The following is a 57,671-nucleotide window of genomic DNA, read 5'->3' on the forward strand; positions in this document are numbered from 1 at the left end:
TGAACGCCCACGGCGGCACCAATACGCTGAAGATATTGGATGTGGGCGATGAGCACCGCAGCGACTGAACGATGAAAACTGTATACAAAAAAGGTTTCGACTGTGGTCAGCAGGCGTGAAACATGCGAAGGTCTCGACAGGCAATCCCAGGAGACAATTCATGAATAACGCCTGGCACAAGGAGATGCTGGCCGAGGTCAGGGCCGGCGGTCGCATCAGCGATCAGGATATCGTCGAGAAGGTCAGACGCGCGGTGTTGATGCAGCGTCTACCACCGGATACCAAGCTGCCGGAGGTAACGCTGGGTGAGGTGTTCGGCGTGAGTCGTTCCGTGGTGCGCAAGGCGTTGACGCGTCTGGCTTCGGAGCATGTCGTCGATCAACGGCCCAACCAGGTGGCCCGGGTTCGCGCGCCCAGCATCGAGGAGACTCGCGAGACCTTCGAGGCGCGACGCCTGGTCGAGGGCGAGGTGGCCGCGCAGTTGGCCGGTCGGCTCGATGCCGAGGTCATGGCCACTCTGGAAACCCAGGCCCGTCTGGAAGCCGAGGCCCATGAACGTGGCGACGAGCCGGCACGGATCGAACATTCCCTGACCATCCATCACTTGCTGGCCGAGCATTCGCCCAATCGTGTGCTGGGCGCAATGCTCACCGACCTTGTGCTGCGTACGTCCATCGTCATTGCCCTCTACAAGCGGCCGAGCCTGGCCTCCTGCTATCTGGAGAACGATCATCCACGTCTGCTCGACCGGCTCGGCAAGGGGGATGGTGAGGCCGCCCGTGCCTGTGTCCATGACCATCTCCACAGCCTCGAGGCATTGCTCGATCTGCGCCCCCGCGAGAACAGCATCGACTTGATGTCGATTCTGGGGCGCACTGCTGAAGAATCCTAGATAACCGCGCCGGCCAAGAGCGGGGCCCGCCTGATGGCTGTCAGGCGGGCTCTGCTTGTTTCTCGGCATGAACCCTCTGCGAGAGGTGGGCGACCAGGGCGTCCACATCACGTTCCGCCGCCTCGATGGAGGCTGCCAACAAGGCGCCGCCTTCTTCTTGATGCTCGACGGCAATCCGGTCAATCCGGGTGATGCCGATGAATTCCAGCACCGTGGTCAAGGCGGGCTCCAGGTGGTTCATGTGCGCCATGGGGCCGCCTGGACCGAGACCGGCATCGCCCCGGGACGACAGAATCACCGCATGGCGGGGGCGGTCGGCCAGCAGGGGAATGAACGGATCCTGTGGCTGGCTCGGCTCATAATCCACCGTGCGGCCGAGACGCACCACCTGATCCACCCAGGCTTTCAGCGCCGCCGGCATGCCGAAGTTATAGAGCGGCGCGCCGATGACCAGAATGTCCGCGGCGACCAGTTCGTCGACCAACAGGTCGCTCTCGGCGAGCGTGTCGACCATCCAGGATGACCGTTGCGCCGCCGGTGTAAAAGCGGCCTGAATCCATGGCTGGTCGATGAAGGAGGGAGGATGGCCTCCGATGTCCCGGTAGGTGACGCTATCGTCCGGCTGTCGGGCTTGCCAGTCCGAGACGAATCGGTGTGTCAGCCGACGGCTGATGGAACCGTGTTCGTCGGTACCGGCGATGCCGGGGCGGGCGCTGGCGTCGAGGTGTAGGATGTGAGTCATGGTTACGGCTCCTTAGTGTGAGTCTGTTTCAGGTATCCTTCAGCGGCCAGATCAGCCTAGGACCACGGCATATAGGCAACAAACGATCTTTTCTTGCGTATACGGATGAGTTGAGCTCAGCCATGAGTGCCCGTCGATTACCCTCGCTGTCCTCCTTGAGGGCATTTGAAGCGGCTGCCCGGCACGAGAGCGCCAAGCAGGCAGCACAGGAACTGTCCGTGACCGCCACGGCCATCAGCCACCATATCCGCGGCCTGGAGGATGCGCTGGGCGTGACGCTGTTCGTTCGCAAGCCTCGCCAACTGGTACTTACCCGACAGGGCGACGAGTTGTTCCAGGCCCTGGAGACGGCATTCGACAGCATCGTCGATGCCGTCGAACGCCTCCAGACCGTGCCCGCCCGTCAGGCGGCAACGCTTTCCACCACACCGGCGGTGGCGGTGCGCTGGCTGTTGCCCTGGGTATGCCTGCTGCGCGACTCGCATCCGGACATCGATCTGCGTATCCACGCCTCCCATGATCCCGTCGCGCTGGATGGCGTCACGGCGGACCTGGCGATCCGCTATGGCGATGGGCACTGGCCGGGGCTGGTGGCGGAAAAGCTCTTTGATAACACCTTCGTTCCCGCCTGCAGTCCTCACCTGGGACTGGAGGGCGTGGAGGATTTGCCTGCACATCCGCTGATCCACTTTCGTCCCCAGGGAAGGTCGATAGCGCCGCTGGACTGGGCTGGCTGGCAAAAATGCGCTGGTATACCGGACCTCGATGTCAGCGCCGGACTGGTCTTTTCCGATGAAACCCACGCCATCTCTGCGGCCGTCGGCGGAGAGGGCGTCGCGCTGATGAGCCGTCCCCTGATTGCCGATGAGCTGGCCGAAAGGCGACTAGTGCAACCCTTCGGGCCGGAACTGGAAGGCAAGCCCTTCTACCTGGTGTATCCGGAACGTCGGCGGCATGACCCTGTCATCCTCGCCATTCGCGACTGGGTGATGCAGGTGCCGGGTGGTCTGTGTTCAGCGGGCGGGTAAAGGGCCGGCTGCGGTCGGCGGGGGACGTATCTTCCAGACGGCCTGGTCGTCGACTACATTGATGCTGCCGGATCGTCGCATCCCGGCCATCGTCAGCCATCAAGAGGACCTTCATGAACCCGACCCGTCGCCGACTGCTGCTGGGCATGGCACTCATGCCGTTGTTGACCCTGTGGCGACCCGATGCCCGAGCCTCGGGGCTGCCTACCACCACCTTGACGATTCACAGCGCACAGGGGCCGCACCGGCTGACGGTGGAGCTGGCCCGCAGCGCCGCCGAACGCAACCTCGGGCTGATGGAGCGAGACAGGCTGGCCGAGGATGCCGGCATGCTGTTTCTCTATGATGATGTCCAGCCAGCGGAAAACGGCTTCTGGATGTACCGAACGCGTATTCCGCTGGACATTGCCTTTCTCGATGCCCAGGGCCGCATCAACGACATCCATCGCATGCAGCCCTGCCGCTCCGCTTCCCCGAGTGACTGTCCGGTGACGCGCCCATCGATGCCCTATCACGCTGCCCTGGAAGTCAATGCCGGTTACTTCGACGCCAAGGGGATCGAGGTCGGCGATTGCCTGAGTTGGGCAGGGCAGGTCGGCGTTGGCTGTCGCCGACAGTGACGTCCAGCGTGCATTATTGCCGTCACCTGGAATGAGCCGAGCAGACATGGATTGAGGTCTCTAATTTGAACGACCAATAAAAATAAAATATGATCATCTGGTCATTTTTCGATAACAACACGTGATCGAATTGCCGGGCAATACGGCCGTGCGATTCGAATCACCAGACCAGGAGATATCCATGAGGACGTTCAATCGCAAAGCTCTGCTTGTCGCTGCGCTTTCCGCCGGCATGGTGCCCGTCACCGGTGCTGCTTTCGCTGCCGAAGAAAGCGAAGGCGACGCGCTCTGCGCACAGGCGGCCTATTCCATGGGGCTTCGCTATCAGCAGCGTTCTGCCGAGGTGGCGGCTCTGCAGCGTCAGGGGTATGCGTTGGCCACCCTGCGCCTCGAGCAGGCCATCGCCGACCATGACGAGGATGCCAACCTGGCGATCATCACCGATCTGGACGAGACGGTGCTCGATAACAGCGCCTTGCTGGTTCGCGACATGCAAGCGTGCCATGACTACACCACCTGGGATACCTGGAAGCACTGGGAACGCGAGGGTGAACCGCGGCTGATCCCCGGTGCGGCGGATTTTCTGGAATTCGCCGACGAGCAGGGAGTGGACATCTTCTATGTCTCCGATCGCTACCAGGAGAACGAGGCGGATACCATCGCGAGCCTGGAAGCCCTTGAACTGCCCCAGGTGTCGGAGGACAGCGTCATGCTGCTCGGGCCGCCCAAGGCGGAACGGCGTGCCGAGGTCGTCGAGAATCACACCCTGGTGATGCAGCTCGGCGATTCCCTGCACGATTTCTCCGGCGAGTTCGCCGAGGCGGATCTCGAAGCGCAGCGTCGTCTGGTCGACGACAATGCCGAGCGGTTCGGCGACGACTGGATCGTCTTCCCCAACGCCGGCTATGGTGACTGGAGCGAGGCCGAGCTCAACGCCTGGGAAGCACCGCTCGACACGGAGTGAGCCAACGCAGGGCAAGCCGTCGAGCTCGTCGAGTGGCGGCTTGCGCCTCGAAGCCTTTCTTACCCACGATGACCGCCGTCATCGGCCTGGATCATGGTGCGATGGGGCGAGTTCGGTCCCGGCATCGACGAAACGAAAGCGCACCGAGGTTCTCTTGAGCAGTGCTTAGCCCTCGGGGTTTTCTCGTGCAATTGCTGAAGCACCTGACGTTCACGCAGCCATAGTGGCCTCATTTCCCATGATTGTTCCCCCTCGTTGATGACGACTGACGGGGGATGTTCATGAATGACGAACGCATGGCGGTTGGTCATGTCGGTCTTCCTCGTTTGGGTGTGGTCAGCACGCTGGCGATCGCAAGCACTCGAGGGTTGCAGAGGGGGGGATTTCCCAGGCCAATGTGAGCTTGGGCTCAGGGGGCAAATAAATCGTTGGTCTGTTGGCGACAAGGGCGTCATGGTGCGGAGACCTAAGCGACCAGACGGGCTGCTTCAATGTTGGCAATCCCCGCCAGGGAGGTTTCTCCATGACGCAACCCCATACAGGGACAGGCCGGCGGTTTCTCGGCTCGCCATTCGATGCAGCAGGGCAGCACCTGCTGCATCGAATGGACTACGCGACCGCCCGGACGAGCGAGCCGTTGCATGATGAAAGCGCGACGCGTTGGCAGGTCGGCAGGTGCCCGCCGGATGCCATCGCGTCGGATGATCTCGCGCGATGTGCACGTGGCCCGGAATGTAGTCCGGAGACGCCATGATGACGTCGCCACCCCGCGCGCGTCAGCCGGTCGGGCTGCGGCGTTGGTTGCCGTTTCTCCACTGGCTGCCGCAGCAGACGCCACGCTCACTGCGCATCGATGCCATCGCGGGATTGACCGGTGCCGTACTGGTGTTGCCCCAGGGGGTCGCCTATGCACTGCTGGCCGGTCTTCCTCCGGAATATGGCCTTTATGCGGCCATCGTGCCTGTCATCCTGGCGGCTCTGTTTGGCTCGTCCCGACAGATGGTCAGCGGCCCCGTGGCCGCGTTGTCGATCGCGCTCTTTTCTACCTTGCAGCCTTTTGCCGACGCCGGCACCAGCGAGTTCATCACGCTGGCGATGACGCTGACGTTCCTGGCCGGTGCCTTTCAGTTGCTGTTGGGCCTGGCGCGTCTGGGGGCGCTGGTAGAACTGGTTTCGCACTCGGTGATCACGGGGTTCACGGCGGGAGCCGCGCTGATCATTGCGGCCAGCCAGTTGCCTCATGCACTGGGGCTGACGCATATCGAAAGTGGCAACTTTCTCGCCATCTGGCCGCAGTTGATCGCTCACTTCGAGGCGATACAGCCCATGGCCCTGTTCGTCACCGGGTTTACCGTCATTACCTGCTTGGCGTTCCAGCGTTGGCTGCCGCGTTGGCCGGGCATGATCGTGGCGATCGTGGCGGCCACGTTGCTGGTGGCCTGGCTGGACCCGAGCGGTGACGCCGTCCAGCGCGTCACGACCGTCCAGGCCGGGTTGCCTCCGTTATCGACGCCCGATCTCTCCCTGGACAATCTGCGCTTGCTGACACCAGGCGCCATCGCGCTGGGCCTGCTCGGGCTGGTTCAAGCGGTGGCCATCTCCCGGGCCATCGCGGCCAGTACCGGTCAACGCCTCGACAATAATCAGGAATTCATCGGTCAGGGGCTATCCAATCTGGGCGGGGCCTTCTTTTCCGGTTATGTCTCTTCGGGGTCCCTGACGCGCTCGGGGCTCAATGCCAGCGCGGGGGCTTGTTCGCCCTTGGCCGCTCTGTTCTCGGCGTTGTTTCTGATACCGATTCTGCTGGTGGCGGCTCCGCTGCTGCAGCATGTGCCGATGCCCGCCATCTCGGGCCAGTTGTTGCTGGTCGCCTTCAAGCTGGTCGACCGGAAAAGCATTCGCGAGGCACTGACGCTCAGCCGTTCGGAAGCCACGGTGTTGCTGATCACCTTTTTCAGCACGCTGCTGCTGGCGCTGGAATTCGCGATTTATCTGGGCGTGCTGGCCTCGTTGATCTTGTATCTGCGCCGCACGACTCGGCCGCCGGTGGTGGAAAGTGACCTGTCCCAGGCGCCGTTGACCATCCAGCAAGTCGTGGAAGCGCCGTACTGCGATGTCGTCAGGATCGATGGCTCCCTGTTCTTCGGTGCCTGCGACTCGATAGGGCGCAGGCTGGAGCGTTTCGAACAACCCGATCTGGTGATCCTGGCGGCGGGCATCAACTTCATCGATCTCAGCGGTATCCATCTGCTACAGCGCCAGGCGCGCCGCTGCCATGCCCGGGGCGGCAAGCTGCACCTGGCCTGGACGAAACCCAGTGTCGTCGCCCGCCTGCAGCGCGTGGGGCTGGTCGATGGCGCTCAACAAGGTGGGCCGCTCGTGGCCATTACCTTGTAGGAGACGTTGTCCTGGGGCTTCGCATGACAGGCCTCGAACAACAAGGCCGTGGCGTTTCGACAAGCGCTCTGTCATGGCCATGCGACAACAACGACAACGCTATCATTACAACAAGGAGAGGTATTTTATGGGCTTATCGAATAGACGGGCGTCGTCGGCGGCGCACGACGATAGCGACATGCATACGGATTATGTGGTCGGACAGGACAACATCGAAGGACATCTGGGGCCTATCGGCTTCGACATCCATAACCGGGTCTTCGTCATCTCCGCACTCGCCTCGGTGATCTTCATCGTGCTGACCCTGATGTTCCCGGAACGGGCCGGGGAACTCTTCCAGTCCCTGGTCAGCTTCTCGACGAGCACCCTGGACTGGTACTTCATGCTCCTGGTGGACTTCTTCATCGTGTTCTGCCTGGCGCTGGTCGTGTTGCCCCATGGCAAGGTGAGATTGGGCGGCCCGGATGCCCGGCCGGAACACGGCTACCTGTCATGGTTCGCGTTGCTGTTCACTGCGGGCATCGGGATCGCCTTGCTGTTCTTCAGCGTGCTGGAGCCGGTGTATCACGCCAATGTATCTTCGCCATTGGGCACGCCTTCGCCCTTCGGTGCCGATGGCGCGCTGGATCGGTCGGTGATTTCCGAGGCCACCGCCATGGGACTGGCGGGCACGTTTCTGCATTGGGGGCTGCATGGCTGGGCCGTTTACGCGGTGATGGCGCTTGCATTGGCCATCTTCACCTACAACAAGGGGCTGCCGTTTTCCATTCGCTCGGTCTTCTTTCCGATCCTGGGGGATCGCGTCTGGGGCTGGTGGGGCCACGTGATCGATATCCTGGCGGTGTTTTCCACCCTGTTCGGTCTGGCCACGGCGCTCGGCCTGGGCGCCAAGCAGGCCAATGCGGGGATGAATTTCGTCTTCGGCATGGAGGTCAATACCATGACCCAGGTCATCGTCATCGTCCTTGTCACGGCGGTGGCGCTGGTGTCGGTATGGCGCGGTCTGGAAGGGGGCGTGAAGCGGCTCTCAGAACTCAACATGGGCGCGGCTGTGGTGTTCTTCATCTTCGTGCTGCTGGCCGGTCCGACTCTGGTGGCGCTCAGCGGCATGTGGTCGGGGATGACGCATTATGTGACGGAGTTCATTCCGCTCTCGGCGCCCTTTGGTCGTGACGATGATGCCTATCGCCAGGCCTGGTCGGTCTTTTACTGGGCGTGGTGGGTCAGTTGGGCGCCTTTCGTCGGCATGTTCGTCGCTCGCGTGTCGCGGGGGCGTACCGTGCGTGAATTCGTGCTCTGCGTACTGATCGTGCCCAGCCTGTTCATCTTCATCTGGATGGGCGTGTTCGGCAGTACGGCGCTGGACCAGCTTTATGCCGATCCGGGCGTCAGTCTGGTCAAGGCGTACGTGATCGATAACTACCGGCCCGAACTGGCCCTGTTCGGCATGCTCAATGAGCTGCCGCTGACCGGCTTGATGTCGACGCTGGGGATCATCCTGGCGCTGATCTTCTTCGTGACGTCCTCGGATTCCGGCTCTCTGGTGATCGATACCATCACCGCCGGCGGCAAGATCGATGCACCACGGCCCCAGCGCATGTTCTGGGCCACGGTGGAGGGGCTGATCGCCATCGTGCTGTTGATCGGCGGCGGGCTGTCGGCACTGCAGGCAGGCGTCACCGCGACGGCCATCCCGTTTTCCCTCGTGATGCTGCTGATGTGCTACTCCATCATCAGGGGCCTGAACGGCGAGCTGCGTCGCATGCGCAACGTAAGGTGACGTGATGCCCCTCATGCCGGGTGCGACGTCCGGCAAAGGGGCGTTTAGCATCTCGCACGACGAAAAACGCCCGTACCAGGCTGGTACGGGCGTTGGTGTTGCTTGCCGATTCGGCTCAGGCGAGGTGACGCGTCATCGTCTCACTCGCCGCGGGGGTAGCGCTGGGATTCCTCGACCTCGTTGAGGTCCATGTGGTTGCGCATGTAACGCTCGGAAGCGTCCTGCAACGGCTGATAGTCCCATGGATAGTAGTGGCCATTGCGCAGGGCCTCGTAGACGATCAGGCGTTGCGCCTGGGAGGCGCGCACGTCGGCATCGAAGGCCTTCATGTCCCAGCGCTCGTGCACCTTGGCCTGATATTCGGCCAGTACCTCGGCATAGTCGGGATGCTCCGCCAGATTGTGCTGCTCCAGCGGGTCGGCCTCCATGTCAAACAGCTGGGGCGGGTCGATCTCGCAGTAGTTGAATTTCCACTTGCCCTCGCGGATGGTCACGATCGGCGAATAGCTGGCCTCGGCGGCGTATTCCATGTACACCGGGGCGTCGCGCCTCTCGCCTCGGGTCAGGGGCAGCAGCGACTGGCCATCGGTATAGGGTGCGATCGATGACAGATCGATTCCCACCAGGTCGGCGATGGTAGTGTTGATGTCGATGATCGATACCGGGTCCTCGACGTTGCGCGGTTCGATCCCCGGGGCGGACAGCATCAGCGGCACGCGCGACGAGCCTTCATAGGGGCTCATCTTGAACCAGAGCCCCTTCTCGCCAAGCATGTCGCCGTGGTCGGCGCAGACCACGATGATGGTGTTGTCGAGCATGCGGGTGCGCTCGAGCACGTCCAGGATGCCGCCGATCTTGTCGTCGACATAGGAGATGTTGGCGAAATAGCCCTGGCGGGCGTTGCGTACGTCCTGTGGCTGGATATCGAACTTGGTGTAGTCGTTGGCCTCGAAGATCCGCTGGGAGTGCGGGTCCAGCTCATCGAAGGGCACGGCCCCTTGTTGCGGTTCGAGATGCTCGCAGTCGTTATACAGATCCCAGTACTTGCGACGCGCCACATAAGGATCGTGCGGGTGGGTGAAGCTGACGCACAGCGCCCAGGGCCGCTCGTCATGACCGCGCGACAGGTCGTACAGTTTCTGCTCGGCATGGAAGGCGACCTCGTCGTCGTATTCCATCTGGTTGGAAATCTCGGCGACGCCGGCTCCGGTCACCGAGCCCAGGTTGTGGTACCACCAGTCGATGCGCTCCCCCGGCTTGGTGTAGTCCGGCGTCCAGCCGAAATCGGCCGGATAGACATCGGTCGTCAGGCGGGTCTCGAAGCCGTGGAGCTGGTCGGGGCCGACGAAGTGCATCTTGCCCGACAGACAGGTGGAGTAGCCGGCGCGGCGCAGATGGTGCGCCCAGGTCGGCACGCTGGAGGGAAATTCCGCGGCGTTGTCGTATACCCCGGTACGGCTCGGGAGCTGGCTCGACATGAAGGCAGCCCGCCCCGGTGCGCACAGATAGCTCGGCGTATAGGCCTTGTTGAAGTTGACCGAGCGCTTGGCCAGTTTCTTGAGGTTGGGGGCATGCAGGAAATTGGCGGGACCATTCTCGAACAGTGTACCGTTGAGCTGGTCGGCCATCAGGACCAATACGTTGGGTCGTGTCATGGGAAAACCTCCCGGGCGAGTATTGTTGGTGTCGAAGCTGCGGAAAAGGAGCGTCTTCGATCCCGTACAATGACGCGCCCGAAGGCGGCAGACCAACGATTTATTTGCCCCCTGAGCCCAAACTCACATTGGCCTCCGGGAGCGTTGTGGCAAGGGGGAATTGCGCCAGTCACGGCACGGCGTCGCGTTCGGACAGGAAACGTTCTTCTTGCTCGCGGTAGGAAGACAAGGTCCGAGGAGCCTCATGTCTCGTCGGTGTGGGACGAATCGTTGCTTTCTTCCCTGGGGTCCGGGTGCTCTTCATCCAGCCAGGTGCCGCAGTGCAGACAGTAGCTGGCACGTTTCTCGTGTCGATCGTGTCCGCAGCCTGGGCAGGCTTCGTCGGAATAGCGGTCGGCGCGGATCGAGCGAATCACCTCGGCGGAGAAGACCCCGGTGGGCACGGCGATGATCGAATAGCCGATCAGCATCATCATGACTGAGATCGACTGTCCCAGTGGTGTCACCGGGGCGATGTCGCCGTAGCCGACGGTGGTCAGGGTCACCGCGGCCCAGTAGATGGACGCGGGAATGCTGGTGAAGCCGGCTTCGGCAGGCTCGATCAGATAGACCAGCGAGGCGAAGATGGTGATCAGCATGCAGACGGTGAACAGGAACAGGAATATCTGCCGGGCGCTGCGCTTCAAGGCATCGATCAGCAGGCGCCCTTCGCCGATGAACTCCATCAGGCGCAGTACTCGGAAGATGCGCAGGACGCGCAGCAGGCGCACCACTACCAGCGATTGGGCGCCGGGCAGTACCAAGGCCAGCCAGGTGGGCAGGATGGCCAGCAGGTCGATGACGCCGTAGAAGCTGCGAAGGTACTGCCAGGGGCGCTCCAGGCAGTAGAGGCGTATCGCCAGCTCCAAGGTGAAGAGCAGCGTAAAGCCCCATTCCAGCCAGAAGAACAACGCACCGTAGCGCTCGCGCAGCGGTACGACGCTCTCCAGCATCACCACCAGCACACTGCACAGGATCACCCCGATCAAGGCGATATCGAAGGCCTTGGCCGATGGTGTATCGGATTCGAAGATGAGCTGGAAAATCCGCGTACGCAGGCCTTCCGAGGCGGGCTTGAATTGGCTCACGGTGGGTGTCGTCCTTGTCTCGGCGTTAACGGGATCAGTCGAGGGGGGTGTTCCCGGGCAGCTGGCGTGATAGGGCGAGGGCGCGAACGCCGAAGGCCTCGTTCAGCCAGGCATCATCCTCCAGGGCCCGGGCCAGCCAGTGCGCATCGCCTGCGGGATCATCGCCCAGTGCCGCCAGTTGCCGGAAGGCCGCCTGTGCCTCATGGCGCCAGGCCGGCTCGCCGGTATCGCCCAAGGCATCCAGGGCCACGCCGGCACGATGCAGCCAGGCGGCGGGTGTGCCGCCCTCGGGTAGACGCCATTGCCCGAGCAGCAAGGCTCCGCCCCGGGCGGCCTTGCTGGTGTCCGAGGGACGCAGGGGCACGCTTTCAGCCAGGGTGGCGGCGAGTTGGTGCAGGGCGCCCTCCTTGCCTTCCTTGAGTTCCAGCTCCAGCTCGCGGATCGTCGCCGTGCGTTCGCCGGCACGGATCTCACCGGCATCCAGTGCCACCTCGATGACAGCACCAGCGTCTTCCACCATCCAGGTCTCGCGGGTGAAGTCGGTAGAGAAGCGCGGTACGAGGCGCGAGAGAGTGTCCTGGCCGAGCGCGGCCATGGGGGGAATCTCGGCGAGTCCCTCGAGGTCCAGCCCGGGGCCGGCCACCGGCCATTCCCATTCGCCACGGCTCGAGAGGCCTCCGCTGCCCTCGCCACGGGTTTTCACGGTTTGCAGCAGCCTGGAACCGTCGCGGCGCAGGCGCAGGGCGCTGCGTGCTTCTTCCAGGTCCCCGTCCGGGGTGTCGAAGTAGGTGTTGCCCAATCGACTGACCCGAGAGGGCAGGGAAGCGAGCCGGGGATGGCGCCGTAGGGCGTCCGGCCCCGACTCGCCCAGGGCCAGCTTGAGTTCGATTTCACTTGCCATGGCGTGTTTGCCTTGTGAGGGTAGAATGAAAGATAGATGAATTTTTCATGACGCCGGGATGCCCAATCACTATACTGACGCCGCCATTTTCCAAGTGTTCAGATGCCCATGGTGACATCCAATCCTTTCTCCGCGATGTTTGGCCGCTCGCCATTCCAGCCGTTGCTGGCACACATCGTCAAGGTCAACGATTGCGCGGAACAGTTGCTGCCGTTCTTCGAATCCACGCTCAATGGTGACTGGCAGGAAGCCGGCGTTCACCGCGAGACTATCACGCGTCTCGAACACGAGGCCGACGAGCTCAAGACCGAGCTGCGCCTCAACCTCCCCAATACCATGTTTCTGCCGGTCTCGCGGTCCGATCTGCTGGACCTGATCAGCGTTCAGGACAAGATTGCCAACAAGGTCCGTGACATCACCGGCATCATGCTCGGCCGCAGCATGCAGGTACCGGAAACGCTGGCCGATCCAATGCGCAGCTACATGCAGACCTCCGTGGCTTGCGTGGGGCAGGCGCGCCAGGCGCTGGAAGAGCTCAAGGATCTGCTCGAGTCCGGTTTCGGGCGTAATGTCTCCGATGTCATGCAGAACCTGATTCGCGAGCTCCACACCCTGGAGCAGCAGGCCGACAGCCAGCAGATCTCGATCCGCCGCCAGCTGTTCGCGCTGGAAGACAGCCTGCCGCCGGTGGAGGTGATGTTCCTCTACAAGATCATCGACTGGGTCGGTGAACTGTCCGATCGCGCCGAGCGCGTCGGCAGTCGCCTTCAGATCATGACGGCCAACTGATCGGGAATTCCCGAGAACCATCCGCCACATTCTGACCGCAGAAGGACACCGTCCTATGTCGATCATCGCTCAACATGGCGACATCTTCATCATTCTTGCCTGTCTCTTCGGCCTCTTCATGGCTTGGGGCGTCGGGGCCAATGACGTGGCCAATGCCATGGGGACCTCGGTAGGTTCCAAGGCCATTACCATCAAGCAGGCGATCATCATCGCCGTGATCTTCGAATTCCTCGGCGCCTGGCTGGCCGGTGGCGAGGTCACCAACACCATCCGCAAGGGCATCATCGATCCGACCATGCTCCAGGGCGACCCCCAGTTGCTGGTCTACGGGATGATGGCCGCCCTGCTGGCGGCGGCAACCTGGCTGCTGATCGCCTCGATGCGTGGCTGGCCGGTCTCCACCACCCATTCCATCGTCGGCGCCATCGTCGGTTTCGCCATGGCCGGACTCGGGCTCGACGCCATCGGGTGGACCAAGGTCGGCCAGATAGCCGCCAGCTGGGTCGTCTCGCCGCTGATGTCCGGCTCCATTGCCTTCATGCTGTTCAAGTCCGTCCAGCATCTGATCTTCGAGAGCCGCGATCCCTTCGCTGCCGCCAAGCGCTATGTGCCGATGTATGTCTTCCTGGTCGGCTTCATCGTCGCCATGGTGACCTTCACCAAGGGACTCAAGCACGTCGGCCTCGAGCTCAGCTTCGGTGCCAGCTTCTTGTACTCCATCCTGATGGGCCTGGCCCTGATGGTGCTGGGGGTCGTGAGAGAGCGCCGAGTGGGAGCTGGAAAGCGCCAGGACGATGCCTTCGGCTTCGGTGGCGTGGAGCGTGTCTTCGGTGTGCTGATGCTGTTCACCGCCTGTGCCATGGCATTTGCCCACGGGTCCAATGATGTGGCCAATGCCGTCGGCCCCCTGGCTGCCGTCATCAGCGTCGTGGAGAGTGGTGGTACCGTCGGCGGCGAGGCGTTGGTGCCCTGGTGGGTCCTGATGCTCGGTGGCGGTGGTATCGTCGTTGGCCTGGTGACCTATGGCCACAAGGTTATTGCCACCGTCGGCACCGGCATCACCGAGCTGACACCGAGCCGCGGGTTCGCCGCGACTCTGGCCGCTGCCACCACCGTGGTGCTGGCTTCCGGCACGGGTCTGCCGATCTCCACCACTCACACCCTGGTCGGCGCGGTGCTTGGCGTGGGCCTGGCGCGCGGCATGGCGGCACTCAACCTGCGGGTGATCGGTACCATCGTGATGTCCTGGTTGATCACGCTGCCGGCGGGGGCGGCCCTGGCCATCATGTTCTTCTTCATGTTCAAGGGCATGTTTGGTTAATCCTCCGCCTCGTCGAAGAGCGGCGCCTGTCGCCTGGAAGAGGGAAAAAGCGCTTTGGTCTCCCATGCCCTGAGCTGATGAGGCCATGGCTTCCTTCCGAAAAGCGTGTGGCGCCGCTCTTGTCCCTTCCTGCTCGCGTGTTTGATATAGTCGGAGTTCGTGCCTTCTTTCACCTGCTGCCGGAGCGCGGCCTTGGATACTCGCTTTCCCTTCGTCGACTGGTTTCGCAATTCCTCGCCCTACATCAATGCCCATCGAGGACGAACCTTCGTCATCCTGATCGAAGGCGAGGCGGTGTCCGAGGGACGTGGCGAGCAGCTCATTCAGGACCTGGCGCTGCTGCACACCCTGGGAGTGCGTCTGGTGGTGGTGCTGGGCATTCGCCCCCAGGTGAACGACGCCCTCGAGGCGGCGTCGATCACGCCGCGCCGTCACCATGGTCGCTGGGTGGCCGATGAGTCGATCATGGTGCAGGTCGAGCGGGTGGCGGCCGAGCAACGCCTCTGGCTCGAGTCGCGGCTTTCTCTGGGGCTGCCCAACTCGCCACTGCATGGCGTCGAGATGACCGCCGTATCCGGTAATCTGGTGATGGCCAAGCCACTGGGGGTGCGCGATGGGGTCGATTTCGCGCGCAGCGGTGAGGTACGCCGAGTCCGCGATACGGCGATCACCGCTCTGCTGGAACAAGGAGCGCTGGTATTGCTGCCACCTCTGGGATATTCCAGTACCGGAGAGGTCTTCGATCTGGATGCCGCCGAGGTGGCCCAGAAGGTCGCCACGGCCCTGGCCGCCGACAAGCTGATCCTGCTCGGCGAGGCCAGTGGCGTGTTCGACGCCGACGGGCAGCTGCAACGCCAGTTGACGCCGGACGAGGCGAGTGCCTGGCTCGCCGACACCTCGCCCGATCATGAAGCCTTCCGCCATCTGCGTGCCGCCTGTGCCGCCGCCCGTCATGGGGTGATGCGTACCCACCTGTTGTCATGGCGCGATCACGATGCGCTGCTCGGTGAGCTGTTCACCCGCGATGGCGTGGGCACCATGATCTCGCGCCATCGCTACGAACAGCTACGTGCCGCCCAGATCGCGGATGTCGGTGGCCTGCTGGAACTGCTCGAGCCGCTGGAGCGGCATGGGATGCTGGTGCCGCGTTCCAGGGAGCGCCTGGAGTACGAAATCGACGATTATGTCGTTATCGAGCGCGATGGCATGGTCATCGGCTGTGCCGCCCTGCATACCTTCCCCGAGGCCAGCATGGGCGAGCTTGCCTGCGTGGCCGTGCATGGCGATTATCGCGGTGGCGCTCGAGGCGACCTGTTGCTGGGCGAGGTGGAGCGCCGTGCCCGACGGCTGGGCCTGAACTCGCTGTTCGCCCTGACGACCCATACGGCGCACTGGTTCTTCGAGCATGGCTTTGGTGCCGCTGAACTCGCCGACCTGCCGCCGCTCAAGCGTGATACCTACAATCACGCCAGGCAGTCGAAGGTACTGGTCAAGCCGCTTGCCTGAAGGCGGTGCCGTCTTCCCTGATTCTCCCATCTTCTAATCTGTCGCCTCAAGGCGACAGATTATCTGATTGTTATGAAAGAACTTTCTTTCTTTGCCTCGGCGAGCGTCGCGATATGGCAACGTTATTGGCCGTGTCATGAGGCGAATGAGACCTTGTTGTGGCGCCATGGCAAAGAGGGATGTGTTTAGTTAATTGATAAGTATGGATTTTTTTGTTTTTGGCATGTATGTGGCAATAGTCAGGGTGAGCAAACGGAAAACGATTCATACGGCTCGAATCGTTCTCCGGTCGCTGCGAGGCATGTGACATCACTGCCCTGTGTGCTCGGCCTCAAAGCGACCAACGTCTGCTCCAGCGATGTGTGACTTTAGGTTGCGATGAGACGGTACCGACGCTGTCAGGGAGGTGTACCGAAAAGGGCATGGACGCTCTGGCAAGGATGCCTCTCCCCCGAGATGGGGGACGAATCGCGCATCGGCGCCCTCAGAGGCGGCGATGCCAGGATCGAAGCGAGGGTGGTTCGCCACCCGACACTCGATGACCGGTCCCTGGTGGCAAACGGCTATCGTGTGGCTTCGAGGGCCCTCTGCAGGCCCAGTGGAGAGTCGATCGACGGACGGGATCAGGCCAGTCGATCGAGCGGCTTTCCAACCCTTCAGTTCCCTGCGTATTGGCCGGCTCTGCCGGCCTTTTTTTTGCCGCACATCGACCTGGGGTGTGCGATGCATTGCAGGCTGGCCGGCGAAACTCTGGTATTCTCGAGCAAGAACAATGGTGCTTCCTTTTACTTTCTTCGATAGAACGCTGGCCATGACCTCTGCCGTTTCCCGTCGCTGGCGCCCACGCTCCCTGCTGCAGCTGGTGTTGCTGGCCTTTCTCATGGTGATGTTGCCGCTGGCCGTATTGATGTTCCAGGCCGGCCAGGCGCTGTCCGAACTGTCGCGCCTGGCCGATGTCAGTGCCCGACAGGCGGTGGAAGAGACCCGCCGGGCCCGCACCCTGGGCGCCCTGGCGCTGGAGCTGGAACGTGCCGCCCGTCAATACGCGGTGGTCGAGCAGGAGAGCCTGCTCGATATCTACGATGAACGGATCAATGAATTTCGCGCGTTGCTGGCCAAGCAACGTGAACTGTTGCCCGACGACCCGGATGTCGCGGCGCTCAGCGATCAGTTGGATGCACTCGCCGAGTTGCCCGAACTGCCCATCGAGCAATTTCGAGAGCGCTTGTCGGCCTTTCTGGCCTTCGCCCAGCATACCGAGGCCATGCGGCAGGCCACCAACCAGCGAATCGACGAGCGACTCGATGATATTCGTACCCGGGCCGAGGTGGTACAGACGCGGCTGTGGTGGCAGACGGCGGCTCTGGTCTCGGCCAGCCTGTTGCTGATGCTGCTGTTCACGCGCCTGATCATCCGCCCGATCCGCCAGCTCGAGCGACGTATCCTGGGGATCGGCAGCGGCGGTCAGCCGCGCGGCGTGACGCCGGTACAAGGCCCTGCCGAGCTGGTCCGGCTGGACGAGCGGCTGGACTGGCTGTCGTCTCGACTCGATGAGCTGGAGGAACAGAAGCAGCAGTTCCTGCGTCACATGTCCCACGAGCTCAAGACCCCGCTGGCCAGTGTGCGCGAGGGCTCGGCATTGCTCACCGATGGGGTGGCCGGCGAGCTTACCCAGCACCAGCGCGAGATACTCGAGTTGATCGATGCCAGTGGCAGCGAACTGCAACAGCTCATCGAGCAGCTGCTCGACTATAACCTGCTGCAGCACAACCGGCGCCTCGAACTCGAATGTCTTGACCTGGCAACGGTGGCCAAGGAGGTACTGGCCAAGCACCGCCTGGCGCTGCAGCAGAAGGAGATGCGGGTCGAGTGTTTCGATGGTCCTGTGACCTGGCGAATCGATCGTACCGCCACGGGGCGGATCCTCGACAACCTCATCTCCAATGCCATTGCGTATGGCGAGGACGCCGGCGTGCTGGAAATCCGTGCTCGTACCAGCCAGTCGTCGTTGATACTCGAGGTCGCCAATAGTGGCGAGCCGATTCCCGAGGAAGATCGCGAGCATCTTTTCGAGGCCTTTTATCAGGGCCGTATACGTCGCAAGGGGGCGCTGAAGGGCTCTGGCATCGGCCTTTCGGTGGCCGCCGACTGCGCGCGCCTGCAGCAGGGCACATTGGCGCTGGTCGAGGATCGGCTGTCCGTGTGTTTCCGCCTGACGCTGCCGGCGCTCACCGAAAGTGGCGACGCAACAGAAACAGTGCCCGAACTGACGGGTACGCACGCAAGGAACGGATGACATGAACGCACGAGCTTTGACCATCTGCCTGGCCGCCCTCTGGTTGGCGGGCTGTCAGTGGTTGCCCGAGCAGTCTCGGAAGAACGTGACGGGACCCTCCGTGAGGCAAGACGACACGCCAAGCTGCTATGCCGAAGTCCCCGGCTTTGCCGACGATGCCTGCCTGCTGCGCGACTGGGTGGGATTCGGCCTGGCAGCCCAGCGTGGTGACAGTGAATGGCGAGAACGCATGCGCGAGCGTCTCGCCGGCAGTCAGACCGAGGAACGTCTGGCCAGGGCCGTGGTGTTGTCCTGGGGACCGCCATCGCAATGGAAGCAGGCCTCCGAACTGTTCAAGGCCGACCTGCATGCGGCCCCATCGCGATTACAACCGTTGTTGCGTTACTGGCTCAACGAGGTCGAACGTCGTCGCGAGCAGCAGAACCGGCTGGCTGACAGCGAGGAGGCACGAGGCACCCTGGCGGCGGAAAAGGAGGCACTGACACAGAAGCTCGATGCCCTGACCGACATCGAGCGAAATATCAATTCGCGACAGCGGAACGAATGACCCGGAGAGATGACATGACCCCGACCGGACACTTTCACGCCAACGCCGACCAGGCTGCCCATATCCTGCTGGTGGACGATGACGTCAGCCTGCTGAAACTGCTGGGTATGCGGCTGGAGAGCCGTGGCTACCGCGTGACCACCGCCGAGAGTGGCCGGGAAGCCCTCAAGCACTTGGATACCGGCCGCCCGGACCTGGTGCTGTCCGACATGCGCATGGACGAGATGGACGGGCTGGCATTGTTCCAGGAAATCCAGCGGCGCCTGCCGGGGTTGCCGGTGATCATCCTCACCGCCCACGGTTCGATTCCCGATGCCGTCAGCGCCACGCGCCAAGGGGTCTTCGGCTTTCTCACCAAGCCGGTGGATCGAGACGAGCTGTTCACCACCATCGACGATGCCCTGGCGCATACGTCGGCGGCGGCCGGCGAGGATGACAGCTGGCGCGAGGCGATCATCACCCGTAGCCCGGAGATGGAACGCATCCTCGAGCAGGCCAGAATGGTGGCGAGCTCCGATGTCAGCGTGCTGGTAACCGGGCCTTCCGGCTCCGGCAAGGAACTGCTGGCCGGCGCCATCCACAAGGCCAGCCGGCGAGCCGACAAGCCCTTCATCGCTATCAACTGCGGCGCCTTGCCCGAGCAGCTCCTCGAAAGCGAACTGTTCGGCCACGCCAAGGGGGCCTTCACCGGGGCGATCAGCGATCACCAGGGATTGTTCCAGGCCGCCGACGGCGGGACGCTGTTTCTCGACGAAATCGGTGACATGCCGTTGCCTCTGCAGGTCAAGCTGCTGCGCGCCCTGCAGGAGCGCCAGATTCGTCCCCTCGGCTCGACCGCCTCGGTACCGGTGGACGTGCGCATGATCTCGGCGACGCATCGCGACCTGGGGCAGGCCATGCACGACGGAGATTTCCGCGAGGATCTCTTCTATCGCCTCAATGTGGTGAACCTGAAGCTGCCGCCGCTCAAGGAACGTGCCGAAGACGTGCCGTTGCTCGCCAAGTATCTGGTGTCTCAGGCAGCCGAACGCCACAAGCCCTTTGTCAAGGGCTTCTCCAAGGAAGCTATCAACCTGCTGGCGTCGAGCGCCTGGCCGGGCAATGTGCGACAACTGGTCAACGTGGTGGAGCAGTGCGTGGCCCTGACCAGCTCGCCGATCATCCCCGAGGCGCTGGTGGCCCAGGCCCTGGTGGCCGAGGAAAACGCTCTGCCGACCTTCAACGACGCCCGGGCCGGGTTCGAGCGCAGCTACCTGATCAAGGTACTCAAGATCACCGAGGGCAATGTCACCCAGGCGGCGCGGATCGCCGGCCGCAACCGAACGGATTTCTACAAGTTGCTGGCCCGGCACGAACTCGAACCTTCGACGTTCAAGCCGAACGTCGCTTACTCCAACAGGGCTTGAGCGGCGGGTGAAAGGACGGCGCCCGGGGCGGGCGCCGTCAAGCGAGCACTGGATGACGGACACAAGGCTGTTGCACAGCGAAGGTCACCCGATGCTTGGCACTGTCAGCCTGTCATGCAGGCAGGCATGTTAACGCAATCGGCGATGATGTAAATAATACTTGTTATTGTTTGTGGCCGGATGATGAGGGAGCCTCGGAAGGCGGCAACACTTCGAGCGCCAGGCGTCCCTCTCCCAGCCTGGCCTCGAGTCGTTCTCCAGGGCGGGTATCCTCGGCCCGTTTGACCACTCGGCCGTCGGGCGTCTCGAGGATCGAGTAGCCCCGTCCCAATATCGCCAGGGGACTGACCGCCTGCAATTCGCGGGACACGGCAGCGAGGCGCTCGCGATGTCGCGCCAGCGCACGGGGCATGCTGTGCTGGAGCCGTCGGGTAGCCAGTGTCAGGCGTTGCTCGGCCTGTTCCACCTGTCTTCGTGGCGAACGCAGCGTCAGGCGCTGGCGCAGGTGGCGTTCGCGTTCCCGCCGTTCGGCCAGTCCAGCGTTCATGGCGCGGTGCAGGCGGCCTTCCAACTGTTCGAGCTGGCGGCGGCGGTAAGCCAGCACCTCGCCGGGGTGGCGCAGTCTGGCCCTCAGGTGATCGAGCCGCTGGCCCTGGGTATCCAGGCGGGCCCGTTGCGAGCGGGTCAGTCGATCCTCGAGCTGGATCAGGCGCTGGCGCAGGGTGGCAGCGTCCGGAACCAGCCGTTCGGCGGCCGCCGATGGCGTGGGGGCGCGGCTGTCGGCCGCGAAATCCGCCAGGGTGACGTCGACTTCATGGCCCACCGCCGACATGACCGGCAGCCGGGAATGGAAGATGGCCCGGGCCAGGTGTTCGTCGTTGAAGGCCCAGAGATCCTCGAGACTGCCACCGCCGCGGGTGATCAGGATGGCATCGTGTTCCGGGGCCAGGGCCGATTGGCGGTTGAGCATGCCGAGCGCGGCGATCAGTGCCGGGGCCGACTCGCGGCCTTGAACCGGCACGGGAATCAAGGTGACCTGGGACAGTGGCCAGCGTGCCTCGAGTACCGCAAGCACGTCGCGAATCGCCGCGCCGGTGGGCGAGGTGAGCACCAGCAGGTGCCGGGGTGGAAACGGCAGGGGGCGGGCATTGGCGAAGACGCCCTCGGCATCCAGCTTGGCCTTGAGACGCTCGAAGGCGGCCAGCAGCTCGCCTTCGCCGGCCGGTTGCACGGCCTCGGCGATGAGCTGGAAGTCGCCACGCGGCTCGAACAGCGAGACTCGCCCACGCACCTTGACCCGATCCCCGTCGCGCATCGGCGCGGTCACGAAGCGAGCCCGGGTGCGGAACAGCGCGCAGCGCAACTGGGCACGTTCATCCTTGAGCGTGAAGTAGATATGGCCAGAGGCCGGCCGCGAGACCCCGGAGAGTTCGGCCTCCACCCAGACCTCGCCGATCCCGCTCTCGAGGAGCTGGCGAGCGTTGCGGTTGAGGGTCTCGACCGACAAAGGCCGTTCGGCGGTGGATGACATGGCCTGTCCTGACAATGACGTGGGCTGCCTAGCCTATCATGCCCGCCGTGCCATCATCCTGAGCAACGCCGGCAGGAGCAGTACCAGCACGCTGATGCGCATCAGGTGATGAGTGGTCACGAAGGCCGGGTCGATGCCCAGTGTCAGCGCCACCAGGCTCAGTTCGGGCGCACCGCCGGGCATGTAGGCGAGCAGGGCGGCGGCGGCCGAATAGCCGGTCAGCAGGTGGCCGATCCAGGCAGCGAGCACGGCGATCACGAGCAGCACCAGTGCCTGGAGCGAGGCCATCACCAGCGTCTGGCCGAGCCGTGCCAGTGAGGTGCCGGCGAAGCGCACGCCCACCGAAACGCCGATGATCACCTGGGCCAGGGCGAGCAGCGTGGGCGGCACCGCAGCATGGGTGACGCCGGTGAGATGCAGCGCCGCCGAGACCAGTGCCGGGCCGAACAGCAGGGCATTGGGCAGGCGCAAGCGGCGCCCGAGCCACAGGCCGCCAAGCCCGGCGACGGTGAGCCAGGCCGCATCGGCTGCACCGGGTAACCACAGCCACTGGGCCAGGTCAGGTGTGGCGCCTGCCAGGTCGACATGGCCGATCGCCTGGAGTACCGGTGGGATGGCCAACAGCACCACCAGGATGCGTATCGCATGGGTCATGCCCACGACCCTCAGGTCGGCCCCGGAGGCCATTGCCATCAGCGTGACCGTGGAAACGCCACCCGGCACGCCGGCGTACAGCGCAGTCTCGCGTGAGTGGCCGGCGACCCGCTGCGAGAACCACACCGAGAAGGCCATCATCACCGCCGTGGCCACCAGCATTACCGCCAGGCTCAGACTCCACAGGCCCAAATCGCCGGTCATGCCGGGGGTGAAGGCGGTACCCAGCATCACGCCGATCACGACCAGCACACCCTTGCGACCTCGCCCCGGCGAACGTAGCCGTACGCCGCAAAGGCTCGCCGCCGTGGTGGCGATCATGGCGCCGAGCAGCCAGGGCAGCGGCAGGTTCACGGCAAAGGCCAGAGCACCACCAACGATGCCTAGCGCCAGGGTGGGCAGGAAGCGAAGCAGGGCTGGGAGCGCGGTGGGCAAGTCGGGGTCTCCAGTCGAGAGGGATCGGGCCCGTCGGGCGGGCCCGGAGCGTACATCAGCCGGTACGGTTATGGCGAGTACGCCCGGCGAGCAGCTTCGGCAGCAGCCAGGGCAGTATCAACAGCGCGGCGGCCGCTATCCACAGGCCCACCGAGATGCCGGATTGCCAGAGAATACCGATGTCGCCGCCGCTGATCGACAGGGCGCGACGCAGGTTCTGCTCCATCAGGCCGCCGAGTACATAGCCTAGGATCACCGGAGCCAGCGAGATGCCAAGCTTGCGCAGCAGATAACCGAGGATGCCGATGACCAGCATCAGGTAGATGGCGGTGAGATCGGAATGCAACTGATAGACGCCGACGAAGGCGAGCAGGGCGATGCCCGGTACCAGCACCCAGCGGGGAATGGTCAGCACCCGGGCGAAGAGGCCGGCCAGCGGCAGGTTCAAGGCCAGCAGGACCAGATTGCCGATGTACAACGAGGCGATCAGGCCGCCGGCTACCTCGGGACGCTCGGTGAACATCATCGGGCCGGGCGTGATGTTGTAGAGCATCAGGGCGCCGAGGAGTACCGCGGTGGTGCCGGAGCCGGGGATGCCGAGTGTCAGCATGGGTACGAAGGAGCCCGCCGCCGAGGCATTGTTGGCGGCCTCCGGTGCTGCCAGACCACGCATGTCGCCTTGGCCGAAGGTATCGTGCTTGTCGGAAATGCGCTTCTCGGTGGTATAGGCCACCGCGCTGGCCACCGAGGCGCCGGTGCCGGGCAGTACGCCGATGATGAAGCCCAGCAGGCCGGAGCGGCCCATGGCCCCCTTGCAGGCAAGAATCTCCTTGAGGCTGACGAAGACACGCCCCAGAGGCGGAATGCCCTCGTCCTGGCCATCGCGCCGGTTGCCCTGCTCGAGCATCAGCAGGATCTCGCTGATGGCGAACAGCCCGATGATCATCACCACGAAGTCGATGCCGTCGTAGAGCTCGGCCATGCCGAAGGTGTAGCGCATCACGCCGGTACCCGAGTCGACGCCGACGGTGCCGATCAGGATACCCAGTATCGCCCCGATGGCGGTCTTGAGCGGATCCTTGCCCATCATCACCGACATGGACGCGAAGGCGAACACCATCAGGGCGAAGAATTCGGCGGGGCCGAACATCACGGCCACCTCCGCCAGCAGCGGGGCGAACAGCGTGAGGCCGATGATGGCGATGGTGGCACCAACGAAGGAACTGACCGCCGAGAGGCCGAGTGCCGGCCCGGCCAGGCCCTTCTTGGCCAGCGGGTGACCGTCCAGGGTACTCATGACCGCACCGGCATCGCCCGGCACGTTGAGCAGGATGCTCGACATGCGGCCGCCGTATTCCGAGCCGGTATAGATCCCGGCGAGCAGGATCAGCGCCGACTCCGCCGGCAGTCCCAGGGTATAGGCCAGGGGCATCAGGATGGCGATACCGTTGATGGGCCCGATGCCCGGCAACGAGCCGAACAGGGTGCCGAGCAGGGCGCCGAGGAAGGCCAGCCCCAAGTTCATGGGGGTCAAGGCGACAGCGAAGCCATGAATCAGAAAGTCGAACATGCTGACGCTCCTCTAGACGATGCCTGCCAGATAGCCGTCGGGCAGCGAGATGCCCAGGCCACTGGTGAACAGGAAGTAACTGCCGATGGCCATCAGGACACCGGTGATCAATGCCTTGCCCCAGGTCGTACCGAACAGCCGGGCCAGTATCGTCGCCGCCAGCAACGAGGCGGGGATGTAGCCGAGCCGGGTGAACAGGGTGGCGTAGACCACCAGCAGCACGAGTACCATCAACAGCTTCACGGCCAGGGCACGATGCGGCCAGTGCCCATTGGCGCCGGGCCTGAACACCAGCACCAGGGCCAGGATCGACAACAGCGATGCCAGCCCCAGGGGAAATGCCCTGGGGCCCACGGGTTCATAGCTGAAAGGAATCTGCCACTGCAGGGCCTGGACGGCGACAAGTGCCGCCAGGCCCAACAGGACGATCCCCAACAGCCTGTCGGCCGTCACTCTCATTGGCCCAGCCCCACTTCCTGCGCCAGTGACTTGAAGTCGGCGATCTGTTGCTGGACGTACTGATCGAAGTCGTCACCGAAGCGGGACATCGGGAAGAGGCCGCGAGCTTCACGCAACTCGGCGAACTCGGGATCTTCGGAGAGCGCCTTCATGCGCTCGACCCAGGTGGAGTAGGCTTCGTCGCTGACCTCGGGGCCCATGTAGTAACCGCGCCAGATGGGCCACTGGACGTCATAGCCCTGCTCGGCGGCGGTAGGGATCTCGGCGAAGGGGCCGCCCATGCGCTCCTCGGACAGCGAGGCCAGCACCCGGATCTTGCCGCTCTCGAGCTGCGACTTGAGCTCGGAAAGGTCGCCGGTGAAGACCTGGATATGGTTGCCGAGCAGTGCCGCCAGGGCCTCGCCACCGCCCTCGAAGGCGACGTAGCGCAGCTTCTGCGGAGAAACGTCGGCGGCCTTGGCGGTCAATGCCGCCTTCATCCAGTCCTGGCTGCCCACGGTACCGCCGGCGCCGAAGGCAATCTCGCCCGGCTTGTCCTGGAGGTCCGACATCAGGTCGTCGAGGTCTTCCCAGGGAGCGTCGGCATTGACCACGATGGCGCCGTAGTCGACGCCCAGTGCGCCCAGCCAGCGGACCTCGTCGCCGCTGTAATCGCCGAACTTGTTCAGGGCGAGGTTGACCGCCGCGCCGGTACTGGCAGCGACGATCAGGCTGGGATCGTCGGTGCGCACGCCATTGAGATGGTTGTAGGCGACGGCGCCGATGCCGCCGGGCATGTAAGTGACCACCATCGGCTGGTCGATGCGGCCGGTTTCCTCCAGGCCGTTGGCGGCCAGGCGGCAGGTCAGGTCATAGCCGCCGCCGGGCTTGGCCGGGGCGATGCATTCGGTCTCGCCGGACTGGGCCTGGGCGCTGCCGGTCAGCAACAGACTGCCCAGCAGGGCGAGGCAGGAGGCGTGGCGTAGCGTCGTGTTGATCTTCATGGCGAACTCCTGTTCTCTTGTTGTGATCGAGGCTGCGGCCTCGGCGTCATCGGGGATGACGGGAGTGATCCTAGGAGCGCTACCTTTCATCAACCTGTCATGTCATGAATCGCTCTGTGAGACTTTGGTTGCATGCGTTTGCTCGTCGTCGAGGATGATCCGCTGATTGCCAGGTCACTGGACAATGCCCTGGCGCCGCTCGGCAACATCGTGGAAGTCTTCACGCATTGCGCCGAGGCGAGCGCGGCGCTGTGCCAGGGCGGTTTCGATCTGGTCCTGCTCGACCTGGGGCTGCCCGACGGCAATGGCCTGACGCTACTCGAGGCACTTCGCGAGCGTGGCGACATGACGCCCGTGCTGATCCTCACGGCTCGGGATGGCGTGGAGGACCGCGTGCGTGGCCTCGACCTGGGCGCCGATGATTATCTGGCCAAGCCCTTCTCGCTCGCCGAACTGGAGGCACGAGTACGCGCGCTGCTCCGGCGCAGTCAGCAGCGCAGCGACAACCTGCTGCGCCTGGGGCCCTTGTGTTTCGATTCGGTCTCCGGACGCGTGACCCTCGACGAGGCCGTGCTGGAGCTGCCGCGTCGCGAACTGCTGTTGCTCGAAGGCTTGCTGTCCCAGGCGGGCGACATTGCCCCGCGCGAGATGCTGGAAAGTCGCCTGTTTGGCTTCGGCGAGGTGGGCTCGAACGCCCTTGAGGTCTACGTCAGCCGGTTACGCAAGCGGCTGCAGGGCAGTGGACTGTGCATCCGTACCTTCCGGGGGCTGGGCTATCGCCTTGAGGAAGCGCGGACGTGATCGAGGTCGACGGCTCGCTGAAGCGTCGACTGGCGATCTGGCTGCTGGTCACGGTGACCGGCCTGGGTACCCTGTTGATGATCGAGGCCTACCTGGGCGCGCAGCGCGCGGCGCAGCGTGCCTATGACAGCCAGTTGGAAGCTGCCGTCCTGACCATCGTCGAGTCGGTGCAATGGCGGGAGGGCGAGCCGGTGCTGGAGATTCCGGCGGCGGCGCTGCAGATTCTCTCCACCCGTCACGAAGAGCGCGTGTTCTATGCGGTGCTGGATGCCGACGGGAAGCGTATTTCCGCCAACCTGGCGCTCGAGATCGACCCGGCCGACCAGCGTCACGCCGCCCGCGAACCCTTCTGGCGCGACCTGACCTGGCGTGGGGAGGACTGGCGCCTGTACGGGCGGGAATACGATTCGGCTGGCTGGGAAACTCAGGACCCGGTACAGATCTGGGTAGGGCACACCATGGCCGGTCGCCGGGCGCTGGCGGGGGAGCTCTTCGAGCGCGCGGTGACACGCTTTCTGGCCATGGTGCTGCTCGCCGGCTTGCTGATGCTGCTGGCCATGCGGGTGGCGCTGACGCCGATGCGCCGGCTGCGGCAACTGCTGCGCCGCCGCGATGCCGATGACATGGGGCCGCTGGATGCCCGCGTGCCCGAGGAACTGCGCGAACTGGCCGAGACACTCGATACCCTGTTTGCCCACCAGCGCGACAGCCGCGACGCTCTGCTACGCTTCACCGCCGATGCCAGCCATCAGCTCAAGACACCGCTGGCCGGCCTGCAGAATGCCAGCGAGCTGGCGCTTGCCCATGATGACCCGGCGGCATGGCGGGCGGCCCTGGTCGATGTCAACGAGGGTGCCGCGCGCACCAGCCGGCTGGCCAGCCAGTTGCTGAGCCTGGCGCGATTGCGCCATGTCGGTAGCGACGGTGACATGACGCGCCTCGACCTGGCGGCCATGCTGCGCGAGGTGACGCTCGACTGGGCTGGCCGGGATGCTGCCCGGGATCACGATCTGGGGCTGGCCGAACTGCCGGTCGGACCGGCCGTCATTCTGGGGTCGCCTTGGGCGCTGCGCGAACTGCTGGGCAACCTGATCGACAATGCCCTGAGCTATACCCCGGCGGGCAGCGAGATTACCTTGGGCATCGAACTCGATGCCGGCACGGCAACGCTCTACATCGAGGACGATGGCCCCGGCGTGCCGGCCGAGTTGCTCGAGTGCCTGCATCATCCCTTCGAGCGAGGAGGACGTCAGGACACTCAGGGCTCCGGACTCGGGCTGGCGGTGGTGGATTCCATCGCCAAGCGCCACGGCGCCGACTGGCATGTGAGCAACCTTGACCCTCGAGGGCTTCGTGTGGCGCTGCACTTTACCCTGTCGAGCCGGGAGGAGCCATGATGCGAGCGCGACGCCTCGCCGTGTTCATCGGCCTGTTGGTCGCCTCGTTCAGCGAGGCCGTTGCCGCCGAGACGCTGGTTGTCGAGGCGGCGCTCGATCGGCGCGTGGTCGCGCCGTTGCTCGACGCCTTCGAACGCTCTCACCCTGATATCGAGCTGAGGTTTCACGACCGGTCTACCCTCGAGGTCGATACCTTGGTCGAGCGGGCCGATCCGGCGCCCGACGTGGTGATCAGCTCGGCCATGCCCTGGCAGATGGCGCGCGTCAACCAGGACTACGCACGTCCCCTGCGTTCCCGGGAGGCGCGGGCCTGGCCGGACTGGGCCAAGTGGCGCGATGAGGTGTTCGGTTTCACCTTCGAGCCGATCGTCATGGCCTACCGGCTCGACTTGCCACGGCACATGATGCCGCCCTCGACGCATGCCGACCTGCATACGCTGCTGACCACCCGGCAGGACATGCTGCGCGGCAAGGTGACTACCTATTCGCCGGCGCGCAGCGGTGTGGGATATACCCTGTTCCAGCAGGACGCGCGCTACACGCCCCGCTTCTGGGATCTGGTCGCGGCCATGGGCAACGTCGATGCCCGCCTCGAGGAGAATACCCGCGCTATGCTTCAAGGCATCACCGAGGGTCGTTACTGGCTGGGCTACAACCTGCTGGGGTCTTACGCCATGGTCTGGGCCCAGCATCATCCCGAAGTGATCGTTCAGGTGCCTCAGGATTACTCGTTGGTGATGATGCGCATGGTGTTCATTCATCGAGATGCTCCGCATCCACGACGCGCCGGCGAGTTTGTCGATTTTCTGCTCAGTCGGGAAGGGCAGCGCGTGCTGGCGGGGCAGACGCCGCTGTTCAGCGTACGGCCGGATGTCAGCGGCCCTTACACGGCACAGCGGCTGCGCGATCAGGTCGGCGATCAGCTGTATCCCATTCCGATCAATGCGTCGTTGCTGGCCTTCGTCGACCCGCAGCGCCGCGCCGCCTTCATGGCACGCTGGCGCCGCGAATTCCAGCGCCGTCGCTGAGGGCCTCAGGAGAAGGCGGTGCGAGCAGCCAAGACAGCAGAAAGCACCACCACATTGCCCGAATTCGGTGGGCCGCGTTATAATGGTTGATTAACTTCACTCCCTCCTCCCACAGCGCACTGGGTGTTGCCGACTATGCTACGTATGGCCCAAGAAGCTCTTACGTTCGATGACGTATTACTCGTACCCGGCTACTCCGATGTCCTGCCCAAGGACGTCAGCCTCAGGACTCGCCTGACCCGCAACCTCTTCCTCAATATCCCGCTCGTTTCCGCCGCCATGGACACCGTGACCGAAGCCCGCCTGGCCATCGCCATGGCGCAGGAAGGCGGGATCGGTATCATCCACAAGAGCATGACCATCGCGCAGCAGGCCGCCGAGGTGCGCAAGGTCAAGAAGCACGAGAGCGTGATCGTCAAGGATCCGGTGACTGTCGGGCCCAAGGCCAAGCTGGCCGACCTGCTGGCCATGGCCAAGGAATATGGCTTCTCGGGCTTTCCGGTGGTGGAGGGGGAAACCCTGGTCGGCATTGTCACCGAGCGCGACATGCGCTTCCAGCCCAATCACGGCGACAGCGTCGCCGACATCATGACGCCCCGCGAGAAGCTGGTTACCGTGGCCGAAGGCACCGAGCTGGCCGTCATCAAGGGCAAGATGCAGGAGCATCGCGTCGAGAAGATGCTGGTGGTGGATGACGATTTCCGTCTGCGCGGCCTGGTCACCTTCCAGGACATCGAGAAGGCGCGCACTTTCCCGCACGCCGCCAAGGACAGCGACGGCCGCCTGCTGGTCGGCGCTGCCGTGGGCACTGGCCCCGAGACGTCCGATCGTATTGCCGCCCTGGTGGAAGCCGGTGTCGATGCCGTCATCGTCGACACGGCTCATGGCCATTCCAGGGGCGTGATCGAGCGTGTGGCCTGGGTGAAGGAACATTACCCGCAGATTCAGGTGGTCGGTGGCAATATTGCTACCGCGGAGGCGGCCAAGGCGCTGGCCGAGGCGGGCGCCGATGGCGTCAAGGTGGGCATTGGCCCCGGCTCGATCTGCACCACCCGCGTGGTGGCCGGTGTCGGCGTGCCGCAGATCACCGCCGTCTCCAATGTGGCCGAGGCGCTCAAGCCTTACGACGTGCCGCTGATCGCCGATGGCGGCGTGCGCTTCTCCGGCGATCTGGCCAAGGCCGTGGCCGCCGGTGCCAGCTGCGTGATGGTGGGTGGCCTGCTGGCCGGCACCGAAGAGGCGCCGGGTGAGGTCGAGCTCTACCAGGGGCGGACCTACAAGGCCTATCGTGGCATGGGCTCCATGGGCGCGATGGCGCAGACCCAGGGCTCCAGCGACCGCTATTTCCAGGACAAGAGCGAAGGTGTCGAGAAACTCGTGCCGGAGGGCATCGAAGGCCGCGTGCCCTACAAGGGCGTGATGGGCGCCATCGTTCACCAGTTGATGGGCGGACTGCGGGCTTCCATGGGCTACACCGGCTGCCGCGACATCGAAGAAATGCGCACCAAGCCGGAGTTCGTGAAGATTACCGGCGCCGGCTTCAACGAGTCCCACGTCCACGACGTGCAGATCACCAAGGAAGCGCCCAACTACCGGGCAGGGTAAGAATCATCTGCGCTCGCTCAGGCAGTGTTGAATCGCGGCTCAACGTGCTCATTTACCGGCATGTAAACTCCGCTGTCTCGCCACGATTCGCCTCGCCTGAGCGTCGCTCGAAAGATTCTCGAGCGAATCGCCCCGTTCAAGGGACACCGTTGTTCAGCGGCGCTGGTGAGGCGCCGTTGCTTATTTAGAGAGCACCCGATGACCGACATTCATGCCCACAAGATCCTGATCCTCGATTTCGGCTCCCAGTACACTCAGTTGATTGCCCGTCGGGTGCGCGATATCGGGGTCTATTCCGAGATTCGTGCCTTCGACATCACCGAGGAGGAGATCCGCGAGTATGCTCCCAACGGCATCATCCTCGCCGGTGGTCCGGAATCCGTCACCGAGCTGGATTCGCCCCGCGCACCGCAGTGCGTCTTCGAGATGGGCCTGCCGGTGCTGGGTATCTGTTACGGCATGCAGACTATGGCCGAGCAGCTCGGCGGTGGCGTGGAAGGCTCGCAGAAGCGTGAATTCGGCTACGCACAGATTCGTCTCGATGGCGAGAGTCCCCTGTTCGAGGACATCGCCGATCACATCGAAGCCGAGAGCGGCAAGCGTCTGCTCGATGTGTGGATGAGCCACGGCGACAAGGTCGCCCGGGTGCCGGAGGCCTTCAGCGTGATCGCCTCCACCGAGAGCTGCCCGATCGCTGCCATGGCCTGGGAGGAGAAGCGCTTCTATGGCGTGCAGTTCCATCCCGAAGTGACGCATACCCTGCAAGGACAGCGCATCCTCGAGCACTTCGTGCTGGGAATCTGCCAGGCGGAACGCTGGTGGACACCGGCGCAGATCATCGAGGACCAGGTCGCCCGGGTGCGCGAGCAGGTGGGCGATCGTCACGTGCTGCTGGGGCTTTCCGGAGGTGTCGATTCCTCGGTGGTGGCCGCGTTGCTGCACAAGGCCATCGGTGACCAGTTGACCTGCGTGTTCGTCGACAACGGCCTGCTGCGCAAGGACGAAGGCGATCAGGTGATGAAGACCTTTGCCAGCCACAAGGGCGTGCGGGTGATCCGCGTCGACGCCGAGGAGCAGTTCCTGTCGCGTCTGGAAGACGTGCATGACCCCGAGGCCAAGCGCAAGATCATCGGCAATACCTTCATCGACGTCTTCGATGCCGAGGCGGCCAAGATCGAGGGGGTGGAATTCCTCGCCCAGGGCACCATCTATCCGGACGTGATCGAATCCGCCGCCGCCAAGACCGGCAAGGCGCACGTCATCAAGTCCCACCACAACGTGGGCGGCCTGCCCGAGACCATGAAGCTCCAGCTTGTCGAGCCCCTGCGCGAGCTGTTCAAGGACGAGGTGCGCAAGCTCGGCGTCGAGCTCGGTCTGCCCTACGACATGGTCTATCGTCATCCCTTCCCGGGGCCGGGCCTCGGTGTGCGCATCCTAGGCGAGGTGAAGAAGGAATACGCCGATATCCTGCGTGAGGCCGACGCCATCTTCATCGAGGAACTGCACAAGGCCGACTGGTATCACAAGACCAGCCAGGCCTTCGCCGTCTTCCTGCCGGTGAAATCCGTCGGTGTGGTCGGCGACGGCCGCCGCTACGAATGGGTCATCGCCCTGCGCGCCGTGGAGACCATCGACTTCATGACCGCCCGTTGGGCCCACCTGCCCTACGAACTGCTGGAAACCGTCTCCAATCGTATCATCAACGAACTGGAAGGCGTTTCCCGCGTCACTTATGACGTGAGCAGCAAACCGCCGGCGACCATCGAGTGGGAGTGATCACACGTTAGGCACTAGCTGGTACAAATTGGCATAAAAGATACTTAAGCCCATGTTCTCATGGGCTTTTTTTTTATGTTCTATATCAGCCTTTGTCCAGCCATGTGCGGGGACCCCAGGCCACTTCGCCCTCAGAGGTTTTCCGCGAATATTGGTCTTACAGATCGTGGTCTTAGGGCATCAAATGGCGCCACAAGTCGAAAAACGGTCGACTGGGGGCTATCGGATGAATTTCTGTTCCTAAAATTTTAAGCTATCTACAGCTTTCGGAAAGATCAGATACATGTTTTATTCTATCTGGTAATGGATCATGGTCTTCTTTCCTGATATTTTTCATTTCTTAATTTTTTTCTTATTTAGAGTGGGGTGGGATAAATGTAAAATATAGTGAATGCCAGTTTTCGGTTGTCTATGCCAAAGACGCTGGAATGGAGGTGTTAATAAAAAACATTCATGGATACACCACATTCTGTGCCTTGTTTAGCATATGTCCGATGCAGGGCTGAAATTGATATGCTGTAGGGATTATAAATGAAAAAAATCCGCATAATTATTGCTGATGACCATCCTCTGGTTTTGTTGGGGCTGAAAGAAGTCATAAACAGATATGGTGAGGATAAAGTGGAGGTGGTCGGGGAAGCTAATGATCCTGATGAGTTATGGAGGTGTTTGAATGAGAAAGCATGCGATGTCGTTGTGACTGATTTTAATATGCCTTCAGGAAAAATGACCGATGGACTGGAGTTGATCTCAAGGATAAGAAGAAACTTCCCTTCAGTAACCATTCTGGTCGTTACCATGGTATATAATTCAAGCATGATCAACGCAATTTTTAAATCCGGAGCCAATGGAGTTTTTGACAAAAGAGAAGAGCTCCCTGTTCTTGTAGGAGCTATAAGAAGTATTAATAATAAAAGCATGACTTTGTATAGCTCAAGGTGGGTAGATAAGTCTGATTCTCATATGACGCAAGCCGACCTTGAGCGCAAGCTTTCAAAAAGGGAGTTAGAAGTCATTCGACTATATGCCTCAGGGCTTTCGGGAAGGGAAATAGCGAAAAAGCTTAACAAGAGCGAGAAAACAATAAGCAGGCAAAAAAGAAGTGCGATGGAAAAGCTTGGGGTCGAAAGTGATGTTTATCTGAATCAAACAATTTCTGCGATTGGGCTGATATAAAAGTTTGGCGGGTTATGTTTTTATCTTTTTTCAAAAATACAATTCATATCGTTGTCTTTCTGATTTTTCTATTAGGCTCATCACAGTCCAGAAGCACGGACCATGAAGATATCCTGAGGGAGTGGAAGGAAAGTCATGGTACGTTAATCGTTGGTCTGGCAGGTCTTGATGAGGAAGATGAAGATACTAGCTCAGGTCATGAAAGAAGTGACTCGACAAGTATAATAAAGGCAATTGCGAAGGAAATTGGTGTTGAAGTTAAATTTATTGTTTATCCAGACGCCGAATCTCTGAATTTGGCTTTGTCCAAGGGGCTGATAGATATAGCGCATCATGGAAAAGGAAATCCCCATTATAATTCCCTTAGCCGTATTGAAAGGCCGCTCCAATCCCCGGGAGAGAGTCCGTATTGGATATTGAACAGTGAAGCGGACTATCCGATAAGTCGAGAAGGATGGGAGTCATTGCGTGTCGCTGTTGTTAATGGAAGCAGCATCGAGAGTTATATTAAAAACAACTTTCCAGAAGTTAAAGCAGTTGAAAGAAATGATTATGGCGACATGATAGAAGCTGTAAGGAAAGGATATGCTGATGCCTTTGTGGGGGATAGATATTTTATTAACAAGTATCTAGAAAATGGCAACGGCAAGGGGCTCAGGGTTGGGCCAGAAGCTATACCGGAGAATCGTCGATACGCATATTCCCTTTCAGAGAAAGATAAATCATTAAAGAAAGTGGTTGGTGAGGCATGGGCTCATCTATCAGATGACGAAAAATCCCGCCTTCTGACGGAGTGGGTGTCAAGCAGTATGGCAGCAAAAGAAAAAAAGCCCAAGGATCTAATAAGAATAAGCCTCGATGCTAAAGCGTTTCCTTTTACCTGGAAGGATGATGAAGATGGCATTGCCGGTCTCGGTGTCGAGTATTCTCAAAGCATATTTAAACCGGAGTACAACAGGATTCAGTATCATCCGGCAGAAGGTATGGAGAACGCTCTTAACATGCTCTTGGATGGAAAGGCACAGTTGGCTCTAGCAAGTGCTTCTATAGCGAGCAAGGTGCCAGGTCTCATATCCAGTGAACCTCTTATAGATTATCCCGTTGTCATAGTCGGAAAAGTGGATGAAGATCCTGTTAAGGAGCTCCCTGAGTTAAGCGGAAAGATTGTCGTTGGAGATTTGAATAACTCATGGTTTGATGACATGAAAAATAAAATTGATGGTGCTTCTTATATTCAAGAGTCGGATCTACGAAAGGCATACACATTGGTTCGTGACGGGAAGGCTGACTTTGCAGTGGCTAACCTGGCGCTGGCGACTCCCTTGTTGAGTGGAGACTTTTCAGACAAGTTAAAGATAGCGCGGCTGACTCATTGGATGGATGAGCTGGCATTCATAGCGACCGAAAATAACGCTGGATTGATTGATGATATTAATAAATCAATAGAAAGCATGCCAGATTATGAAAGGATGAGGATTGCCAATGCTTGGATTGGCTCTCAGTTGTCTGAAAGTAAAGACCCTCTGGACAAGCTCTTTTACCCCCTTCTGTTGCTTATACTGGTGCTTCTTCCGGTGATCATGGTGTTGATCATCTCGCATATCAGGCTGAAAAAGGAGGTGGAAAGAAGGATTGTCGTTCAGAAAAGGCTGGATGATGTGGCCAAAAACCTTCCTGCAGTCATCTACAAACTCAAGGTTTCGAAAAAGGAGATAAGCCTCTTATTCATCATTGGTAACAGTGAGAAGATGTTTGGTATCTCGCCAAGGGATATAGAGCATGATCCAATGCTTTTGCTTAACCGGATTGGCACATATGATATCAAGTGGTTGGTAGGGCGTCTGCTAGTGTCCTCACGTAATTGCTCTCCAATTTACCGAGAGTTTTCCTTTTATGAGAAAGGTGAAAAAAGGTGGGTGGGAACCTTCCTTGAGCCTCGACGCCTGGAAAATGGAGACGTCCACTGGAATGGATACTGGGTGGATATCACAGCACAGCATTACCAGGCCGAAGCGCTATCGAAAGCCAAAAATGAGGCGGAAATGGCCAACAAGTCGATGAAAAGCATGTTGGCTATTGTGTCCCATGAGCTAAGAACACCGCTCAGTGTCATCGTCGGGATAATCGACATACTTAGGAAAGGCTCTCCTAGCAGAGAGCAGAGATATTGGATAGAACAGCTGGAGATGACGGCAGAAGGACAGCTCCAGCTCCTGGAAGACATACTGGATTATTTCAAGATAGAAGCAGGACAGCTTCAGATACATCCGGAGAAGGTCAATATAAGAGAAATTGTATGCCACTCTGTCAATATAATGTCGGATAATATATATTCAAAAGGGGTCGACTTGAGCCTGGATATAGACAGTAAACTGGCTACCTGTCTGTGGATTGATGGAAGAAGGCTCAGACAGGTTTTGTTTAATCTTATATCCAACTCAGCAAAGTTTACTGAAAGTGGAAGTATTGATATAGAAATTGAAGCAAATGAAATTCATGATGGAATGCAAAGAGTAGAGGTCAAGGTTGTCGATACAGGGATAGGTATCGGCGATTCGGCACAGAAAAAGCTATTTACTCCATTTTCCCAAGCGTATGATCATAGAGTACAAAATGCTGGGGGAACAGGTCTAGGACTCTCCATATGCAAGCAATTGATGGAAGCCATGAATGGCCATATAACCCTTGAAAGTACATTGGATAAAGGAACCACAGTAACGATCGACTTTTCTGCCAAGGTAGTGGAGTCCCGAAACCCTGCACCACTATTGAAAGGAATAGGCATCGCACTTGATGTGAGAAATGGTAAAACCAGGCGTGCTGTAGAAAATGCTTTGTATTATCACGAAGCGACCCTTCTGAAAAATGAAGAGGAAGCGCGGGTAGTGCTTTCTGACAGAATTTCCAGTTCCACGGAGAACAAAATAAGGCTTGTGGAATGCCCTAAAAGTCATTTGATTCACTCTAATGACGTGGCTATTAGCGTATATCCTCTGCAGCATGACGAGCTATCTCATATCATTCTTGACCATCTGGGGATAAAAGAGTTTGGTCGCTTTGAATATAAGGAGGGGGAAAGCGAATCTATAGGGAAGTTCAAGATATTGGTGGCGGAAGACAATCCTGTCATTCGTAATGTCATCAAGGAGCAACTACAAAACTTGGGACAGTCTGTAGATGTCGTAGATGACGGGGATCAAGCGTGGGCCATGTTGCAAGAGAAAGGCTATAATATCGTTCTTACCGACTGCTACATGCCTGGCATCGATGGTATGGAATTGGCGAGAAGAATACAAGATAACAGTCAGTTTTCCGACATGAATGTGATCGGAATGACAGCTAATGCACAGAAGGAACATGTGTCCGAATGCTTGGCATATGGAATGAAAAGGGTTTTGATAAAGCCTGTTACTTCCGATAATCTTTTAGAAATACTTTCCTCTTTAAGTTTTAGTGGAATGGAGGGAGAGCTTCTCGCTTCCAGTAGTGAGGAAAGCTTTTACAAGGAGAGTGTTTATAGCATTGAGGGGTATTCTCCCGAGCTTGTGGAGAAGTGGATTTCAATGGTCAAGAAAGATAACAAGGAGCTGGAGGATAGCATTGGAGTTTATGATGCCGAGCAGATCGTTAGTAATGTACACCGGCAACTTGGTTCATTGCGACTTTTTAACTGTCACGATGCTGTCGAGGCAGGGGCACTACTTGAGGAAAGATGGAGAAGTGATGGGGAATTGAAGGAAACGTTGTTGTTACGATATATAGATTGTGTCTGGGAAGCTGTTAGAGAAATCGAGGAGCTGGCGAGTAAGAGGTAGTGGCAAATAAGAAAATAACTTTAGCCGATTGGTTAGAAATTTCTTCAGCACTATTATCAATTATGGGAAGCAGTACCTTCTGAGTGGGGCGGTCGCTAGAGTGTTGCACGGACGCCACTCGTTTTCGCCTAGCCCGATAAGCGCTATTCGATATATGAGCTGGGCGCTATAGAACGAAAGGGGTACTGAGATAGGCTCTAGTTCTAATGAACCGATCAGGGAGCGTTCAGGCTAGTGAGGAACTCACTATATGCGTTTCGAATTGTGAATCTGGCTGAAATACGGAATGGAGTCGTCGTTAGCGATGTGGTGACATATAGAAAATGATTCGAAAGCTCACTGTGCTTCTGGAATTGGTGTTCGTCACGAAGCCTGAAGATTATTACGATATTTCCAGAGTCGAATAACTCAGGTAGCGAAAGCAATACTTATCGGGAAGCTGGATCCGTATAATTCTCCAGTCTTGTGATCGCTTGCTTTAAGTTTGATGCTTCGAGTCACTAACTAAAATGAGCCAATGGGGAAGTCTTTTTGCAGATAAAAGTGAGTTTGTTATATAATGGGGGGATTGAAAAGGAGGGTGTGTGAACCCTCCCTTTTATACGCTATGATAGACGACTTAAAACTGCAGTGTTGCGGTCAAAGTGTCTGTATAAGTGCCTGCAACTGCAGCTGTGTCGTTAGCATTCAGCTTACCATAGAGAGGAACTTCAACTGCCTGCCCATTGGTAATGTTGAATGTCACAGCCTGATTGATGCCGTATGCTTGAGTGCGGGCATCATCTTGATAGATGTTATAGGTGAGTGTGTCGCCATCAGCAGTGCTGATCTGCCGCTCTGCACCACCCGATGTACCGCCATCGAGAGCCAGCGTAAAGGAGTTTACACCTCCTGAGCATACAACCGAGATGGCTCCGCCGCTAACCGAACTGGTAACTTCTGCATTAACGGCTTCGCTCCAAATGGGTTGAAGTGTTCCGAAATCCAGGACACCCCAGGATGTTTCGCTACCCCCGCCTTGGCCGCCATCAGTGCTAATTGCGCAGCCTTCCATGACAGTGGCCTTGACCTCAATCTGACCAGTGACAGGCGCTGTTTGTGCATTGGCAAGAGAAACAAATCCCATAGATGCACCAACAACGCTTGTCAACATAACATTCTTTAATTTCATAGTAGTTAGCCTTGCTCTTCAGTATAGGAAGGTGTTCGGTTGAATGTTGGTTTGTACTTTTCGGATTGAAAGTACCTTGCCTAGAATAGGTGAGCCGCTTGCTCGCCTCTATGGGAAAATTCTCATTTTTTAAATCCCTACTGGTTTTTCATTCTGCTCTTGATAAGCTGGATACTCTCACAGAGTATGCAGCATAGCAGGATGACGACTCTCAGGATGAGAACTATCTCATTTTTCTTCTGAGAAATGAGAATTCTGTCGTGGAGATTTTTCGTGTGAAAAGGATATCATGTTGCTGCTTATAGAATGAGGCAACTGAATTTTTCAGCCAAGTGTCTTCGCCATATACGTGAAGGCAAAGATTATGATTAATTCGTATCCTTTTTCTGGTTGAAAATGGAAGTTTTTTTGTCTAGAGGGTTGGTCATGAAAACCTCTCGCTGTTCTTATGTTACTGGTTTATTGCTTCTGTCGGTTGCCTCCGTGTCCATGGCACAAACACCCAGCTCCAATGAAGCAGTTTTGAATGTCAAAGTGACGATGGAGCTCACTCCCGCATGTGAGTTCTTGGCGGGGGGAGGGGCCGGAAGTGGCGAAGGGAACGTAAATCTTGGAACCATGGACTTCGGCTCTTTTTATCCACAGGATGCCAAGAGAACGACCCAGCTTTCCGGTGGTGAAGCTGGTAATGGAATTAGTGTGAAGTGTGCCACCGGTGTCGATGCCAGTGTGCTACTGCAGAGCTCTTTGAACACGGTCCAAGCAGGGGTGAGTGCTACAAGAGTCATGATGGATGGGGAAGGAAATAGTATAGGTTACGATGTATATAATGAAGTGAGTATGTCGACACCTCTGCAAGATGGCGATGTTATAGCAACTGTCAAGGGAGATGGTGGTGCACAATCAATACCTTTGTACGGTATGGCCAATATTACCCATGACACAGAGGCGGGCGAATATTCAGATACGCTGTATATAACCATCGAGATATAAAGAGAGCAAAACATGACGAATCGTATGAGGATTTTATGCTCTTGTTGCGTTGCTTGCGTCGGAATATTGGTTACTAACCCTATGTGGGCAGCTCCAACCGCAACCTTTGAGGTATCTGCCGCGATAGTAGAAGGGTGCGTGGTTTCTGGTGGGGGGGCGAACGGAAACTACGGAACGCTGGATTTTGGAACGGCCTCGACCCTTTCAACCGATGAAAAGACAGCTGAGCTGATAAGGAATCAGAGTGTCTCTTTTTATTGCACTGAGGGCGTGACTCTCAACGCTGCTATTGATGGTGGTCAGAATTATGTCAATGGACAGCGGAATATGATAGCCGAAGATGGAAGTGGCAGCCTAATTCCTTACTCTATTTATAGCGATGCCAATATGGCAACCCCCGTCGGGGTGAATGAAAATATCATGATTGTAGCAGAAGATGCTAACCAAATAAGCATACCGCTTTATGGGAAGCTGAAGTTATCAGGGGGCAATCCTGCGGGACGCTATAATGACAACCTAACATTAACCGTTACATGGTGATTGAATCATGAAAAAGATACCATTTCGATTGCAGAGATTTTTGATCGGTGCGGTGCTGGCATTGCTTACAACGAATGCCTTGGCTGCGGCTTCTGTTCAAATATGGCCGATTAACCCGGTAATTCGTTCCGAAGAAAACGCCACCGGGCTATGGCTGGAGAATCGTGGCAACAAAGAGGTTACTCTTCAGGTACGGACGTTTTCATGGGAGCAGGAAGCTGGAGATGTTTATTCGAACCAGAAAAATATTATAGCCAGTCCGCCTGTGTTTACAGTGCCTGCTGGTGAGAAACAGCTTATTAGACTGACAAAGGTTGGAAGCGTTGAGCCTGGAGTTGAAGATGCTTATCGGGTAATTGTGGATGAAGTTCCTGTAAATAATAAAGATCCCGATAATCAAGGCACACTTTTGAAATTTCAAATGAGGTATTCCATTCCCCTTTTTGTTTATGGGGAGGGGGCGCAACCTTTGAAAGAGGAAGGTGAAGATTCCTCTGGCTTTTTGGAAGATGGTCTTAGCTGGAGAATTGTCGACAATATGCTGGAGATCAGTAACTCGTCGAATCACCATGTGCGGCTTACTGCAGCCAGCATAGTTAACGGTAGTCATGAGGTTTCTCAGGGAAATGAGTTGTTGGGGTATGTGCTTGCCAACTCCTCGAATCGTTGGCCTTTGCCTGATGGGTTGAACAATCAGTCTTCGCTTAAGGTTCAGGTGAACGGTGGGGACGCCGTTATTATTAACAAGGGCTAAGACTATATTCTGAAAAAGGGGATTCAGGGTGTGTGAAGATAAAAATTGGCCATTCTTGTTTCAGAATAAAAATGGCTTTTTGGTTCGGGCAAGGGGGGCGGCGTTGGTTGTCGGCGTTGCCCTTTTTTCCGCAGAACATAATGTGGTCTGGGCCGAAGGCTTTCGTACCATTCCTGATATCCCTTCAGAGAGCAATAGCCAAAGTCAATCGGACCTGGCGGCCTCTCAGGAGGTCGAGCTGTATCTAGAAATTATTGTGAATGGACGCAGTACGGGCACGATTTACCGAACTATACGAAAAGGCGATGACTTCTTCTTGGATAAGTCGTTCCTGGTTGAGCATGACATTCGTGTTCCCAATGATGCCCCCATGCGTGTCAACGTATCTCAACTGACAGACGTGGAGGTCGAGTATCAAGAGAGAGAGCAGAAACTGGAAATCATGGTACCTTCCGAATGGCTTCCCGAGCAGAGTCTGAATCTGGCGGATGGCCGAAACTACACGGAAGCCAAGGTCGGTACGGGTCTGCTTTTCAACTATGACTCTTATACGACGCGGACCGATATCGGAACCAATACTTCCCTGTGGAATGAGATTAGGTTCTTTAGTCCTGCTGGAACCTTCTCCACAACCTCAGTTTATCAGGATTACATTTCTGGGGGAGATGAGATCGTTGGGCAGGATAATTTCATTCGCTATGATACTTCATGGGAGTACTCCGACCAGCACTCCATGAGGAAGTATCAAGCCGGCGATTTCGTTTCCGGCTCCCTGCCCTGGAGTAACAGTGTTCGTGCGGGAGGGGTACAGGTCTCGCGCGATTTTGGCGTGCGTCCTGACCTGGTGACGTACCCGCTTCCCGAGTTCAGCGGATCGGCGGCGGTGCCCTCTACCGTTGACTTGTTCATTAACGGTAACCGTTCCGGGCAAACTGATGTCAATCCCGGTCCTTTTACTCTGACGGATATTCCATATATCAACGGTGCGGGGCAGGCAGTTGTCGTCACGCGCGATGCCTTGGGTCGGGAGGTGTCGACCACCGTACCCTTTTACGTCACGAGTGATTTGTTGAGACAAGGGCTTTCGGACTACTCCTTTGGAATCGGTCAGATCCGGGAGGACTACGGCACCAAGGATTTTTCTTATGGCTCGACAGTGGCGAACGGTATCTTTCGCTATGGTGTGACAAATGATTTTACCCTGGAAAGCCATCTTGAGGGGGCGAGTGGGCTGCAGCTATATGGTCTCGGGGGTGTCTACCAGCTAGGCATGCTGGGGACGTTGAATACTGCCTATAGCTATAGCAACGATAATGACGAGTCTCAAAGTGGAAGTCAGTATAATGTCGGCTACCAGTACTCTGCTGGAGCTTATAATTTTGGTTTGCAGTACACGGATCGAGATTCGGGGTATACGGATCTTTCCTCGTACAAATCTGGCTATCGGTTGAGCGATCAGTCCTTGCAGGCCAATGCCAGTATGTCCTTCGATAAGATCGGCACGCTGGGGGCGGGATACTTTGACATCAAGAGCTTCGAGGGTGACAGAACCAAGCTGTTAAACCTCTCGTGGAGTAAATCTCTATGGTCAAACGTCAGTGCCTTTTTCTCGGCGAATAAGGACATGGGCGATGATGGTGGCTGGACAACAATGGCACAGGTCAGTGTGCCGATTGGTACGGCCGGAAGCGTCAGCGCGACGACGAATCATCCCGATAAAGGTACGGCGTCACAAATCGTGCGCTATTCTCATAGCGTGCCTAGTGATGGTGGCGTAGGGGTCAATGTGGCCTATACCAACAACGAAGGCAATGATGGCTACTACCAGGCCGATGCTACCTATCGCTCACGCTATGCCCAATTGCGCGGCGGCATCTATGGCTATGAAGGGGGAGAGGACACCAAGTGGCTCGATGCCTCTGGCTCGGTCGTCGTAATGGGCGACAATGCCTATCTCGCCAACAAGATCACGGATGCCTTTGCTGTCGTGGATGCTTCCGGCTACGAAGGCATTCCCGTTAGCTATGAAAACCGGCTGATCGGAGAAACGGATGCCTCCGGTACCGTGCTCGTCCCCTGGGCGACCGGCTATTACGATGCGAAATACACCATTGATCCGATGAATCTGCCCTCGAGTACTGAAGTATCGACCGTGGAGCAGCGCGTCGCCATCAAGAGCCGTACGGGCTATAAGGTCGACTTCGGTATTAAATCGATTCGTTCCGCGGCCGTTACCTTGCAGGACAGTCAAGGCCAGCCCATCGCACTGGGTTCTGTCGCCACGATCAACGACGCAACAACGGCGCCTGTCGGCTGGGATGGCGTGATCTACGCGAAGGGTCTCCAAAAGCAAAATTCCCTGCTGGTGGAAAAGGCGGATGGCGGTAGTTGTCATGCATCTTTCGAGATGAAAGTAGTTTCCGAGCAAATCGCAAACATTGGCCCTCTGGTATGCCAGTAGAACTTGGGAGGCAGGAATCATGCGTCGGATTGTATTGATATTGGCCGCGCTCTGCGGCTGGACCTGGAGTTCGCTCATCTGGGCTGAGTGTAACACCACGGTGGGTTCAGGAGATTTTGGGTCTACTCCGTCGTGGGATGTATACGAGGCGGCGCTGACCGCTAGTGCGGCTGGTGGGATGCAATGCGGAGGGAACCTCGGGCTTGCCGGAGTTCGTTGGGTATTTGCGAAGCTGGAGTCCGCTGGCCCTTATGAACTGGTAAATCATGCTGATCCCTCCGAAAAGATCGGGCTTGAGCTCTATATGGATGCAGGTCGTACGCAGCCCATGACGACAGAGACACAGGAGTTTACCGGGTTCTCGATCATTGACTTGGGCGGTTCCAGTCAAGGGGTGCCCATTTACATGAAGACAGTTCCGGGGGCGAACGTGTCGGCGGGCCGCTATGTGGCAACCATTCCTATCAGATGGTACTGGCAGGTCTGCCAGGGAGTTGGCATTGGTTCGGTTTGTCTTGGCTGGGATACCAGCCCTGGGCTTGTCGTAGAATGTGCAATACTGGGCATATGCAACACGCCGGTTAATCTGGGAACGGGAGAAGTCTCGAATGTCACCGTTGAACTGTACGTTACGAAGGACTGCCGCATCGATGCGCCGAATATCGACTTTGGCTCGGCGCCTCTGGTAGGCGAGTTCGACCCCGTGCAACAGCGCATTGAAGTACAGTGTGCCAAGGGGGAAGCCTATTCGGTGGGGTTGAGCGATGGCAATCATCCTGTCGATGGCGTGCGGAGCATGCAAAAGACGGATGGCACTCAAGCCATCAAGTACGAGATCTATAAGGGGGACGGCACCACAGGAGAGCGCTGGGGGAATACCGGCAGCGAACGCTTCGACAGTGCCGATGCCAGTGTCAATCCTGGGGAAGCCGATGGGCTGAACCCTCAGGCGTATCGTTATACCGCCAAGATACTGGAAGATCAGAGTACCCCTTCGGGCGGCATTTACCAGGATAGCGTGGTTGTCGATGTCGCCTACTAAACCTCTCGAGGAGTCGGTAGGCCGTAAGGCCTATCGGCCTCTTCTCTCTATGACGTTCATTCTCCTGTTGACGGTTTCGGCCTCCGTTTGGGGCCAGTCGACTGCGGGCAGCAATAGCCTGTATCAATCGCGTCAGCAGGATCTGCTCGAGCATCAACGCCATCAGTTACAGCAGATAGAAAAATCAAGATCCTTCACGACCGGGAAAAGGAAGGAGGAAAAAAGCGAAACGCCATCTGAGGGTCAGGCCGATGCGGCAAGGTGCATTCCTGTTGAAAGGGTCGAGATATCCGGCAATGTTGCATTGACACGCCAGGAGCTGCGAGACGGCATCGGTCACTATGAGCATCGCTGCTTGACGCTCTCCGAGCTGAATGAGGCGCGCAGGGACCTGACCCTTCGCTACATCGATGCGGGGTTTTTGACCACCAAGGTCTATTTTGGGGAGCAACAACTGTCTCCGCGTCGCTGGAATATCTTGAAGCTGACGGTTGTCGAGGGAAAAATCGAAAAAGTCTCCTCCGACATTCTGTCGGATTCCGAGCTACGGATGCTTCTTCCCGAACGGCGCCATGCCTTGAACATTCGTGACCTGGAGCAACTGCAGGATCAGCTTTCCAGGTTGGATAGCGTCACTACCTCCGTCGATATTGCCCCGGGGGGCGCTCTGGGCACGAGTCGCATTGATGTCAAGGGAACGAGAGATTTTCCGCTTGAGCTTGGCATTGAGTATGACAATTCTGGACAAGCGTCCACCGGGCGTCATCGTGCTGTCTGGGATCTATCCTACGACAGCCCGCTGGGGCTGGCGGATAAATTGTCTCTGTCCGGAGAGAAGTCGCTGGATGGCGTGAACGACCAGGGGGAACTGACGCAGGTCGGTGGCCGTTACAGCATTCCATTTGGCTGGTGGCTGTTCTCTTACACCTATCAAGAGCAGGAAGCGAGGGTGCCCCTGCGCCTGGCTGATGTGCTGGCATTTGATAACACGGGGAAAAGTACCTTTCAGCAGCTTCGACTCGAGCGCGTTGTGCAGCGTGACGGTAATGGCAAAACCTCCGTCATGGGCGGGGTCAACAAAATCGAGTCCGAGAACTTCATTGAAAACATCAAGCTGGACTTGTCGAGCTTCGACCTGAGCGAGGCGCTGCTTGGCCTTTCCCGCAGTGGGTATCTTGGCAATGGGACCTATTACGGCAGCCTGAATTGGGCCAAGGGCATCAATGCGCTGGGGGCCGATCATGATAACGCTGAAGCGTTGGGCGACGTGCGGCTGTCGTATGATCGTTTCAATCTGGCGGGAAGTCTTCTGTATCCCTGGTTCATCGACAAGAACGCTTATATTACCTACGAAACGCTGCTGGTTGCCCAGTATTCGGACGATGTCTTGCCAAGTCCCGTCAAGTTCAGTGCCGGCGGGAGCGCATCGGTTCGTGGGTTCAGAGATCAACTGACCAGCAGCAGTACAGGGGTCTATTCACGAAACCAGGTGTCGCTGGTGCATCGTTTTCATGCCGCTGACGGCTGGGAGAGCTTGGTCGACAGCGCCTATGTCGGACTGGGGTATGACATCGGGCATGCCAAGGGAGAGCTCTATAACGATACTTACTCGGGGAGACTCTCCTCGGCATCTTCAACGCTGGGACTGAAAGGAGGAAATCTCTCACTGGAAATCACATACGCAAAATCATTGGATCATCCTGAGGGCTTCAGGGATGAAGATCCTCTATATTTCAACCTTCGTTATGACATCTGAATAGAGACTGGCTATGAAAACCTTAGGTTCACTGTTGCTGGTGGGAGCAGGCGTTGCCCTGTCGTCAAGCGCGCTGGCGGCCGGCATCACCATTAACCCCGCGCAATCCGGCACTTCCGTCTCACTGGCTGAGAACGGTACCACTCTTGTCGATATCGTGGCGCCTGATGCCAACGGCATTTCCCACAATACGTATACCGACTTTAATGTTGGCCCCAATGGCGTGGTGCTGAACAACTCGACGGTCAGGACTCAGACGGAACTGGCGGGGGCCATCGCGGGCAACGCCAATCTCGGTGGCCATGCCGCAAGCGTCATCCTGAATGAGGTGGTAGGCGCGAATGCCAGTCAGCTGGGGGGGGCGCTGGAACTGGCTGGCGCCGATGCCAAGGTCATTCTGGCCAACCCTAACGGAATCGCCTGCAATGGATGCCGATTTAGGCATATTGACCAGCTCGATCTGGTGGCCGGCGCGCCGGATACCTTCAATGGCGAACTCCAGGGGTACCGGATCGATGACGGCAAGATCACCGTCGCCGGAGGCGAGCGGATGGATGCCTCTGGTACCGATGAGCTCAATCTTATGGCGAATGCCATTCTCGTGGAGGGGACGATCGAGGGCAATAACGTCAATCTGGTGGCCAACAGGGGGCATCTGCGTCCGGACGGTAGTATCCGTTCCTCGGATGCGTCGGGGCAGTTCCCGACGTTCGCCATTGATGTGGCGAAATTCGGAGGGATTCGCGCCGCCAATATTCAGCTGGTATCGGGTAACCGGGGAGGCATCGGCGTCAATGTTGACGGCCATATGCTGACCAGTTCCGAATACGCGTCTCGAGGGCGTATAGACATCGATTCCTATGGCGACATCAATATCGGTGGGCTGCTGGACTCAACCGGCAGCATGGAACTGCTGACTGAGAACAGCGTGCGTAACCGCGGCACTATGCAGTCCGGGGGGGAGTTGCTCGCCAAGGCACAAGACACCATCGACAATGTCGGCGGTGGAATAGCCTCTCAAGACACTATGGACCTTTCTGCGCATCATATTTCCAATGTCGGGGGCGATATTCAATCTTATGGCGCCCTGTCTCTAGAGGATAATACCTGGTTTGGTATCAACAACACGTTTGGGAGCATCAAGTCGGCAAAAGTGATCACCGGAGATGTGCCGGGGTGGCTTTATAATATCGGTGGTGTCGTTGAGTCAGGCAGTTAACATTTAAGCGACCTTGATATTTAAGGGACGTTACATTTAAGGGAGTGGTTTTCATGAAAAAGAACTTGCGTTTCTCGTTGTCGGTTGTCGCGGGGTTGTCGTCTCTTGTCATGCCCCTGGCGGCCTTGGCGGGAGGCATTGCGACTGTCCCGAATGCTGGGGTGGACGTTTCCCATCAGCCTTCCGGTGTTGATGTCATCAACATCGCCACGCCGGATAAGAACGGGCTGTCTCACAACAAATATACGGACTTCAATGTTTCTCATTCCGGAGTCGTTCTCAATAACTCCTCTACAGGAGGGGCGTCTAGCCTGTTGGGTAGCGATATCGCCGGGAATGCCAACCTCGCCAAGGGAAGCGCTTCGGTCATCCTGAATGAGGTCGTGGGATCGGCGGGCTCTTCGCTGAACGGGGCTGTCGAATTGGTAGGGCAGGATGCGCACGTCATTATCGCCAATCCCAATGGCGTTTCCTGCAACGGCTGCTCGTTCAGCAATGTGAACCAAGCGACTCTGGTAGCGGGGGAATCGCGTATTTCTCAGGATACGCTGGACGGTTTCGCGGTCTCCGGTATCCTCGAGGTGGGCGAAAAAGGGTTGGATGCCTCCGATACATCCGCCTTGACCCTGGCGGCCAACCAACTGTTCATCGATGGCATTGTCACCGGCCAGAACGTTGCCGCCTTGGCGGGCCATGGTTTCATGTCCGCGGGCACGGCTGCCATTGATGCAGGCGACAGTGCCGTGCACCCCGACGTCGCGATCGACGTTGCGGCATTGGGCGGTATTCGTGCCAACAATATCCGTATCCTGTCGACCGATAACCAGGTGGGCGTTGGTGTGAACGTCGACGGCGATATCATGGCGAACAATGGTTTGAATATTGATGCCTATGGCAATGTGGTCGTGGACGGCTTTGTGCATAGTGGTGGCGATCAGATCGTCCATGCCCGGAACCTGAATAATACGGGAACCATCAAGTCAGACGCGAAGATGCAGATCATCACGACTCAGGATGTCAACAATAACCATGGCACGATTGCCAGTACTGATGACATGAGCATGACGGTTCATCACTTGAACAATGACCATGGTCGTATCGCCACGGCCGGTGATCTGAGCCTTGATGACAATTCCTGGTTCGGTCCCACCAACTTCTGGGGCAGTATCGAGACGGGCGGCACTTTTGAGGGCGACCGCCCCGGCTGGCTCCTGGGGATTGGGGGTAGCCTCAAGGAAGGGACTGGGGCTATCTGATCCTCTTCATTGCAGGGGGCGGAGGCATTCGCGGCGACGATTCCCCGCGGCTAGCAGGGGATGATCTCTAGGGAAGGACCGACGAGCCGTCTGCGCATGCAGAGCGCCGCGCTATAGCCGCCATCCTTGTTTCTACCGGGTCTGTCAGGCCTTCCGCTCGGGGAGAGTCAGCCCCCATCATTTCCATGACGAGGCGTGCTCCCATTGCACGAAAGGCGCCGTGGGCCTATGGTTCGCGGCGCCTGTTCATTTCTGAGGAGCCCCCATGTCCACGCCTTTGACATCCTTGTGGCGCGGCTATCGCGATACGTCGCTGATACTGCGGGTCACCCTTGCCCTGATTCTGGGTGCCGTGGTCGGCCTGGTCGGTGGCCCGGCTGTCGGCGAGGCGCTGGCGCCGCTGGGCGAGCTGCTGATGCGGCTGTTGACGTTCATCATCCTGCCGATCGTGCTGTTCACCTTAATGGCCGGCATCAATCAGGGGCGAGCCGGTAGTCTGGGGCGCATCGGTCGCAAGGTGTTCCTTTATTACATGGCCACCTCGGCGCTGGCGATCATCGTCGGGCTGAGCGTTGCGACCCTGTTGTCGCCGGGCGAGGGGATGTCGCTGGAGGGGGCCGAGTCGGTGTCGGTGCCCGAGAACCCAGGCATCCTGTCGGTCGTGCTCGGCATCGTGCCGACCAATATCATCGAGGCCTTCGCCGAGCAGGACCTGCTTGGCATCATCTTTACCGCCATGGTCTTCGGCCTCGCCGTGGCCCGTCTGCGACAGTCCGATAGCCGCAGCGAGCTGGGCGAGCGACTGGCGGGGCTGATCGAGGCGCTCAACGCTGTGACCCTCAAGGTGATGAGTGGCATCCTGCATGTGGTGCCGATCGGGGTGTTCGCCATCGTGGCGGGTACCGTGGCCGAGCAGGGTATCGACACGCTGCTGTCGCTCGGTGACATGGTCGTGGTGCTCTACGTGGCGCTGGCCGTTCACTTGCTGGTCTATCTCGGTTTGTTGAAGGGCTTCGGCGTGCCGTTGGGTGCTTTCTTCCGTGAGGCACGCACGCCCATGGCCACGGCCTTTGCCACTCAGAGCAGCTCCGGTACGCTGCCGTTGACCCTCGAGGCCGCGCGTCGGCTGGGGCTTTCCCGGACCCTCTATGGCTTCAGTCTGCCGCTGGGGGCAACACTCAACATGGACGGGGCAGCGATCCGCATTGCCATCTCGGCGGTGTTTGCCGCCAATGTGGCGGGCGCATCACTGGACCTTGCCAGCATGCTGCAGATCGTGGTGGTCGGCACCTTGATCTCGGTGGGTACCGCCGGGGTGCCCGGTGCCGGCATCGTGATGATCGCCACGGTGTTCTCCCAGGTGGGCCTGCCCATCCAGGCCGTGGCGTTGCTCACCGCCATCGATGCCTTGGTCGGCATGGGTTGTACGGCGCTAAACGTGACGGGTGACCTGGTTGGCACCGCGCTGATCGGTCGCAGCGAGAACGAGCGCATCGGCACGTCGGAGAGCGCGGAGACCGATGCGACCTGCAAATCCTGAAGGTCAGACACGATCCATTCGGTCCATGGGCGCTGATCCGCCTCTTGACACTCAGCGTGGAGCAGACGAGTGGCGGTGGCGTGTTGCGAGGGGTCGAAAGGTAACCTTTAACAGGCTATCTTTTCCCTGTCAGAGGTGAGCGGCGATGCATGGCGAGTGCATCGTCGCGCCCGCAACGCACTCGTACAGGAATTCCCATGAGCCAAGATACCGAGTACACCCCGCCGAAGGTCTGGACCTGGCGCCAGGAGAGTGGCGGCCAGTTCGCCAGCATCAATCGCCCGATTGCCGGGCCTACGCATGACAAGACGCTGCCGGTCGGCGAGCATCCGTTCCAGCTCTATTCGATGGCCACGCCCAATGGCGTCAAGGTCACGGTGATGTTCGAGGAACTGCTGGCGAAAGGCCATGCGGGGGCGGAATATGATGCCTGGCTGATCAAGATCGGCGACGGTGATCAGTTCGGCAGCGGCTTCGTCGACGTCAATCCGAACTCCAAGATTCCGGCGCTGATGGACCACGGCACCGAGCAGCCGACCCGGGTCTTCGAGTCGGGCGCAATTCTGCTTTATCTGGCAGAAAAGTTCGGCGACTTCCTGCCCAAAGACCCCATGGCGAGGACCGAGGCACTCAACTGGCTGTTCTGGCAGATGGGCAGCGCGCCCTTCCTGGGCGGCGGTTTCGGTCACTTCTACGCTTATGCGCCGGTGAAGCTCGAGTACCCCATCGACCGTTACGCCATGGAGACCAAGCGCCAGCTCGATGTGCTCGATCGCCATCTGGCGGAGAACCGCTACCTGGCCGGCGATGAGTACAGCATCGCCGACATGGCCAACTGGGCCTGGTACGGCCAGCTGGTGCTGGGGCGTCTCTACGATGCTGCCGAGTTCCTGCAGGTGCATACCTACGAGAACGTGGTGCGCTGGGCACAGGAGATCGATGCGCGTCCGGCGGTGCAGCGAGGGCGCATGGTCAACCGGACCTTCGGTGAGCCGGAGCTGCAGCTTCACGAGCGCCACGACGCCAGCGACTTCGAGCACAAGACGCAGGACGTTATAAGCTCTTGATCCGCCGGATCTGACCTGGCGAGCGCCGTGGGCCCGAGGCCGGCGGCGCCTGTGTAACGGGCACGCGGCCACAACGAAACGGGGCCCGCATGTGCGGGCCCCGTTCAACGAACCGCGAGGGTTCGCGTGCTCTCGTGATCTTTGGGATCAGCCGAGAGACTTGATGTTAGAGGCCTGAAGGCCTTTCTTGCCCTGGGTCACGTCGAAGGAGACGCTTTGACCTTCCTGCAGGGACTTGAAGCCTTCAGCCTGAATTTCGGAGAAGTGGGCAAACACGTCGTCGCTGCCGTCGGCAGGAGAAATGAAGCCGAAACCCTTGGAATCGTTGAACCACTTGACGGTACCAGTCGTCATTTGAAAATCCTCTCGCGCTAAGCGCCTTGTAAAGTTTCTGGTATTACCCAGGATCAGTAGCGGGTACAACAAGAAATACAATTACAGGCGGTCGAAAAGGATCGAATGCTTCTGGAACCATGCTGCTTGCTTACCAACTGACGCCACAGTGTCACGCTGTCTCGCTCAGGTCAAAGACTTTCGCATACTATTTTTCTGGTGGTATTGAGTTGGTAGGGCACGGGCTAGCCCCCGATGATGAGGCGCTCGTCGGTGATGTGGCCGATGGCGCCATAGCGCCAGGGGCGGTTGTGCAGGCCGTGGCCGCTCGGCAGGCCGGTGTAGAGCGGCAGCCCGAGCGGGGTCAGGGTCTCGGCGACGATGGCTTCCAGCGGCGTGTCGCCATAGGGCCGGCAGCCCTCGAAGGTGCCCAGACACACCGCGGCGGCCCGGTCCAGGGCTCCGCCGTGCACCAGCTGCCACAGCGCGCGTTCCAGGCGGTAGTAGGGCTCGCCCACGTCCTCGAGGATTACCAGCGAACCGGGTGGGGCGCGAAAGCCCGCCGGGGTGCCGATCAGGCTGGCGAGCGTGGCAAGATTACCGCCCACGACAGGCCCTTCCAGGGTGGCTGGAGCATCCGCGTAGGGTGCCAGGGGGTAGTCGAGAGGTGTCGGCCCCTGAATCAGCGCCAGGGTCTCCTCGAACTGGCGTCGCACGATGTCCCGTTTGTCGGCCTCGCCCTCGAGCACGCCGACGGCGGCCTTGGCCACTGGGCCGTGGATGGCCGGCACGCCGTGGCGGTGGCCGTGATCGAGCAGCACCGTCACATCGGAATAGCCGATCAGCGGCTTGTTCGAACGCGCGAGTCGCGACCAGTCGATGCCGTCGACCAGTTGGGCGGCGCCGTAGCCTCCGCGCACTGCCCATACCGCTTGGGTCTCGGGAGCGTCGAAGGCGGCGTGCAGCTGGGCCAGGCGATGCTCGCGGCTGCCGGCGAGGTAGCGCTTCGGTGTCTGCAGCGGCTCATCGTAGTGGACTTCGGCGCCCAGTGCCTCCAGGCCGCGAATGCCGGCATCGATGGCCTCGGGGGCGGTGTAAGACGACGGGGCGATGAGGCTGACGGCGAGCGGCATGAAGACTCCTCGTGGGGCGAAGGGCACAGCCCGGTATTGTCGGCGGGATGCGGTCGGCTGTCACGGGGCGGTGTGTCGTGGTCAGGGGCGGGGTGGATGGTGAAGGCCTGCTCGAAGCGCTTTGCCGTGGCATCGCGCATGATGCCCTCGCGGCGAGCCGCCTCAGGTCAGATGTACCGCGCGCAGCGTGCTCGTCAGGCGCTCCAGGAGTGTGCCGCTGTGTCGCCAGAAGTGCCAGTAGAGGGGAACCTCCAGGGCGTGGCCGGGGGCGAGGCTGATCAACTCGCCCCGCTCGACCGGCTCTCGAACCTGCATCATCGGCATCATGCCATAGCCCATCCCGGCACTGGCCAGGCGCACGAAGCCTTCCGATTCCGGGCAGAGATGGTAGGGGAAGGGGCCGTGATAGCCGAACCGGGCGAGGAAACGATGCTGCAACTGATCATGGGGGCCATAGACGATGGCGGGCGCGCGGCGAAAGGCGCTTTCGGTCGGGCCGTCAGGGAAATATCGCGCGATATAGCGCGGCGTGGCCATCGGGTGGTAGGCCATCGTGCCCAGCGGTACGCAGCGTGCGCCGGCGATCGGCTGGTCGCTGGCGCACAGGCAGGCGGCCACGTCGCCATCTCGTAGTCGCTTGAGCCCCACGTCCTGGTCCTCGATCACCAGATCCAGCAGCACGTCCTCGCGCTGGCAGAAGTCGCTGACCGCCGATGCCCACCAGGTCACCAGGCTGTCGGCATTCACGGCGATTCTCAGGCGTGGCGAGGCGACCTCGAGAGTTGGCAGGGCATGGCCCAGCTCGCGCTCCAGCAGGCACACCCGCTGATAGTGATTGAGCAGACGTTGGCCGGCCGGGGTCGCTGCCAGATGTGGATGACGCACCAGCACGGGCTGGCCGAGCCGTACCTCGAGAGCCTTGATGCGTTGCGAAATTGCCGACTGCGTTAACCCCAGCACGTCCCCGGCACGTTCGAAGCCGCCGACTTCCAGAACAGTGGCCAGGGCTTCGAGCAGTTTGTAGTCGAGCATAAGCAAAACTAATGCGTTATTAGCAGAATGATTTTTTAGTATAACAGCATGTCGTTAATCTGGCGGAGTGATGGCAAGCCAGAGAAGGACGATGTCGATGTTAGAGAGTTATCTGACCGGGTTGTTGGTGAGCGGAGGTATCATCATCGCCATCGGTGCCCAGAACGCTTATGTCCTGGGGTTGGCTGTGCGCCGCGAGTATCACTGGTGGTCGGCTGGGCTGTGCATGAGCACGGATCTGTTGCTGGTGACCGCCGGCATGTTCGGAGTCAGCGGGCTTCTGCTGGCAGTCCCCGAGGCCCTGGCGATAATGCGCTGGCTGGGAGTGGCTTTTCTGGCCTGGCTGGCGTTGCAGGGGATGTATCGCGCCGCCACGGGTCGCCACGGGCTGGAGCGTGCCGAGGCCGAGAGGCGCGGGCTGGTCCATGTGCTGCTGGCTACCCTGGCGGTTACGGTGCTCAACCCCCAAGTCTACCTGGACACGTTGCTGCTGATTCCTTCGGTGGGAGCGCAGCAGGAAAGTGCGGTTGCCTTCGTGGTCGGTGCCGGTAGCGCCTCGGTGGCATGGTTCAGCTTGCTGGCCTGGGGGGGAGCCCTGCTGTCGTCCTGGTTGTCACGGCCTCTGGCCTGGCGCCTGATCGATGGTGGCATTGGCGTGATGATGGCCGTCATCGCCTTGCAATTGGCAGGCGAGGGACTGGGGGTGTATCAATAAAGACTTATTCATTTGAGGGAGACTGCTACACTGGGAGTGCTCTGAAGCATTTGCCCCGAAGACACTCGTGCTCTGTTCATGTGCGGCATCGATGCGCATGACGAGCTCGATCGACAGGAGGAGGTTTTGTCATGTCGCGCGTGATATCTCTGCTCGCTACCGCATTTTTCGGCAGTGCCTTGCTGGCTGCACCGGCAATGGCTGACGTCGAGGCCGCGGCGCCACCGGAAGATGCCAATGTGTATTTCATCTCGCCGCAGGATGGCGCCACCGTGTCGAGTCCCGTGACCGTGCGCATGGGGCTCGAGGGCATGGGCGTCGCGCCGGCGGGCATCGAGGTCGAGAATACCGGCCATCATCACCTCTTGATCGACAAGCCGCTGGATGACGTGGATCTCGCCTCGCCGCTCCCTGCCACTGATCAGACACTGCACTTCGGTGGCGGTCAGACCCAGACCACGCTCGACCTCTCGCCGGGCGAGCACACCCTGCAATTGCTGTTCATGGACTATCGCCATATCAGTTTCGATCCGGCGGTGCATTCGGAGTCCATCACCATTACCGTCGAGTGAGCGTCACCGCCGAGTGAGCGTCTGGCGGTCGATCCGCGAAGGTGCGGTTGGCACGAACCTTTGCCCGTGATGCTGTCCAAGGAACATGTCTTGTCACTACTAGGATGATTGACCATGAAACGGATGTTTCTTTTTTTCTATTTTCTGCTGGCCGCCGCACTTCTGGTCGGTTGTGCTGCCGTGGAGCGCTCGGGGAACGAGAAGGCCGAGGCAGCGCTGGGCGAGTTGCCGGCCAGTTTCCGGGGGACGCTGCCATGCGCCGACTGCCCCGGCATTCGCTATCATCTATCGCTGTTCGAGGATGGTGTCTATACCCTGGAGACGGTCTATCTGGGCAGTGACGAGGCCAACCGTTTCCACGAGAAGGGCGAGTGGTCGCTGGATGGTGCCGGCAAGACGCTCACCCTGACGGACGACGAGGGCGCTCGACTGTGGCGCGTGCGGGATGCTGCCACCCTGGAAGCCCTGGATCTTGAAGGCAACGAGATCGAATCTTCCCTGAACTATACCCTGAAGCGTACCGATGGCTTTGTCACCGAGACGCTGGAGAACAGCTACTGGAGGCTTACCGAGTTGCGGGGCGAGCCCGTCGAGACGACACAAGGGCAGCGCGAGGCGCATCTGGTGCTGCATCCCGAAGAGCAAAGGGTGGCCGGGGCCACGGGCTGCAACCAGCTTTCGGGCCGTTACCAGCTGGAAGATGACCAATTGAGCTTCGGTCCTCTGGCGACCACGCGCATGGCCTGCATGAACGAGGCGAATGTGGAGTCGCGCTTCCTGGCGGCCCTGGAGGAAACCACGTCTTATCGAGTGCTGGCCGACAGGCTGGAACTCTACAACGACGAAGGCGAACTGCTGGCGCAGTTCGTGGTGCAACACCTCACGTAAACGCTACCGTCGACCCTGATCCGGCCGGCCCCTGGGGCCGGCCTTTTTTGCGCTGGCGTTCTGCGAGGCGCTCAAGGCAACTCGCCACTGTGATAGACGTTCTGCACGTCATCCAGGTCGTCGAGCATGTCGAGCAGCTTTTCGAACAGGGCGACATCATCGCCTTCCACCGGTGTGGTGGTCTGGGGTACGAACTGGATCTCGTCGATTTCGAATTCCAGCTCGCCGAAGGCGTCGAGCAAGGCCTGCTTGGCCTTGGCATATTCGGTGTGAGGGGCGAAGACGGTGATATGTCCCGCTTCGTTCTCGATGTCGGTGACATCGACATCGGCTTCCATCAGCGCTTCGAGGGTTGCTTCCTCGTCCTCGCCATCGAAGGCGAGAATCGCGCAGTGGTCGAACATGTGGCTGACGCTGCCGGGGGTGCCGAGCTTGCCCTTGCACTTGGTGAAGCAGGTGCGGACATCGCCGATGGTGCGGTTGGGGTTATCGGTCAGACACTCGACAATGACCATGGCATTGCCCGGACCGAAGCCCTCGTAACGTGCCGGAGAGTAGTCTTCGCCACCGCCGCCTCTGGCCTTGTCCAGGGCCTTGTCGATGACATGTGCGGGCACCTGGGCTTTCTTGGCGCGCTCGATCAGTCCCCTCAGCGCGAGGTTGGCATGAGGGTCGCTGCCTCCCTGCTTGGCGCATACATAGAGTTCGCGCCCATATTTGCCGTATACCTTGGCCTTGGCATCCGACGTCTTGGCCATGGATTCCTTGCGGTTCTGGAAGGCCCTGCCCATTGCGTTGTCCTGTTGCCGCTAATGTTGTGCAGGATTCTACGAAACCGCAGGAGGTGGGAACAGTCTTATTTCGGCTTCCCGGAACGACTGCCTACACTGGTATGGCGTGCGTATCGAGCCGCGCGGGCATTCATGCCAGAGAATTCCTCGGAGAAGAGCCGTTGCTGGGAGAGCAACCATGGATCATCGGGCCTATCGTCATGCCCTCGCCACGACCCGACAGGGAAGCGAGTTGCCGTTTCCGCCGGATGAGTTCGAAAGGCGCCGCTTCGAGGTGCGTCGTCGGATGCGCGAGAGGGGCATCGAGGCGCTGCTGCTCACCGACCCGGCCGATCTGTACTATCTGACCGGCTATCACACCTTCGAGGTTTCGGTGCATGCCTGCCTGGTGGTGACCGGCGAGCGCCTGGTGCTGCAGGTGCCCTCGATCGAGACCGGGCCGGCAGTGGTCACCGCCATGGTCGACGAGATGCTCGGCTACCGTTGGGAGAGTTTCGACGAGGTCGTCGAGCCGCTGGCCGAGACGCTGTCCCCCCATGGCGTCATTGGTCTGGATACGTTCGGTGCCGGTTTGCGCTTCGGGGTGATCCGTGAGCTTCAGGCCAGGCTCGGAGCATCACGTTTCCGCGATGACGGCGGTGAACTGCTCGACCGGGTACGGATCGTCAAGAGTCCAGCGGAGCTCGAGTGCCTGCGTGAAAGCGCTCGAATCACGTCTCTGGGGCTAGGTGCGGCGGAGTCGATCATCGCGCCCGGCGTCACCGACAGCGATGTCGCGGCCGAGGGGGCCAGGGCTATGCTGGCAGCGGGAAGCGAGTTCATGAGCCTGCAGCCCATCGTGACCAGCGGACATCGTACCGGCACCATTCACGTCAACCACAAGCGGCGGACGATCGCGCCTGGCGAGCCGGTGTTCCTGGAGTTCGGCTCGGCCTTCCAGCGTTACACAGCCCCCATGATGAGGACGGCCGTGGCGGGCGATCCCAGCCGCGACATGCTGGCGCTCGGAGATCTGTGCCGGGAGATCGGGGAAGTCCTGTGCGCGGCCATGCGACCGGGTAACACCTTCGACGAGGCGGCGCGTGCCGCCGAGGCGGTGCTGGTGCCTCACGGCGAGCAGGTATTCTTTTCCGGTGTCTTCGGCTATGCCGTGGGCGCCCAGTTCCCGCCGAGCTGGGTCGAAGGGACGGGCTTCATCGCGAGAGGG

Annotated in this window: 47 protein-coding genes (1 of these 47 running past the window's edge); 33 read left to right on the plus strand and 14 right to left on the minus strand. The window is 59.7% G+C overall.

Annotated features, from left to right (window positions below):
* The first annotated feature begins 160 nt into the window (after positions 1-160).
* Positions 161-892 carry a GntR family transcriptional regulator gene (locus tag HSDC_RS06260; protein WP_064699092.1) on the plus strand — a complete coding sequence of 244 codons (732 nt, stop codon included), beginning with the start codon at positions 161-163 and terminating at the stop codon, positions 890-892.
* A gap of 40 nt (positions 893-932) precedes the next feature.
* On the opposite strand, the gene HSDC_RS06265 is transcribed toward HSDC_RS06260, so the two are convergent.
* A complete protein-coding gene (locus HSDC_RS06265) occupies positions 933-1,634 on the minus strand; it encodes an FMN-dependent NADH-azoreductase (RefSeq protein WP_064699093.1) in 702 nt (233 codons plus the stop codon).
* Between the two features lie 122 nt (positions 1,635-1,756).
* Between HSDC_RS06265 and HSDC_RS06270 the strand changes: the two genes are divergently transcribed.
* The 5 genes from HSDC_RS06270 (at position 1,757) to HSDC_RS06290 (ending at position 8,423) form a co-directional block, all read left to right on the plus strand.
* A complete protein-coding gene (locus tag HSDC_RS06270) occupies positions 1,757-2,662 on the plus strand; it encodes a LysR substrate-binding domain-containing protein (protein WP_064699094.1) in 906 nt (301 codons plus the stop codon).
* 113 nt (positions 2,663-2,775) lie between these two features.
* Positions 2,776-3,282, plus strand: a complete 507-nt coding sequence (locus HSDC_RS06275; protein WP_064699095.1) for a DUF192 domain-containing protein — start codon at positions 2,776-2,778, stop codon at positions 3,280-3,282.
* Positions 3,283-3,463: 181 nt separating this feature from the next.
* Complete coding sequence (locus HSDC_RS06280) at positions 3,464-4,246, plus strand: 5'-nucleotidase, lipoprotein e(P4) family (protein ID WP_064699096.1); 783 nt, start codon at positions 3,464-3,466, stop codon at positions 4,244-4,246.
* 750 nt (positions 4,247-4,996) lie between these two features.
* The gene (locus HSDC_RS06285; protein WP_064699097.1) at positions 4,997-6,643 is read left to right on the plus strand and encodes a SulP family inorganic anion transporter; all 1,647 of its coding nucleotides are present in this window, start codon (positions 4,997-4,999) and stop codon (positions 6,641-6,643) included.
* A gap of 178 nt (positions 6,644-6,821) precedes the next feature.
* Positions 6,822-8,423, plus strand: a complete 1,602-nt coding sequence (locus HSDC_RS06290) for a BCCT family transporter (RefSeq protein WP_082919966.1) — start codon at positions 6,822-6,824, stop codon at positions 8,421-8,423.
* A gap of 140 nt (positions 8,424-8,563) precedes the next feature.
* Here HSDC_RS06290 and betC read toward each other — a convergent pair whose 3' ends face one another.
* The 3 genes from betC to HSDC_RS06305 all read right to left on the minus strand — a co-directional run bounded on the left by betC (position 8,564) and on the right by HSDC_RS06305 (position 12,106).
* The gene (gene betC / locus HSDC_RS06295; protein WP_064699099.1) at positions 8,564-10,078 is read right to left on the minus strand and encodes a choline-sulfatase; all 1,515 of its coding nucleotides are present in this window, start codon (positions 10,076-10,078) and stop codon (positions 8,564-8,566) included.
* A gap of 242 nt (positions 10,079-10,320) precedes the next feature.
* Positions 10,321-11,205, minus strand: coding sequence for an ion transporter (locus HSDC_RS06300; RefSeq protein ID WP_064699100.1), 885 nt, complete (start codon positions 11,203-11,205; stop codon positions 10,321-10,323).
* A gap of 34 nt (positions 11,206-11,239) precedes the next feature.
* On the minus strand, positions 11,240-12,106 hold the full coding sequence (locus HSDC_RS06305; RefSeq protein WP_064699101.1) for a CYTH domain-containing protein: 867 nt from the start codon (positions 12,104-12,106) through the stop codon (positions 11,240-11,242).
* A gap of 108 nt (positions 12,107-12,214) precedes the next feature.
* Here HSDC_RS06305 and HSDC_RS06310 point away from each other — a divergent pair, with 108 nt between their 5' ends.
* The 6 genes from HSDC_RS06310 (at position 12,215) to glrR (ending at position 19,971) form a co-directional block, all read left to right on the plus strand.
* Positions 12,215-12,895: a TIGR00153 family protein gene (locus HSDC_RS06310; protein WP_064699352.1), complete on the plus strand. Its 681-nt coding sequence runs from the start codon at positions 12,215-12,217 to the stop codon at positions 12,893-12,895.
* Positions 12,896-12,950: 55 nt separating this feature from the next.
* Positions 12,951-14,216, plus strand: coding sequence for an inorganic phosphate transporter (locus HSDC_RS06315; protein ID WP_064699102.1), 1,266 nt, complete (start codon positions 12,951-12,953; stop codon positions 14,214-14,216).
* A gap of 192 nt (positions 14,217-14,408) precedes the next feature.
* Positions 14,409-15,722, plus strand: a complete 1,314-nt coding sequence (gene argA, locus HSDC_RS06320; RefSeq protein ID WP_064699103.1) for an amino-acid N-acetyltransferase — start codon at positions 14,409-14,411, stop codon at positions 15,720-15,722.
* A gap of 811 nt (positions 15,723-16,533) precedes the next feature.
* The gene (locus HSDC_RS06330) at positions 16,534-18,018 is read left to right on the plus strand and encodes a sensor histidine kinase (RefSeq protein ID WP_064699105.1); all 1,485 of its coding nucleotides are present in this window, start codon (positions 16,534-16,536) and stop codon (positions 18,016-18,018) included.
* A 1-nt stretch (position 18,019) separates the two neighbouring features.
* Complete coding sequence (locus HSDC_RS06335; protein ID WP_064699106.1) at positions 18,020-18,565, plus strand: hypothetical protein; 546 nt, start codon at positions 18,020-18,022, stop codon at positions 18,563-18,565.
* Between the two features lie 14 nt (positions 18,566-18,579).
* Positions 18,580-19,971, plus strand: coding sequence for a two-component system response regulator GlrR (gene glrR, locus HSDC_RS06340; RefSeq protein WP_064699107.1), 1,392 nt, complete (start codon positions 18,580-18,582; stop codon positions 19,969-19,971).
* A 163-nt stretch (positions 19,972-20,134) separates the two neighbouring features.
* Here glrR and xseA read toward each other — a convergent pair whose 3' ends face one another.
* Genes xseA through HSDC_RS06365 form a run of 5 tightly spaced genes read right to left on the minus strand, consistent with a single transcriptional unit; the run spans position 20,135 to position 25,603 of the window.
* Positions 20,135-21,502 carry an exodeoxyribonuclease VII large subunit gene (xseA, locus tag HSDC_RS06345; protein WP_064699108.1) on the minus strand — a complete coding sequence of 456 codons (1,368 nt, stop codon included), beginning with the start codon at positions 21,500-21,502 and terminating at the stop codon, positions 20,135-20,137.
* Positions 21,503-21,538: 36 nt separating this feature from the next.
* Positions 21,539-22,591, minus strand: coding sequence for an AbrB family transcriptional regulator (locus HSDC_RS06350; RefSeq protein ID WP_064699109.1), 1,053 nt, complete (start codon positions 22,589-22,591; stop codon positions 21,539-21,541).
* A 55-nt stretch (positions 22,592-22,646) separates the two neighbouring features.
* Complete coding sequence (locus HSDC_RS06355) at positions 22,647-24,161, minus strand: tripartite tricarboxylate transporter permease (RefSeq protein ID WP_064699110.1); 1,515 nt, start codon at positions 24,159-24,161, stop codon at positions 22,647-22,649.
* 12 nt (positions 24,162-24,173) lie between these two features.
* Complete coding sequence (locus HSDC_RS06360; RefSeq protein WP_064699111.1) at positions 24,174-24,620, minus strand: tripartite tricarboxylate transporter TctB family protein; 447 nt, start codon at positions 24,618-24,620, stop codon at positions 24,174-24,176.
* Positions 24,617-25,603, minus strand: coding sequence for a Bug family tripartite tricarboxylate transporter substrate binding protein (locus HSDC_RS06365; RefSeq protein ID WP_064699112.1), 987 nt, complete (start codon positions 25,601-25,603; stop codon positions 24,617-24,619). Before HSDC_RS06365 ends, HSDC_RS06360 begins: the two co-directional genes overlap by 4 nt.
* Positions 25,604-25,735: 132 nt before the next feature.
* Here HSDC_RS06365 and HSDC_RS06370 point away from each other — a divergent pair, with 132 nt between their 5' ends.
* From HSDC_RS06370 to HSDC_RS06395, 7 genes are all read left to right on the plus strand, one after another.
* Positions 25,736-26,404 carry a response regulator gene (locus HSDC_RS06370; protein ID WP_064699113.1) on the plus strand — a complete coding sequence of 223 codons (669 nt, stop codon included), beginning with the start codon at positions 25,736-25,738 and terminating at the stop codon, positions 26,402-26,404.
* Entirely contained in the window at positions 26,401-27,801 is a 1,401-nt protein-coding gene (locus HSDC_RS06375; protein ID WP_064699114.1) for a sensor histidine kinase, read from the plus strand. Before HSDC_RS06370 ends, HSDC_RS06375 begins: the two co-directional genes overlap by 4 nt.
* Entirely contained in the window at positions 27,798-28,829 is a 1,032-nt protein-coding gene (locus tag HSDC_RS06380) for an ABC transporter substrate-binding protein (protein WP_244534445.1), read from the plus strand. Before HSDC_RS06375 ends, HSDC_RS06380 begins: the two co-directional genes overlap by 4 nt.
* A 135-nt stretch (positions 28,830-28,964) precedes the next feature.
* Positions 28,965-30,434: an IMP dehydrogenase gene (gene guaB, locus HSDC_RS06385; protein WP_064699116.1), complete on the plus strand. Its 1,470-nt coding sequence runs from the start codon at positions 28,965-28,967 to the stop codon at positions 30,432-30,434.
* 198 nt (positions 30,435-30,632) lie between these two features.
* Positions 30,633-32,210, plus strand: coding sequence for a glutamine-hydrolyzing GMP synthase (guaA, locus tag HSDC_RS06390; protein ID WP_064699117.1), 1,578 nt, complete (start codon positions 30,633-30,635; stop codon positions 32,208-32,210).
* A gap of 531 nt (positions 32,211-32,741) precedes the next feature.
* Positions 32,742-33,386, plus strand: a complete 645-nt coding sequence (locus HSDC_RS16405; protein WP_073292103.1) for a response regulator — start codon at positions 32,742-32,744, stop codon at positions 33,384-33,386.
* A gap of 14 nt (positions 33,387-33,400) precedes the next feature.
* Positions 33,401-37,201, plus strand: a complete 3,801-nt coding sequence (locus HSDC_RS06395; RefSeq protein WP_073292105.1) for an ATP-binding protein — start codon at positions 33,401-33,403, stop codon at positions 37,199-37,201.
* A gap of 619 nt (positions 37,202-37,820) precedes the next feature.
* Here HSDC_RS06395 and HSDC_RS16410 read toward each other — a convergent pair.
* Positions 37,821-38,372 carry a Csu type fimbrial protein gene (locus HSDC_RS16410; protein WP_082919967.1) on the minus strand — a complete coding sequence of 184 codons (552 nt, stop codon included), beginning with the start codon at positions 38,370-38,372 and terminating at the stop codon, positions 37,821-37,823.
* A gap of 426 nt (positions 38,373-38,798) precedes the next feature.
* Here HSDC_RS16410 and HSDC_RS16415 point away from each other — a divergent pair, with 426 nt between their 5' ends.
* The 10 genes from HSDC_RS16415 to yghU all read left to right on the plus strand — a co-directional run bounded on the left by HSDC_RS16415 (position 38,799) and on the right by yghU (position 51,000).
* On the plus strand, positions 38,799-39,365 hold the full coding sequence (locus tag HSDC_RS16415; RefSeq protein WP_170862768.1) for a Csu type fimbrial protein: 567 nt from the start codon (positions 38,799-38,801) through the stop codon (positions 39,363-39,365).
* Between the two features lie 12 nt (positions 39,366-39,377).
* Entirely contained in the window at positions 39,378-39,905 is a 528-nt protein-coding gene (locus HSDC_RS16420) for a Csu type fimbrial protein (RefSeq protein WP_082919969.1), read from the plus strand.
* A gap of 7 nt (positions 39,906-39,912) precedes the next feature.
* Complete coding sequence (locus HSDC_RS16425; RefSeq protein ID WP_073292111.1) at positions 39,913-40,659, plus strand: fimbrial biogenesis chaperone; 747 nt, start codon at positions 39,913-39,915, stop codon at positions 40,657-40,659.
* Positions 40,660-40,687: 28 nt separating this feature from the next.
* On the plus strand, positions 40,688-43,120 hold the full coding sequence (locus HSDC_RS06405; protein WP_137055214.1) for a fimbria/pilus outer membrane usher protein: 2,433 nt from the start codon (positions 40,688-40,690) through the stop codon (positions 43,118-43,120).
* Positions 43,121-43,139: 19 nt separating this feature from the next.
* Complete coding sequence (locus tag HSDC_RS06410; RefSeq protein ID WP_064699121.1) at positions 43,140-44,162, plus strand: Csu type fimbrial protein; 1,023 nt, start codon at positions 43,140-43,142, stop codon at positions 44,160-44,162.
* 49 nt (positions 44,163-44,211) lie between these two features.
* Complete coding sequence (locus HSDC_RS06415; protein ID WP_170862769.1) at positions 44,212-45,918, plus strand: ShlB/FhaC/HecB family hemolysin secretion/activation protein; 1,707 nt, start codon at positions 44,212-44,214, stop codon at positions 45,916-45,918.
* Between the two features lie 13 nt (positions 45,919-45,931).
* A complete protein-coding gene (locus tag HSDC_RS06420) occupies positions 45,932-47,137 on the plus strand; it encodes a filamentous hemagglutinin N-terminal domain-containing protein (protein ID WP_064699123.1) in 1,206 nt (401 codons plus the stop codon).
* 53 nt (positions 47,138-47,190) lie between these two features.
* A complete protein-coding gene (locus HSDC_RS06425; protein WP_082919970.1) occupies positions 47,191-48,393 on the plus strand; it encodes a filamentous hemagglutinin N-terminal domain-containing protein in 1,203 nt (400 codons plus the stop codon).
* A 265-nt stretch (positions 48,394-48,658) separates the two neighbouring features.
* Entirely contained in the window at positions 48,659-49,933 is a 1,275-nt protein-coding gene (locus tag HSDC_RS06430) for a dicarboxylate/amino acid:cation symporter (protein WP_064699125.1), read from the plus strand.
* Between the two features lie 197 nt (positions 49,934-50,130).
* The gene (yghU, locus tag HSDC_RS06435) at positions 50,131-51,000 is read left to right on the plus strand and encodes a glutathione-dependent disulfide-bond oxidoreductase (RefSeq protein WP_064699126.1); all 870 of its coding nucleotides are present in this window, start codon (positions 50,131-50,133) and stop codon (positions 50,998-51,000) included.
* 147 nt (positions 51,001-51,147) lie between these two features.
* On the opposite strand, the gene HSDC_RS06440 is transcribed toward yghU, so the two are convergent.
* From HSDC_RS06440 to HSDC_RS06450, 3 genes are all read right to left on the minus strand, one after another.
* Positions 51,148-51,354: a cold-shock protein gene (locus HSDC_RS06440; RefSeq protein WP_064699127.1), complete on the minus strand. Its 207-nt coding sequence runs from the start codon at positions 51,352-51,354 to the stop codon at positions 51,148-51,150.
* A gap of 224 nt (positions 51,355-51,578) precedes the next feature.
* Positions 51,579-52,466 (minus strand): S66 peptidase family protein, encoded by an 888-nt coding sequence (locus tag HSDC_RS06445; RefSeq protein ID WP_064699128.1) that lies wholly within the window; start codon positions 52,464-52,466, stop codon positions 51,579-51,581.
* 162 nt (positions 52,467-52,628) lie between these two features.
* Positions 52,629-53,498, minus strand: a complete 870-nt coding sequence (locus HSDC_RS06450; RefSeq protein ID WP_064699129.1) for a LysR family transcriptional regulator ArgP — start codon at positions 53,496-53,498, stop codon at positions 52,629-52,631.
* 97 nt (positions 53,499-53,595) lie between these two features.
* Between HSDC_RS06450 and HSDC_RS06455 the strand changes: the two genes are divergently transcribed.
* The 3 genes from HSDC_RS06455 (at position 53,596) to HSDC_RS06465 (ending at position 55,673) form a co-directional block, all read left to right on the plus strand.
* The gene (locus HSDC_RS06455; protein ID WP_064699130.1) at positions 53,596-54,213 is read left to right on the plus strand and encodes a LysE/ArgO family amino acid transporter; all 618 of its coding nucleotides are present in this window, start codon (positions 53,596-53,598) and stop codon (positions 54,211-54,213) included.
* A gap of 131 nt (positions 54,214-54,344) precedes the next feature.
* A complete protein-coding gene (locus HSDC_RS06460) occupies positions 54,345-54,785 on the plus strand; it encodes a DUF4399 domain-containing protein (protein ID WP_064699131.1) in 441 nt (146 codons plus the stop codon).
* A gap of 114 nt (positions 54,786-54,899) precedes the next feature.
* Positions 54,900-55,673 carry an META domain-containing protein gene (locus HSDC_RS06465; RefSeq protein WP_064699132.1) on the plus strand — a complete coding sequence of 258 codons (774 nt, stop codon included), beginning with the start codon at positions 54,900-54,902 and terminating at the stop codon, positions 55,671-55,673.
* A 71-nt stretch (positions 55,674-55,744) separates the two neighbouring features.
* Here the strand turns inward: HSDC_RS06465 and HSDC_RS06470 are convergent, their stop codons facing one another.
* Positions 55,745-56,464: a YebC/PmpR family DNA-binding transcriptional regulator gene (locus HSDC_RS06470; protein WP_064699133.1), complete on the minus strand. Its 720-nt coding sequence runs from the start codon at positions 56,462-56,464 to the stop codon at positions 55,745-55,747.
* A 178-nt stretch (positions 56,465-56,642) separates the two neighbouring features.
* Between HSDC_RS06470 and HSDC_RS06475 the strand changes: the two genes are divergently transcribed.
* Positions 56,643-57,671, plus strand: the 5' portion of a protein-coding gene (locus HSDC_RS06475; protein WP_064699134.1) for a M24 family metallopeptidase. It continues 159 nt past the right edge of the window; 1,029 of the gene's 1,188 nt are visible here — the first part of the coding sequence; the start codon lies at positions 56,643-56,645; its stop codon lies off the right edge, out of view.

Source organism: Halomonas caseinilytica (assembly GCF_001662285.1).
Classification (GTDB): domain Bacteria; phylum Pseudomonadota; class Gammaproteobacteria; order Pseudomonadales; family Halomonadaceae; genus Halomonas; species Halomonas caseinilytica.

What these genes read in the sequence shown, in the direction of transcription:
- HSDC_RS06260 (WP_064699092.1), top strand. Translation starts at nt 161, where the DNA reads ATGAATAACGCCTGGCACAAGGAGATGCTGGCCGAGGTCAGGGCCGGC.
- HSDC_RS06265 (WP_064699093.1), bottom strand. Translation starts at nt 1,634, where the DNA reads ATGACTCACATCCTACACCTCGACGCCAGCGCCCGCCCCGGCATCGCC.
- HSDC_RS06270 (WP_064699094.1), top strand. Translation starts at nt 1,757, where the DNA reads ATGAGTGCCCGTCGATTACCCTCGCTGTCCTCCTTGAGGGCATTTGAA.
- HSDC_RS06275 (WP_064699095.1), top strand. Translation starts at nt 2,776, where the DNA reads ATGAACCCGACCCGTCGCCGACTGCTGCTGGGCATGGCACTCATGCCG.
- HSDC_RS06280 (WP_064699096.1), top strand. Translation starts at nt 3,464, where the DNA reads ATGAGGACGTTCAATCGCAAAGCTCTGCTTGTCGCTGCGCTTTCCGCC.
- HSDC_RS06285 (WP_064699097.1), top strand. Translation starts at nt 4,997, where the DNA reads ATGATGACGTCGCCACCCCGCGCGCGTCAGCCGGTCGGGCTGCGGCGT.
- HSDC_RS06290 (WP_082919966.1), top strand. Translation starts at nt 6,822, where the DNA reads ATGCATACGGATTATGTGGTCGGACAGGACAACATCGAAGGACATCTG.
- betC (WP_064699099.1), bottom strand. Translation starts at nt 10,078, where the DNA reads ATGACACGACCCAACGTATTGGTCCTGATGGCCGACCAGCTCAACGGT.
- HSDC_RS06305 (WP_064699101.1), bottom strand. Translation starts at nt 12,106, where the DNA reads ATGGCAAGTGAAATCGAACTCAAGCTGGCCCTGGGCGAGTCGGGGCCG.
- HSDC_RS06310 (WP_064699352.1), top strand. Translation starts at nt 12,215, where the DNA reads ATGGTGACATCCAATCCTTTCTCCGCGATGTTTGGCCGCTCGCCATTC.
- HSDC_RS06315 (WP_064699102.1), top strand. Translation starts at nt 12,951, where the DNA reads ATGTCGATCATCGCTCAACATGGCGACATCTTCATCATTCTTGCCTGT.
- HSDC_RS06330 (WP_064699105.1), top strand. Translation starts at nt 16,534, where the DNA reads ATGACCTCTGCCGTTTCCCGTCGCTGGCGCCCACGCTCCCTGCTGCAG.
- HSDC_RS06335 (WP_064699106.1), top strand. Translation starts at nt 18,020, where the DNA reads ATGAACGCACGAGCTTTGACCATCTGCCTGGCCGCCCTCTGGTTGGCG.
- glrR (WP_064699107.1), top strand. Translation starts at nt 18,580, where the DNA reads ATGACCCCGACCGGACACTTTCACGCCAACGCCGACCAGGCTGCCCAT.
- xseA (WP_064699108.1), bottom strand. Translation starts at nt 21,502, where the DNA reads ATGTCATCCACCGCCGAACGGCCTTTGTCGGTCGAGACCCTCAACCGC.
- HSDC_RS06355 (WP_064699110.1), bottom strand. Translation starts at nt 24,161, where the DNA reads ATGTTCGACTTTCTGATTCATGGCTTCGCTGTCGCCTTGACCCCCATG.
- HSDC_RS06360 (WP_064699111.1), bottom strand. Translation starts at nt 24,620, where the DNA reads ATGAGAGTGACGGCCGACAGGCTGTTGGGGATCGTCCTGTTGGGCCTG.
- HSDC_RS06365 (WP_064699112.1), bottom strand. Translation starts at nt 25,603, where the DNA reads ATGAAGATCAACACGACGCTACGCCACGCCTCCTGCCTCGCCCTGCTG.
- HSDC_RS06370 (WP_064699113.1), top strand. Translation starts at nt 25,736, where the DNA reads ATGCGTTTGCTCGTCGTCGAGGATGATCCGCTGATTGCCAGGTCACTG.
- HSDC_RS06380 (WP_244534445.1), top strand. Translation starts at nt 27,798, where the DNA reads ATGATGCGAGCGCGACGCCTCGCCGTGTTCATCGGCCTGTTGGTCGCC.
- guaB (WP_064699116.1), top strand. Translation starts at nt 28,965, where the DNA reads ATGCTACGTATGGCCCAAGAAGCTCTTACGTTCGATGACGTATTACTC.
- guaA (WP_064699117.1), top strand. Translation starts at nt 30,633, where the DNA reads ATGACCGACATTCATGCCCACAAGATCCTGATCCTCGATTTCGGCTCC.
- HSDC_RS16405 (WP_073292103.1), top strand. Translation starts at nt 32,742, where the DNA reads ATGAAAAAAATCCGCATAATTATTGCTGATGACCATCCTCTGGTTTTG.
- HSDC_RS06395 (WP_073292105.1), top strand. Translation starts at nt 33,401, where the DNA reads ATGTTTTTATCTTTTTTCAAAAATACAATTCATATCGTTGTCTTTCTG.
- HSDC_RS16410 (WP_082919967.1), bottom strand. Translation starts at nt 38,372, where the DNA reads ATGAAATTAAAGAATGTTATGTTGACAAGCGTTGTTGGTGCATCTATG.
- HSDC_RS16415 (WP_170862768.1), top strand. Translation starts at nt 38,799, where the DNA reads ATGAAAACCTCTCGCTGTTCTTATGTTACTGGTTTATTGCTTCTGTCG.
- HSDC_RS16420 (WP_082919969.1), top strand. Translation starts at nt 39,378, where the DNA reads ATGACGAATCGTATGAGGATTTTATGCTCTTGTTGCGTTGCTTGCGTC.
- HSDC_RS16425 (WP_073292111.1), top strand. Translation starts at nt 39,913, where the DNA reads ATGAAAAAGATACCATTTCGATTGCAGAGATTTTTGATCGGTGCGGTG.
- HSDC_RS06410 (WP_064699121.1), top strand. Translation starts at nt 43,140, where the DNA reads ATGCGTCGGATTGTATTGATATTGGCCGCGCTCTGCGGCTGGACCTGG.
- HSDC_RS06415 (WP_170862769.1), top strand. Translation starts at nt 44,212, where the DNA reads ATGACGTTCATTCTCCTGTTGACGGTTTCGGCCTCCGTTTGGGGCCAG.
- HSDC_RS06420 (WP_064699123.1), top strand. Translation starts at nt 45,932, where the DNA reads ATGAAAACCTTAGGTTCACTGTTGCTGGTGGGAGCAGGCGTTGCCCTG.
- HSDC_RS06425 (WP_082919970.1), top strand. Translation starts at nt 47,191, where the DNA reads ATGAAAAAGAACTTGCGTTTCTCGTTGTCGGTTGTCGCGGGGTTGTCG.
- HSDC_RS06430 (WP_064699125.1), top strand. Translation starts at nt 48,659, where the DNA reads ATGTCCACGCCTTTGACATCCTTGTGGCGCGGCTATCGCGATACGTCG.
- yghU (WP_064699126.1), top strand. Translation starts at nt 50,131, where the DNA reads ATGAGCCAAGATACCGAGTACACCCCGCCGAAGGTCTGGACCTGGCGC.
- HSDC_RS06440 (WP_064699127.1), bottom strand. Translation starts at nt 51,354, where the DNA reads ATGACGACTGGTACCGTCAAGTGGTTCAACGATTCCAAGGGTTTCGGC.
- HSDC_RS06445 (WP_064699128.1), bottom strand. Translation starts at nt 52,466, where the DNA reads ATGCCGCTCGCCGTCAGCCTCATCGCCCCGTCGTCTTACACCGCCCCC.
- HSDC_RS06450 (WP_064699129.1), bottom strand. Translation starts at nt 53,498, where the DNA reads ATGCTCGACTACAAACTGCTCGAAGCCCTGGCCACTGTTCTGGAAGTC.
- HSDC_RS06455 (WP_064699130.1), top strand. Translation starts at nt 53,596, where the DNA reads ATGTTAGAGAGTTATCTGACCGGGTTGTTGGTGAGCGGAGGTATCATC.
- HSDC_RS06460 (WP_064699131.1), top strand. Translation starts at nt 54,345, where the DNA reads ATGTCGCGCGTGATATCTCTGCTCGCTACCGCATTTTTCGGCAGTGCC.
- HSDC_RS06465 (WP_064699132.1), top strand. Translation starts at nt 54,900, where the DNA reads ATGAAACGGATGTTTCTTTTTTTCTATTTTCTGCTGGCCGCCGCACTT.
- HSDC_RS06470 (WP_064699133.1), bottom strand. Translation starts at nt 56,464, where the DNA reads ATGGGCAGGGCCTTCCAGAACCGCAAGGAATCCATGGCCAAGACGTCG.